This is a genomic window from Kitasatospora sp. NPDC059646 (assembly GCF_042734615.1).
In the GTDB taxonomy this organism is placed as follows: domain Bacteria; phylum Actinomycetota; class Actinomycetes; order Streptomycetales; family Streptomycetaceae; genus Kitasatospora.
In genome coordinates this window covers 59446-115529 of the sequence record NZ_JBHWDS010000010.1, presented here as the reverse complement: position 1 = coordinate 115529, position 56084 = coordinate 59446, and the positions used below count along the sequence as shown (strand labels likewise).

Sequence of the window (56084 nt, the reverse complement as noted above, 5' to 3'; positions counted from 1 at the left end):
CTCCACCAACACGGTCTTCAACTACTTCGCCACCAAGGAGGACCTCTTCTTCGACCGGCAGGCCGAAGTCGAGGAGCACCTCGCCACCGTGGTCCGCGAACGCCCGCCCGGCACCTGCCCCGTCGCCGCGATCCGCGACGACCTGCGCGCCGCCCTCGAAGACGACCGGATCCCCGGCGACGCCGCGTTCTTCCGCACCGTCGAGGCCAGCCCCGCGCTGCGCGCCCGCGAACGCGAGATCGCCGAACGCGCCGAGAGCGCCCTCGCGTCCGCCCTCCCCCCGTCCCCCGACGCCCCCTTCCTCGCGGCCGCCCTCGCCGCCACCCACCGCGCCGCCCACCGCGAACTCCGCCGCCACCTGCTCGCCGGCCGCCCACCCCGCCCCGCCGACCTCGCCACCACCGCCGCCGCCGCCTTCGACCGGATCTGCCGCTGCCCGCAGCACCCCTGACGCCCCCTCGGCGCCGCGATTCCGCCCGCCCGACGGAACCCGCGACACCCCCGCTCCCCGCGCAGCCGGATTCGCCGGACGAACCCGCGCACACCCCCGGGCCGTCCCGTCCCCACGACCTCTGCCCGCGCAGCGGTGCGCCTCCAGGCCACCCCTCCCCGCCGAGACGCTCCCTCCCCGACCTCCGCCCCGCACAGCGGGACTCGCCGTACTACCGCCCACCGCCGCCGGTCCCCGGGGTTCCCGGGACGCTCCCCCTCCTCTCAACCACCGGCCCGCGCAGCGCGGTTCGCCGTGCTGCCGGCCGGGGCCGCCGAGCCCCCGGATTCGCGGGACTTGACGTGGCAGTGTCGGGAAGCGAAGGTGAGCCGCACCATCTGACATGTTGCGTGTGAAATAACACCGCCGCCACGCCCCTGCCGACGGCGTGCCCGTGGCGGCCCGCACGCGAGGAAGGGCCGGGGGCATGGAGCTGGAGCTGCGGCATCTGCGGGTGCTGTGCGCGATCGCGGACACCGGCAGCGTGGGCCGCGCGGCGGCGGCCATCGGGGCGTCCCAGCCCGCGACCAGCACCCAGTTGCGCCGGATCGAACGGCACCTGGGCGCGGTCGTGTTCGAGCGGACGGCGGCCGGCGTGGTGCCGACCACGTTCGGGGCGGAGCTCCTCGCGGCCGCCCGCGAGGTCCTCGCCCGGGTCGACCGCCTGGGCCAGTCCGTCCCGGTCGACGGCGAGCGCCCGCACCGTGAACTCCGGCTGGCCGCGGACTGTCCGGCGCTGCTGCCCGGCACGCTGGCCCGCGCCCGGCAGCTCCGCCCGGAGCTGCGGTTCTCCCTCCCGTGCGCCCCCGACGAGCCGTTCGACCTCGCACTGGCCCTCGACCACCCGAGTTCCGGCCTGCGTCCCACTCCGGCACTGGCGGCGCGGGTGATCGCCACCGAGCCGCTGTTCGTCGCACTGCCCGCCACGCATCCGCTGCGGCACCACGCGGAACCCGCCCTGGCCGATCTGGCCGCCGAGACCTGGCTGCTGCCCGCGGCCGACCGGAAGGCCTTCCGGGCGGCCTGCGAGTCGGCGGCGCTCGTCCCGGCGACGGTCCATCAGCTGCCGCACGGGCGGCGGGAAGTGCTCGACCTGGTCGCGGCGGGGCTGGGGGCCGCACTGGTCCCGGCGAGCACGCCGCCCATCCCGGGTGTCCTGCTGAAGCCGCTGCTGGGCGCGCCGCTGTGGCTGCGGTACGTGCTGCTGTGGCGGCGGGCCGCGCTGGGGCCGGGCCTGGCGGACACCCTGTTCGGTGCGGCGACCGCCGCCTACCGTGAACTGGCCGCCGAGGCACCGCACTTGCACAGCTGGGCGGGTCGCACTTTCCGTCCGCCGCGCACCTGAGGAGCCGTCGGTCGGCGCACCGGCTGCCAAGAACTCCCCACCCGTGTTATGGCTCGCAGTGCAATGTCATATGACCTGTGACATTGTTCTGCCCCCCGATCCGGTGCCACGATGCATGCGCTCGACCCTCCCCAACCCCCACCCCTCCCCAGCCCCCACAGGAGAAGCAGTGCGCGTGCGCATACCCCTCCCCGCGTTGACGGCCGGCCTGCTGGCCGGTTGTGCCACGGCGGCCACCCTGCTGCCCGCCCCGGCTTTCGCGGCCACCGCCGGACCGGCGAAGCCGGCCGCCCCGCTCACCTCCCCGGTGGGCGACCGGAGCGCCCCCGGCGGCGCCGTCCCGAAGCCGCTCGGCCCGATCGTCGCGGCGGCGCAGTCGGACGCCCCCGCCCCGGTCTCGGCCCCGCTTCCCCCGGCCCTGCTCGGCCAGGTGGTCATGGGCCAGCCGGCCGGGACCGCCGTCCAGACCACGCCGCGCCCGGCCGAGCCGCACGCGAAGCAGCAGGCCGTCAGCAGCACGGCGACCGCCCAGAGTTGCACCTTCGCCGACTTCGGCAGCCGCTCCGGTGCCGACCTGGTGGCGTTCGTCAAGGGATCGACCACCACCTGCATCGGCACGCTGTACAACGTGACGGGCAGCGACGCGGGCGCGATCTTCAAGCAGGCGAACATGCTGACCGTCGCCAACGCCTTCAAGGACCTGGCGGCGACGTACGACGGCACCAACAGCTCCAACATCCTCCAACTGGTGCAGTTCCTGCGGGCCGGCTACTACGTGCAGTCCTACAACGCGGGCGCGGTGGGCAGTTACGGCAGTGCGCTGACCACGGCCACCCGGGCCGGCCTGGACGCGTTCTTCGCGGGCCAGCACTGGAAGGACGTCTCGGACGCCAACGGCGTCGTGCTGTACGACGTCCTGGTGCTCACCGACAGCGCGAACGTGCAGGCCAACTACCTGAACACGTACAAGCAGGTGCTGAACGGCTACAACAACGGCTACAACGCGTTCCCGAAGATGGTGAACGCCGTCAACGCGGTGCTGTTCGCGCCGCTGTGGCGCGGCAACTGGAACAGCGACTTCGTCAACGCGCTGAACGCCGACACCAGCCTGGTCGGCACGCTCGGCACGTTCACGCTGAACCACAAGGACCTGCTCGGCACCGCCAACTCCTTCCTGGCGGTCAACGCGGGCAACGACCTGGCCCGGATGTCCGGCGACGGCGCGACCGTGGAGGCGGCCTCCCGTCCGCTGGTCAAGCAGATCCTCGACTCCACGCCGATCGTCGGCGCGGGCGGCCCGCTGTACGTGCACGTGGCGTTCCAGTCCAACCAGTACAACAGCGGCCAGTGCTCGACCTTCGGCATCTGCGACCTGCCGAACAAGCTGATCGGCGCCGTGCTGCCGAACGTGCTGGTCTGCGACAACAAGACGCTGCGCGCCCAGGCGCTGACGGCGACCCAGCTGCAGCCGGTGTGCGAGAGCCTGCGCGGCGAGGACGCGTTCTTCCACAACCTCGTGAAGGACAACGGGCCGATCCCCGGCCAGTACGGGACCACCCTGGACCTGCCGGTGTTCGCCAGCGCGGCCGACTACCAGACCTACTCGTGGGCGATCTGGAACAACTCCACCGACAACGGCGGCGTGACCCTGATGGACCCGACCGACCCGGCCAACAAGCCCGTGTCGATCATGTACCAGAAGTCGTGGAACGACGACTTCCCGGGCAACGTGTGGAACCTCAACCACGAGTACACGCACTACCTGGACAACATCTACGACATGAAGGGCAACTTCACCACCGAGACGTCCGTCCCGGACATCTGGTGGATCGAGGGCGTCGCCGAGTACGAGTCGTACGCGTACCGGGGGGTGACGGACACCCAGGCGATGACCGAGGCCGGCAAGCACACCTACAAGTTGAGCACGATCTTCCAGAACACCTACCTCAACTCGGACTCCACCCGGGTCTACCCGTGGGGCTACCTGGCCGTGCGGTACATGCTGGAGAAGCACCCGGCGGACGTCACCGCGATGCTCGGCCACTTCCGCACCGGTGACTACCAGGGCGGGTACGCCGTCTACAACGGCCTCGGCACCTCCTACGACGCCGACTTCGACTCCTGGCTGACCGCCTGCGCGGCCGGCGCCTGCTTCGCCACCGGCCCGACCGCGCTGTTCGACAAGTCGGTGAACGGCGCGACGGTGACCCTCACCGACCGCTCGGTGGTCACCAACTCGCCCGCGCAGCTGGTCTCCTGGCACTGGACGTTCGGCGACGGCAGCTCCTCCGACGAGCGCAACCCGTCGCACACCTACGCGGCGGCCGGCACCTACACCGTCGCGCTGACCGTCACCGACTCCACCGGCCGCTCCACCTCGACCCCGGCCGGCGTGACCGTCACCACCGGCAGCGGCGGCGCCACCCTGCCGACCTGCACCGACCAGCGCGCCGACGCGATGGGCCAGAACTGCCAGCGCACCGGCCGCAGCCGCACCGCCGGCAACGTCGACTACCTGTACGTCTACCTGCCCGCCGGCACCAGCACCCTGAAGATCACCACCAGCGGCGGCACCGGCACCGCGTACCTGTACTACAACGACTCCACCTGGGCCTCGCCGAGCGCGTTCACCGCCTCCTCGACCACCCCGGGCAGCACCACCCAGTCCATCACCGTCACCAACCCGTCGGCCGGCTACCGCTACCTGAGCCTGTACGCCGCCACCGACTTCAGCAACGTCACCGTCGCCACCCAGTTCTGACGCTCCCCCACCTGCCGACGGGCAGTCGCGGCCTCCCGTCCGCGACTGCCCGTCACGCGTTCCCGCGCCCCAGCCGGCGCGCCGCCGCGGCCCGCAGCTCCTCGGTCTCCACCGGCGAGTCCCGCAACTCGGCCAGCCGGGACCGCAGTTCCGGCCCGTCGGGGGCGTGCTCGACCGCGAACAGCCGGGCGTCCTGCTCGCAGTCCCACAGCGACTCGGTCAGCTCCGCACCCGTCTCCCCGGGCCGCACGGCCGTCAACGCCCGCAGGTGGGCCGGCCGTTCGTACGAGTGCGGGGTCTGCGCCCAGAACCGGCCGAGCGCCGGTGCGGCGTCGGCGGCGGCCGGACCGAGGCGGGCCAGGCCGTCCGCGAGGAAGTCCGATCCGCACCACTCGCCGTCCGTCCACTGCCGCTCCAACTCGGCCAGCAGCAGCGGCAGATCGCGTTCGTCGCCGTGCCGGGCGAGCACGCCGAGGCCGAGCCCGGCCAGCCAGCGGCGGGAGGAGAGGGCCCACCCGCGGGCGTCGGCCAGCGCGGCCGACCCGAGGGAATCGACCGCGCGGCCCAGCAGCGGCAGCGCCCGCTCGCCGAGTTCGACCGGAATGGTGGTGAACAACTCGGGCACCAGCGGGAGGAGTTCCGGCACGGCCGGCCGACGCGCCAGGGCCGCCACGGCGGCCGAGCGCTCGCCCGCGGAACTTCCGCCGTCCGCCAGCACCGCCAGCAGCCGAGCAGTGTCCGGGGCCGGGGCACGATCGCTTCGGGTCGCCCGCGGCCGGGGCAGGTCCGGCAGCAACTCCCGCCACCGGAGCCAGGGTTCACCGCCCGGACAGTCGGGCTCGGCCGCACCGAGGCGGCGCACCGCGACCTCCGCGAGATCGTCCCACCAGGGCACCGGCCAGCGCTCGGCGAGGGTGTCGAGCACGTCCTGCCACCACCGGCCGTGCCGCACGTACTGCCGCAGCGCCTCCCGGGCCTCCACCGAGCCGGTCAGCGCCAGCGCGGCGAGGATCGCGCAGCCGCGCTCGTGGGCGTACGGGTCGTCCCCGTCGAGCAGCCGCCGCAGCGGATCCAGCGGCAGCGCCGACTCCCGGACCAGGTGGGCCAGATAGTCGTTCCGGTCGTCGCTCTGCCGGTCGTACCGGGTGTCCCGCCGCAGGCAGGCGAGCACCGCCCGGCCGGCCGCCGCCGGCTCCCGCCGCACCCACAAGTACCCGGCGCCGCGCCCCCGTTCGAGCGCCCCGAGGTCCGTGTCGGCGGGTGCGTACTGCGTCGCGTCATCGTCCACGACCGTCGAGCCTGCCCCCCGGCCCGGCCGCGCGCGACCGGTTTTCCGCCCCGGCCCTCAGCGGGCGCCGCCGCGGCCGCGGACCAGCGGCAGGAAGACCTCGTCGACGATCTCCAGCAGGACGTCGTCCGGGACGGCCGGGACGCCGCGGAGCAGGTACTCGGTGCGCAGCAGCGCCATGGGGGTGGCGGCGACCCGGGGGTGCACGGCGGCGGTGGGGGCCTCGCCGCGTTCGGCGGCGCGGGCGAGGACGGTCAGCCAGGCTTCGTCGAGCGGGTCGGGGCGGTCGGGGTCGCGGAGCGCGGCGAGGAGTTCGGGGGCGCCGCCGGCGGCGGCGAGCAGGCCGCGCAGGATCTCCCCGTACGGCGAGGACCAGGTGCGGTTGGCGCGGCGCAGCAGGTCGAGGGCGTCGGTGCGGAGGGCGCCGGTGTCGGGCGGGCGGGTCTCGGCGTCGGCGAGGCGCCGGTAGGCGGCGATGCCCAGGGCGGTGCGGTGGGGCCAACGGCGGTACAGGGCGTTCTTGTTGGTGCCGGCCCGGCGGGCGACCTCGTCCATGGTGAGGCCGGCCACGCCCTGTTCGAGCAGGACTTCGCCGGCGGCGGCCAGGATCGCGTCCTCGAGTTCGGCGCCGCGCCGCCTGGTCGCTGCCACCTGCCCACCCTCTTCGCTCTCGTCCGCGCTGCCCGCTGCCGGTTCCGGTCCGAATGGTACGTCCCGCGAAACAGAGTACCGGCCGTACCCAATTCGTCGTAAGGTACGCGACGTACCCTGTTGTGCGAGGAGAGGACGGCTTCGCCGTGCGCGTTTTCGGCATCACCTACGACACCGGCTTCCGCAGTGCCGGCACCACCACCCGGGAACCCTTCGACCCCGGGACGGTCCGCCGCGAGATGCTGGTGATCCGTCAGGAACTGCACTGCGACGCGGTGCGCATCACCGGCGCCGAACCGGACCGGCTGGAGACCGCCGCCCGGTACGCCGCCGAGGCCGGACTGGAGGTCTGGCTCTCGCCGTTCACCAACGGACTCACCCGGCCCGAGCTGTTCGACCTGCTGGTGGACTGCGCCGGGCGCGCCGAGCAGCTGCGGGCCGGCGGCGCCGAGGTGGTGCTGCTCACCGGCTCCGAGATCTCCCTGTTCACCGAGGGCTTCCTGCCCGGCGCCGACTACCTGGAACGGGCCGGCGTGCTCGCCGACCAGGCCCGGTTCCGCGCCCTGCTGCCCGGGCTGCACCGCGAGGTGAACGCCTTCCTGGCCCGCGTCCTGGCCGCCGTCCGGCCGCTGTTCGGCGGTCCGATCGGCTACGCCTCGCTGCCGTTCGAGGGCGTCGACTGGACCCCGTTCGACGTGGTCGCCACCGACGCCGGCTACCGCGACGCCACCAACGCCGACCAGCTGCTGCCCGGCCTGCGCGCCCTCACCGGCCACGGCCGGCCCGCCGCCGTCACCGAGTTCGGCTGCGGCAGCTTCACCGGCGCCGCCGCCCTCGGCGCACGCGGGGACCGCGCCGTGGTCTTCGACGAGCACGGCCGCGCCGCCCGGTTCGCCGAACCGCTCGACCGCGACGAGCAGGAGCAGGCCGGCTACCTGGTCGACCTGCTCGCCGCCTTCGACGCCTCCGGCCTGGACGCCGCCTTCGTGCAGACCTTCGCGCACTACCACCTGCCGGGCTCCGACGACCCCGACCGGGACTTCGACCGCGCCTCGTTCGGCATCGTCCGCCCGCTGCCGCCGGGCCGGACCTCCACCACCCACCCCGGCCTGCCCTGGGAGCCCAAGGCCGCCTTCCACGCGCTCGCCGCTTACGCCCGCGAGCGGCACGCCCGCGCGTCCTGACGGGCCCTCACCCCGACCGCGCCGCCCGGTCCGCCCGCACCCGTGTGCCGTCCCCGGTTCGAGGGACTGCGGCCGGAATTCCGGGACGGTCCGGGCGGCCGGGGAATCCATCCGCGCGGAAGGGCGGCTACCCGTTGCGCGCCCTCGGAAGGGAGAACAGTCATGCGTCGTCGGATCGCGGCGGTCGGGTTGCTGGCCGCCACCGGAGTGCTCGCACTCGCCGTACCCGCCCAGGCGGCCACGGGCGTCCTGGTGGTGGACGGCGTGGCCCGGCAGAACCCGGCACGGGGGTGCTACCCGACCGCGTCGCCCGTCCTCGTGGAGAACCTCACGGACGCCACCGTCGACGTGTACTCCGCGGCCAACTGTCAGGGCACCCTGATGCGCTCGATCGCGCCCGGCATGTCCGCGGCGACGCTCGGCTTCAGCTACTACGTCAACTGACCCACCTACCCCGCCGTGCGGGACACCCGGCCCCGGGGATCCCGCACGGCAGCCATGCCGCCCCCGGAGCGCCGGCCAGGTCCCGCGCCGAACCGCCCGACACAGGCCGAGGGCGAGCAACGACCGATGACGCACCCCGACGCCAGCAGGTCGCCCGCACTCACCACCAGGCCCGCCGAACCGCCCGACACAGGCCAAGGGCGAGCAACGGCCGATGACGCACCCCGACGCCAGCAGGTCGCCCGCACTCACCACCAGGCCCGCCGAACAACAGCCGCCGGCCCGTTCGACACTGCCGGACACCCGTTCCGACCCACCTGCCCCTCAGGCACGGGACCCCGCACGGCAGCCATGCCGCCCCGGAGCGCTGGCCAGGTCCCGCGCCGAACCGCCCGACACAGGCCGAGGGCGAGCAACGGCCGATGACGCACCCCCCACGCCAGCACGTCGCCCGCACTCACCGCCAGGCCCGCCGAACAACAGCCGCCGGCCCAGGGCCCGTTCGACCACGGCCGGACACCCGTTCCGCCGTCCTCGGCCGGGCGACGGCAGGAAAGGTGGGGCATCCGTCATTGCTGCCGCGCAGGGCCGCTGCGAGGCTGGACGCATGGCTGATCGCAGCGTGCTCTTCGTGCTCTTCGACGGGGTGCAGAGCCTTGATGTCACCGGCCCGCTGGAGGTGCTCTCCGCGGCGGCCGGCTACCGCATCCGCACCGCCTCGCCCGGCGGCCTGCCGGTGCGGACGGGCAGCGGGCTGCGGCTGCTGCCGGACGAGGACCTGGCGCACGCGGCGGCCCCGCACACCCTGATCGTCCCCGGCGGCCCCGGCACCCGCCGTCCGGTGCCCGAACTGGTCGCCCGGATCGCCGAGTTGGCCGACGGCGCGGAACGGGTGGCCTCGGTGTGCACGGGCGCGTTCCTGCTCGCCGAGGCGGGCCTGCTGGCCGGCCGCCGCGCCACCACGCACTGGGCGCACGCCGAGGCGCTGGCCCGCCGCTTCCCGGACGTCACCGTCGAGCCCGACCCGATCCACGTCCGCGACGGCCGGGTGGCCACCTCCGCCGGGGTGACGGCCGGCATCGACCTGGCGCTCGCCCTGGTCGAGGAGGACCTCGGCCGCGAACTCGCCCTCCGCATCGCCCGGCATCTGGTGATGTTCCTGCGCCGCCCGGGCGGCCAGGCCCAGTTCTCCACTCAGCTGGCCGCCCAGCTCGCCGTCCGGCAGCCGCTGCGCGACGTGCAGCGCTGGATCACCGAGCACCCGGACGCCGACCTGTCCGTCGAGGCGCTGGCCCGCCGCGCCTCGCTGTCGCCCCGTCAGTTCGCCCGGGTCTTCGTCGCCGAGACCGGCACCACGCCAGGCCGCTACGTGGACGGCGTCCGGCTGGAGGTGGCCCGCCGCCACCTGGAGGACAGCGACGACGGCATCGAGCAGATCGCCCGCCGCAGCGGCTACCGCAACCCCGAGGCGATGCGCCGTGCCTTCGCCCGCACCCTGGCCGTCAGCCCGCTCGACTACCGCCGCCGCTTCCGCGCGACGCCCACGCCCGCGCCCACGCCCGCGCCCACACCCGCCTGACCGCCCCACGACCCCGAGACCCCGCCCACGCCCCCACGCCCCCACGCCCCCACGCCCCCACGCCCGTTGATGATCCGACAACGCACCGGAGAGGCATCCGATGAAGATCGCCATCCTGCTCTACGACCGCTTCACCGCGCTGGACGCCGTCGGCCCGTACGAGGTGCTGGGCCGGATGCCCGGGGCCGAGGTGGTGTTCGCCGCCGAACGGCGCGGGCCGGTCCGCGGCGACCTGGGCAGTCTCGCGCTCACCGCCGACGTCTCGCTCGACGAGGTCACCGCCGCCGACCTGCTGCTCGTCCCGGGCGGGCCCGGCTCCCGGGCGCAGCAGGAGCGGCCCGAGGTGCTGGAGTGGCTGCGGGCGGTCGACGCCACCACCGCCTGGACCACCTCGGTCTGTTCCGGCTCGGTGCTGCTGGCCGCGGCCGGGCTGCTCACCGGCCGGCGCGCCACCACGCACTGGGCGCTGCCGCCGGCGCTGGCCGCGTACGGGGTCGAGCCGGTCGAGGAGCGGGTGGTGTTCGACGGGAAGTACGCCACCGCCGCGGGCGTCTCGTCCGGCATCGACCTGGGCCTGCACCTGGCCGGTCTGATCCACGGCCCGGAGACCGCGCAGGGGATCCAGTTGCTCATCGAGTACGACCCGCAGCCGCCGTTCGACGCGGGCTCGACCAGGACCGCGCCGCCGGCCGTGGTGAGCGCGCTGCGGAGCCGTCTCGGCGCGCTCTGAGGGGCGGCGGCCCGCCGTCCGGCGGCCCGGGCCCGGTCACCCCTCGACGGGGCCGCGCCCGGGCTGCCGCACGACGAAGAACTCGCTGACGAACCCGGTGACTTCGCCGTCGGCGGTGCGGCCGACCCAGGTCGGGTAGTGGCCGTCGCCCCAGCCGGTGGTGAAGGCCACCATGCCGTGGCCGGTGGCCGGGTCGGTGACGGCGGCCGGGCGGGGGCCGGCGTCGTGGATGGCGTCGATCACCGGGTCGGAGTCCCGCTCGACCAGCTCGCCGATCGGGCCGACGGCGGACGCGTCCAGGAAGCAGCCGGTGCCCGCGTCCACGCCGTAGCCGAAGAAGTCGCCCCGGCCGAGCCGGCCCGCGTCCTGGCCCTCGCTCAGCGCCAACTCCCAGTGCGCCGCGGGCCGGTCGCCGATCCGCAGCAGCGCGGCGGCGATCCGGGTGTCCGAGGAGCCGGGCCCGTACGCGTCGCGCACCTCGACCACCGCGAGCGTCACCGGGTAGCTGCCGGGCGGGACTTCGGCGAGGAACGGCTCGTTCTCGTCGAGCAGCCCGATCACCGGGTCGCACGCCACCACCCGCCCGGTGGGCAGCGCCAGCACCGCCTCGGGCAGCGCGACCACGGTGGCCGTGCGGCCGCCGCCGCAGTCGTACTGGCTGCCTGCCGTGAACAGCCGCGCCACGTCGGGGGCCGCTAGGGGCATCGGGGGCTCGCTCTCGTCGCTGTCGTCGTCGCTGCTGCTGTCGGTGCCGTGTCCGGGTCGCTCCGGGTGCTCCGGTCGCTCCGGTCGTCGTGTTCGCCAACGGCCCCGGGGCGGACGAACATTCCGGACGGATCATCGGACGGACACCGTGCACGCGGCCCACCACGGTAGCGCCCCGCCCGGACCAGCCCCGCAACAGGCCCCGGCGGTCCGCCCCCGGAGGCGCGTGCCCGCGGCCACCTGCGGTGGGAGATCATTCTCGGCATGACCCCGGTTCTGGTGTTCGGTATCGCCATGGCGCTCGCGCTGCTGACGCGTCGGCGGTGGAGCGGTCCGTCCGTGCCCGGTCCGGTGCCGCCGCCGGTCGCCGCCACCCCGCCCGGCTTCGACCCGGTGCGGTACGGGCTGGCGCCGAGCGCCGAGTTGGACCCGGGCCGCGCCGGGCCGCCGATTCCCCTGCTGCGCCGCAAGGAGCTGGAGGCACTGGCCGACTCCTGCCTGGCCGGCGGCTGGCGGGCCGCCGCGGCGTACGTGACCGCGGCCGGCGAGGACTGGGACGAGCGCTGGTCCCGGCTGGACTTCCTGACCCGGGTGGCCGCCGAACGCGACGCCTGGCTGACCGCCTGGCGGGAGTCGGGCACCGAGGCCTGCGCCGCCGAGACGGTGCACGCCCGGCTGCTGGTGCAGCGGGCCTGGGAGGTGCGCGGCAGCGCCTTCGGGCACCAGGTCCCGCCGGAGCGGATGGCCGCGTTCAGGGCGCAGCTGGTCGCCGCGGCGGCCGCCGCCCGGCAGGCCGTCGAGCTGGACCCGCGTGACCCCGGGCCGTGGGTGGTGCTGGTCGCGGTGGCCCGCGGCACCCGACTGGGCCGGCGCCGGTTCCGGGCGCTGTGGCGCGAGTTGACCGCCCGGGCCCCGCACCACGTGGCCGGGCACTGGCAGGCCATGCAGTACTGGTGCGCCAAGTGGCACGGCAGCGACGCGCTGATGCTGCGCTTCGCCGAGCGCGCCGTCCGCACCGCCCCGGCCGGCTCGCCGCTGCCCGGCCTGTACCTGCAGGCCCTGGCCGAACTGGAGCAGCGGCACGGCCTGCACGGCCTGCCCGACGCGGGCCGGCTGCGCGAGGTGCTGCCCGCCGTGGCCTCGGCGCTGGCGGCCGTCCCGCCGCCGCACGACCAGGTCCCGTTGCTGCGGCACCTGCTGGCGCACTTCGCCCTGGTGTCCCGTCAGCCCGCGCTCGCGCTGGAGCAGTTCCGGGAGATCGGCCCCTGGTGCGGGGCCCACCCGTGGACCTCCGCCGCGCACCCCGTGCGCGCCTTCGACCACGCCCGCGCCGTCGCCGCCACGCACGCCGCCGGCGGCTGACGCCCGGCCGCGCCCCCGTCCGCCCGGCCGGGACGACGAGCGGCGTGACCGCCCCCGCGTTCGGTCGTTATGCCCGGACGTGAGTGCCGAGCCCTGGGCCCCGACGGGCGTCCGCGACGAAACGATTCAGCAAGCCCCGATCTACGCCCGGCTGGTGTCCCTCTGGCACCAGTCGGGCCGCACCGTGCCCGGGCGGCAGGACCAGGAGTGGGCCCGGCTGGTCGCCCCGCCCCGGTTCGCCGCCGCCGTCCGGCCCGAACCGGCCGCCGCCGAGCCGCCCTCTGCCGCTCCCGGAACCGGGCCGAACCCCGAGCCCGAGCCCGCATCCGAGGTCGGACCCGAACCCGAGCCCCTGCCGGTCCTGACCGCCCTGTCCGTCCTGTCCGCCGACCGCCCGAGGGAGACCCGGTGACCCACCAGAACACGTCCAGCGGCTGGCTCCGGCGCTCCGGCGATCCGGACTGCGTGCTGCTGCTGGACGTCTCCGTGTCGCCCTGCCAGGGTCTGCGGGTCTCCGTCCCCGCCCGGCTGCGCTACCACCGGGCCGACCCGTACGCGGTGCACCTGGACTGCCACGTCGACCTGGACGAGCCGATCACCTGGCTGTTCGCCCGCGACCTGCTCGCCGAGGGCCTGGCCGGGTGGGCCGGGGTCGGCGATGTGGCGATCCGTCGGTCCGCGGCCGACCCGGAGCTGCTGACGATCTCGCTCAGCACGCCCGGCCAGACCGCCGTCCTGCACACCCCGTCCGCCCCGGTCCGGGACTTCCTGCGGCTGTCGTACCGGGTGGTGCCACCGGGCGCCGAGCACCGGCACCTGGACACCGCGGCCCTGCTGCGGCACCTGCTGAACGGCTCGCCCGCCCGCCGCGACCTCCCGCGCCCGGAGTGAGGATCGGGCTTCCGCCGGACATCCGGAAGTCCCGACGGTGTTCCTTCTCCCTCCGCACCGGGAGGGCCCGGACCCCACCGCACCGATTTCCGTTCCCGCGCGTTGAACAGACGGCGTTTCCGTACCAGGCATGCGCCGCCGAAGCCGAGTGCCGTCCCGAGTGCCACCGCTTCGGCGGACCGCACGAGGAGTTGTCGATGTCGCACGTCCGTGGACCGAATCCCGCGCTGCGCGCGTTCATGGCGGAGGCCGGCTGGAACGGGCCCGCCCTCGCCGCGGCCCTGCAGAAGGTGGCCCGGGAGAGCGGGTTCAGCGTCGGCTACGACCGGACGACCGTCGCCCACTGGCTGTCCGGCACCCAACCCCGGCACCCGGGGCCGCAGTTGCTGGAGGAGGCGTTCACCCGGCGACTCGGCCGCCCGGTCTCCCGCGCCGAACTGGGCCTGCGGCCGGCGGACTCCCCCGCCGGCGAGGAGGCCGACCCGGAGCCGGTGGACGCGCTGGCCGGGCTGCGCCGGCTGCACTCCCGGCCGAGTCCCGGCGACCACCCGGACGAAACGTTTCAGCCTCCGCTGTTCCGCATCCGCCTGCTCCCCTCCCCCCGCGCCGCCGCCCCGGCCGCGCCGTCCGTGCCCGGCACCCGGGCCGGTTCACCGGCGGTGCCTGCGCTGCGCCGCTCCGGGCCGGAACGGGTCGGCGCCCGGCAGGTGGAGGCCGTCCGCGAGCTGACGGCGTTCGGGGCCCGGCACTACGACGGCTACGGCGGCGCGATCGCCCGCAGCCTGCTGCTCGGCTACCTGCGGGACCACGTGCTGCCCTGGCTGAGTTCCTCGGCCGGCGACCTGCGCCACCGCGAACTCCTGGTCGCCACCTCGCAGTTGGTGCGCCTGATCGGCCGCACGTACACCGACGACAATCGGCACGGCGAGGCCCAGCGCCACTACCGCTACGCGTACCGGCTGGCCGCCGAGGCCCACGACGGCCAGGCCCAGGCGATGGCGCTGCGCGACCAGAGCACCCAGGCCGGGGCGCTCGGCCACCAGGCGTACGCGGCCCGGCTGGCCGAGGCCGCGGCGGACCACCTGCCGCCCGAGGCCGCCCCCGGCGTCCGCGCGTTCGTCCTCGCCCAGCAGGCGGTGGCGGCGGCCCGCCTGCGCCAGTCCGACGAGGCCCTGCGGCACCTGGAGGCCGCGCAGCAGTGGGCGGCCCGCTCGGCGGCGGACGGCGGCCCGCACCGCTACCCGGAGCCGGCCCTGCTGTACCAGGCGGCCCAGGTCCACCGCTCGCTGCGCGCCACCGAGTTGTCCCTCTCCTACCTGCGCGCCTCGCTGCGCGCCCGCCCCGCCGGCGAGCACCGGACCATCGGCGTCTCGCTCCTCCAACTGGCCCACCTGGAACTGGACGCCGGGAACATCCACCAGGCCCGCCGCGCCTACGCCAGCTTCCGCGAACGCCAGGACGCCCTGCGCTCCCCGGCCACCGCCCTCCAACTCTCCCGCCTGGAAAGCCGCTTCACCCGCCTGGGAGGCTAGGGCCGCTCTTCCGGACCGCGCAGGGGCGGAGGGCGGGAGTCCCTCGACAGCGCGGTGATCTCCGGGCGACCATGGGGGCGGTCCGCGCGGTGCGGACGAACGACACGACAGGGGTGGCGAGTTGGACGCACGGATCACCGTGGTCGGCGACGAGGACGGCGACGGGCTGTCGTCGCTGCACGCGTGGCTGGTCGCCCAGGACGGCCTGCGCGGCCGGGTCCGGGTCGAGCGGCGGCCGATCGGGGCGACCGAACTCGGGGCCGCCGTCGACCTGCTCTCGGTGGCGCTCGGCGCCGGCGGCGCGGGCTCCGTGCTCGGCACGGCGCTCGTCACCTGGCTGCGCAGCCGCCGCACCTCCGCGAAGATCACCGTCCAGGTCGGCGACCGCTCGGTCACGTTGGAGATCGACACCCTGCGGGACACCACGGCGCTGCTGGAGCAGGTGCTGCGGCAGGGGCTCGACGACGGCGGCCGCGATGGCTGACGCCGCGCCACCCGCCGGGTCGCACGCGGTGCTGATCGGCGTCCCGGAGTACGACCACCCGGACTTCCCGCCCGTTCCGGCCGCCCGCAACAGCGTCCGGGCGATGAGCGCGCTGCTGCGCGACCCGCAGGTGTGCGGCTGGCAGGAGCAGCAGATCACCGTCATCGACGACGTCTCCTCGGGGCCCGAACTCGCGGGCCGGGTCGCGGACGTGGCCGAGAAGGCCACCGGGACGCTGCTCCTCTACTACAGCGGGCACGGCATGCTGTCGCCCGCCGGTGACCTGTGCCTGGTGATGCCGGGCACCCGACCGGACCGCCCCACCATCACCGGCCTGCCGTGGGGCAACCTCGCGGAGGCCATGCGGCTGAGCCCGGCCAGGTCCAGGATCACCGTCCTGGACAGCTGCTTCGCGGGCCGGGCGATCGAGGTCCTGACCCCCGAGGCGCAGGCGCTGGCCGACCTCGCGGAGGTCGAAGGCGTCTACACGCTGACCGCCACCACCCGCAACCGCACCGCCCACGTCCCGCCGCTCGCCGAGCAGCGGGACCGGCCCACCACGTTCACCGGCCAGCTGTGCGACCTGCTCCGCGCCGGCATCCCGGGCAAGCCCGAGTACCTGACCCTCAACGACATCTATCCCGCGCTGCGCGCCAGGCTGCGGGCCGCCGGCCTGCCCGTCCCGCACCAGTGCGGAACGGGCGGGGTCGGCCAGGTCGTGTTCGCCCGCAACGCGGCCCGGCCGGCCTTCGTCGAGCCGGTGATCAGCGGCAACCCGGTGGTCCTGGAGCCGGGAACGCCGTTCGGGAGCCGCCTGGCCGAGGTCGCCGCCGCGTGGGCGGGCCGCGGGCGGTCGAAGGACTGGCTGGTGAGCGGCAAGGCCTTCTTCGCCGTCTACCTCTGGTCGCTCGCCGAGAAGAAGCTGGGCCACCCGGTCGATCCCCTCACCGGCGCCTACATCGACGCCTGCTACCGGGCCGTCGGCGGCTCCCGCGGCTGGTCCGACCTGCTGTGGCAGCGGGAGCGCTGCGCCTGCCACGGCGAGCGGTGGAAGACGGAGAACCTCAACATCTGCCTCGACTGCCTGCGCTACCAGTGCATGTACGTCGACCGGACCTGCGGTGCGTGCGGCGGCCGGGTGGTCGGCTAGCGCGGCGACGGGCGGGGGCCGCCTCGGTGACGTGTCGTCAGGCCGCCCGGCCGGCGGGGTGAGCGGTCGGGCGGGTCGTCCGGCGGGACGGGGCGGCGGGGGTGTCAATGGGAGCATGAACGACCCCTCGTACTACCCGCTGCTGGTGTCCCGCCCGCCGGTCCCGGCCGGAGCGGAGGCTGTGCCCGACCGCTGTCCTGACGTGGCGTCGCCTCCGCCGGCCGACGACGGGGGCGTGCCGGAGGGGGCGTCCGGCTGAGGCCCGGGCCGGTCCCGGGGCGGGCGGTGTGCCCGCTCCCCGGGGCCGGCCCTCGTCGTCGGAGTCCGTTGTGCGGAAAGGGTTCTCCCGATCCGTCCGGGTGCTCGTCCGGCCCGTCAGGACGCCCGTTCGCCGAGTGCCGGGACCCGGAGGCGGGCGGTGGCCGGGACGGGTACGCAACCGACGGGGGCGACGGTGGCGAGCGGGCCGGTGGGGCGGACCCGGTAGCGGTTCAGGTGCCGGCGCTCCACGTCGCGCAGGGGGCGGCTGCGCCCGGTCTCGGCGTCCGTCGGCACGGTGACCGTCCGGGCCTGGAAGACCAGCCGGCCGTGGCGCCGCGCCTCGCAGGCGGTGTTGATGGACGCCCGGCCGAGGCGTTCCACCCAGATCTGCACGGGGAGCGGGGTCGAGCAGTGGTAGAGCGGCTCGCGGTAGTCGATCTCGTGCCGGGCGATCATGAACCCGTCCTCGAACAGCTCCTGTCCCTCGGCCTCGTCGTACAGCAGGCAGTAGACGGCCTCTTGGACGTACTGGAGCACCTTCAGGTTGTTGATGTGCCCGAAGGCGTCCATGTCGCCCCAGCGGGTCCGGCACAGGTAGGTGTACAACGGTCAGCCGTCCGTTCGGTGTTCGGTCCCGAAGCCGAGGGTGCGGCGCAGGTAGCCGTAGGCGTAGGGGGAGCGGCGCAGCGCGGCGTCGTCGCCCTGCTCGTAGACCTCGCTCGCGGTGTCGAGGACGGCGAGGCCGAGGATCTTCTCCGTCCGGCGGCAGAGTCGTTCGAGTTCGGTGAGGCGTTGGGAGGCGGGGAGCCCGGCGAGGGCTGCGCACGCTTTCTCCACCTGATCGACCCCGCCACGGTAGTCAGTCATCGTTCCTCTTCTCTTTTCGGACTTGATTCGTGTAGGGCCTCATCCGCCGAAGGGAAGGACAGGCGGATCCATCGACGCCGAAGGTCCTTCCGGTGATCAAACTCGGTCCCCCCGCAGCCGGACATGGCGAGGCTCCCCGTGTTTGGTTGAAGATCGTCGCATTCCGGGCGTGTTTCAACACAGGCCCTTGCCCGGCCCTGTTTCGGTCCCGTTCGGCCCACTTGTCCGTACACAAACGCGAACGATCCGCCCGGGGTCGGACGGATCGTCAGGTCATCGCTTCATCAGTCGTGCCGGCTCGTCGGCAACGGGTTCTGACGCCGCATCGGACGCACGGCGGCGGCGGGCGGGACGGGCGGCTACTCGGCTTCGGTGCGGTAGAGGCGCATGCCGCGCCGCTGGTAGTTGCGCAGGGCGTGCGGGTGGTCCGCCGAGCAGGTGTGCAGCCACACCCGGGTCACCGCGTCGGCGCCCAGGGGCTCGGTGGCCCAGGCCCGTTGGAGGGCGAGGGTCAGGGCGGGGCCGCCGAGGCCCTTGCCGATGCGGGCGGGTAGCAGCCCGAACGCGGTGATCTCCACGCTGCCGCCGGGCTGCGGCTCCAGGTAGGACACCCCGGCGGGCTCGCCGTCGTGCGTGATCAGCCAGTACTGCAGCAGCGGGTGCGCCCGCAGCTCGGCCTCCCATTCGCTGTCCGTGCGCCGGGCGCTGGCCCAGCCGTACGCCTCCCCGACCTGTGCCTGAGTGGTGCGGACCAGCATCGAGGACCGGTCGAGGAGCAGCAGCCCGAGGGCGGGCACGGCGGGGGCCGGGCGGAGGTCTTCCGGCGAGGTCATCTCCAGGTACCTGACGGTCTTTCCCACGGCGGAAGGCTACCGCCCGGGCGTTCGCCGCCTCGCGCCGGTGCCGTCAGCTCTCCCAGTCGACCGAGTCGACCGCCCCTTCCGCGGTCATCCTGACGGCGAGTATCTGGTCGGAGACGTCGGGTGCGAAGACGTAGTCCAGCACCACCGGGGCCCCGGCCGAGACGCCGTTCAGCCACAGGCCGATGCCGTGCGGGCGCAGCGCGGCGACGAAGGCGTCCGCGCCGACCTGCTCGCCGCCCGCCGCCCCGACCAGGCGCTCGACCGCCTCGGCGCCCTCCAGTTCGTCGATGTGGAAGTCGATGAAGCTGCGGTCCTCCCGCAGGTGCGCCCGCAGGGCCTCGCGCGCGGCGGCGTCGAGCGCGGGCAGGTCGCCGAGGCGGGCGGCGAGCAGGTCCAGTTCCCCGACGGACGGCTCACCGGCGGACCCGGCCCACAGCAGGACCTCGACCTCCTCGCCCGCCAGCTGCCCGGTGCCCTGCCAGATGACGTCCGGGCCGTCGGTCGTGCCGGTGTCCAGCCGACCGAAACGGGCATGCTCGACCACCGCCATGCGGACACTCCTCCACTCGTACGCCTCGGACCCGCGGAGCCTCCCACGCGCCACCGACAACGACCTCCGGCCACCGGCCGCTGCCCGCACGGACCACGGACCTGCCGGGGGCCGGCACGGCCGCGGCCCGTCGGCGGCGTCGGAGCGGCCCCGCGGCCGGCCGGACCACGGCCGTCTGCGATCGTTGGCAGCGGAACGGCCGCCCCGCTCCGCTCCCTCACCTCCCGTAGGACGCACCGCATGCCCGACAGCCCTCACCCCGCCCCGCCGACCCCGACGACCGGGTCCGCGTCCGGCCGCTTCGGCGCCGTACTGGAACGGATCGGGACGGAGGTGGCGGCGCTCGACGACCACGGCCGGCCCGCCGACTACATCCCGCTGCTGGCGGGGGCCGACCCCCGGCGCTTCGGCATGGCCGTCGCCGAACCGGACGGCACGGTCCACGGCGTCGGCGACTGGCAGGAGCCCTTCTCCACGCAGTCCATCACCAAGGTCTTCGCGCTGGCCCTGGTGCTCGCCTCGGAGGGCGAGGAGATCTGGCGGTTCGTGGGCCGCGAGCCCTCCGGCAACCCCTTCAACTCCCTGGTGCAGCTGGAGTACGAGAACGGCGTGCCGCGCAACCCGTTCATCAACGCCGGCGCCCTGGTGGTCACCGACCGGCTGCAGTCGCTGACCGGGCACGCGGCCGAGCAGGTGCGCGACCTGCTGCGCGAGGAGAGCGGCAACCCGGCCGTCGACTTCGTGGCGGAGGTCGCCGCCTCGGAGGCCGCCCACGGCGACCGCAACGCCGCCCTGGCCCACTTCATGGCGTCCTACGGCAACATCGCCAACCCGGTGCCGGAGCTGCTGGCGGCCTACTTCCGCCAGTGCTCGATCGCCGCCTCGTGCCGGGACCTGGCGCTGGCCGCGGGCTTCCTGGCCCGGCGCGGCGTCCGGGCCGACGGCTCGATGCTGCTGACGCCCAGTCAGGCCAAGCGGGTCAACGCCGTCATGCTCACCTGCGGCACCTACGACGCGGCCGGAGAGTTCGCCTACCGGGTGGGGCTCCCGGGCAAGAGCGGCGTCGGCGGGGGGATCGTCGCGGTCGTGCCCGGCGTGTGCACCCTGTGCGTGTGGAGCCCCGGGCTCGACCGGCGCGGCAACTCGGTGGCGGGCGTGTGGGCCCTGGACCGCTTCACCACTCTCACCGGCCTGTCCGTCTTCTGAGCGAGGGCGGTCCCGCGGCCCGCCACGGCGGTCCTGCTGACGGGCCGTCGGGAGGCGGCCGGCGTTACGGCCGGTCCGGAAGGTCGTCGGCCGGCGTCCGGACGTCCCGGTGGGCGCTCGCGAGCAACCGGTAGCCGGTGCCGTTCGCCGTGATGCCGGCCTTCTCGTGCTCGGTCAGCTCGCGGCGGACCCTGGCCGGGACGCCGGCGACCAGCGATCCCGCCGGGACGGCCATGCCCTGCGGCACCACCGCTCCGGCCGCCACCAGCGAACCGGCGCCGATCCGGGCGCCGTTGAGCACGGTGGCGTTCATGCCCACCAGCACGTCGTCCTCGACCGTGCAGCCGTGCAGCACGGCGTTGTGGCCGACCGAGACGCGCTCGCCGACCACCAGCGGGAAGCCCGGGTCGGCGTGCAGGGTGCAGTTGTCCTGGACGTTGCTGCCGGCGCCGACGGTGATCGACTCGGCGTCGCCGCGCAGCACCGCGCCGTACCAGACGCTCGCGCCGGCCGCGATCGTCACGTCCCCGACCACGACCGCGGTCGGGGCCACGAAGGCGCCCGGGTCGACGGCGGGCGCCCGGCCCCCGACCGCGGCGATCAGCGGCTCAGCCATGGCTCGTCCTCCTCAAGACGGTTGGGTGTGGTGCCGCCGGTCAGCGTAGGCGGTCGGTCACGGCGTCGTGCGGGCGGAGGCCGGTCCGGCCGCCGCGGCGCCTGCGCCGCACAGGGCGGTCACGGCCACCCTGCGCCAGGCGGCGTTGGCGGCGTCCTCGTCCGGGGCGTCGTAGAACGTGGTGCTCGCGGCGAACTCGCGCCTGCCGTCCGGGGAGGCCAGCATCATCGTGCGGTAGCCGGGGATGCCGCCGGCGTGGCCCCAGAACGCGCCGCACGGGGTGTCCAGGCGCTGGAGGCCGAGGCCGTACGTCTGTCCCTCGCCGTGCGGGGTGGTCTCCTTCATCGCGGCGAGTTCGGCCGGGCGCAGCAGGCGGCCGCCCAGCAGGGCGTCGAGGAAGGCGGTCAGGTCGGCGGTGGTGGAGATGCCGCCGCCGGCGGAGGCGGCCATGGAGGGGTTGAGCTCGGTGACGTCGACCGGCCCGGCGGACGACTTGGCGTAGGCGTGGGCGTGCGGGCCCGGGACGAACGGGAAGTCGCCGGGCATCCAGGTGTCGGTGAGCCGGAGCGGGCGGACGATCCGGCGGGTGACCTCGTCGTTCCAGCTGTGGCCGGTGAGCTTCTCGATGATCATCCCGATCAGGATGTAGTTGGTGTTGGAGTACTGCCAGTCCTGGCCGGGGGCGAAGGCGGGCGGGTACCTGTTGGCGAGGTCCACCAGGTCCCGCAGGCGGTAGGACGTGTAGCGGCCGCCGTTCAGCCACTGGTCGGAGAAGTCGAACGCCGGGTCCTGGGTGTAGTCGGCGACGCCGCTGGTGTGGTTGAGCAGTTGGCGGACGGTGATGGTGTGGCTGTTCGGGACGGTTCCCGGCAGCAGGGACTCCAGCCGGTCGTCGAGGTTCAGCCGGTGTTCGCCGACGAGTTGGAGCAGCGTGGTGGCGACGAAGGTCTTGGTGGCGCTGCCGATCCGGAAGGCGCCGCGCGGGTCGGCGGGTCGGCCGGTGCCGAGTTCGGCGACGCCGGTGGCGCTGCTCCACGCCAGCCGGCCGTCCACCCGGACGGCGCCGAGGGCGGAGGTCGAGTAGCCGGGGTCGGTCATCCCGGCGAGGGCCGCGTCGGCGGCCTGCCAGTCGGCGGGCCGCCCCGCCGTGTCGGCGGCTGCCGCGGGGACGGCGGGCCGGGCCGCGGCGGCCGGGGCGAGCGCGGCGAGCAGGCCCGCGCCGACGGCGAGCGCGAGGGCGGCGCGCAGGACCGGTCGGCGGCCGGCGGCGGCAGGGGTGGCGGCGGCGGGGTTCGAGGCGGTCCGGGCTGTCGGGTCGGCGGTCATGCCGGCCTCCCTGTTCGGGGTCGTGGCGAGATCGACCGGGCTCCTGCACGGGTTCTGACACCCTGCCAGGGGCACTCGGCGACGGCCGCCGTCCGCTCGGAGGAGACGCCCCCCGAACGGACCCGGAGCCGCACCCCGACCGGTCTCGGGGTACGGCGTGCCGCGGCCTCCTCCGGTCAGCCCGGCGAGCCCCGGTCGACCAGGGTGAGGGCCAGCACGGCCTCCGGGAGGGCGGCGACGACCAGGCCGTCGGGGGTGACGGCGAGGGAGCGGACGGGGGCGCCGAGGCGGATGTCGGCGCCCCGGTGGCGGTCGCCCCAGCGGCGGAGGCGGAGCAGGCCGTCGGACCAGGCGGCGGCGAGGAGGAGGCCGGCGGGCGTCGCGCCGAGGGCGGCGGCGGTGACGGCGTGCGGGCGCCGGTCGACGGGGGCCGGCAGCGGGGGCCGGCCGGGCATCCAGGTCCAGACCCGGCCGTCCTCGCCGCCGCTGACCACCAGGGTGCCGCCGTCGGCGTCGGTGACGCCGAGCGCGGTGACGGGGCCCTCGTGCAGCGGCGTCTCGGGGCAGTGGCTCAGGCCGGTGGCGAGGGTGCTGTGGGTGGTGCGGCCGTCGGACAGGCCGAGGACCAGCGCGTCGTGGTGGCCGGCCAGGGCGGTGACGGGGCCGAGGGTCTCCAGGGCGCCGGCGGGCGCGCCGACCGCGCCGTCCACGGTGACCGACTGCAGGGCGCCGGAGGCGTCGAGCAGCAGGGCCCCGCCGAACGCGGTGGCGGTCAGGGCGCGCGGATGACGGAGCGTCAACGGTGCGGCCGGGGACGCGGGCTCGCCGTTCGCGGGGTCGCAGACGTGCAGCGAGGCGCCGTCGGCGAGCAGCAGGCGGCCGGCGAGCGGGCCGACGCCGAGGGCGGTCATGCAGGGGCCGGCGGCGGGGCGGTTCCAGACGGTGTGCCAGCGGGCCTCGGCGAGCCGGGCGCAGTGCGCGGCGGACTCGGCGTCGCGTCCGGTCAGCCAGGCGTGCAGGACGGCGGCCCGGTCGGCGGGGCGGGCGAGTGCGGCCCGGTCGGGGGCGGCCAGCCGCCAGGCCTCGGCGAGCGGGGTGCGGGGCGCGCCCGCGTCCTCGGCTCGCTGGAACGCGGCGGTGACGGTGGCGGGTTCGGCGTGCAGCAGCAGGTCGAGTTCGTCGAGCATCGGGGAGGCCGGGTCGCCGGCGGAGGCGTGCCGCAGCAGCAGGGCGAGGCGTTCGGGGTCGCTGGCGGCGAGGTCGGGTCCGCCGTCGGCGCGGACCGGGATGCCGCCGGCGACCTCCCACATCATGGCGGCGTGGTCGACGGGCGGCCGGTCGGCGGCGACCCGTTCGGCGAGCTCGTCGGGGCGCAGCCGCCAGCGGTCGGCCATGGGCGGCGGAGGCAGCAGGTCGGCGGCGGACTTGACGGTCCGTTCGCCGCCCGCGCCGGGCAGGGTGGCCCACAGGTCGGTGCTGAGCGGCCCGTCGGCGGTGGAGAGCGCCTGCAGGGCGCGGCGTTCGGCCTCGGGGAGGGCGGCCCACCAGGCGTCGGCGAGGGCGGTGGCCCGTTCGGCGGGCGTCCGGGCCGGGTCGAGGACGGCGCCGGGGGTGCGGGCGGCGAGCTGGGCGAGGCCGGGGCTGGGGTGGGTGGTGGCGGGGTCGACCTGATGGCCGGTCAGCCGGGCGCACCAGGCGGCGTACTGGGCGGGGTCGGTCCACTGCGGCTGGTCGAGGTCGAGGACGGCGCCGCCGGGGGCGGCAGCGGTGAGCAGGTCGGCGGCGGGGCCGTGGGCGGCTTCGACGACGAGCAGCAGCCAGGGGACGCTCAGCAGCGGGGCGAGCAGTTCACGCACGAGCCGCTCGGGGGTGCCCGGCAGGCCCGGGCCGCCGGCCCGGTCGAGGTCGGTGACGACGACGGTGCGGGGGGTGCCGTCCTGGAGTGCTTCGAGCAGGTCGGCGGGGTTTCCGGCGGTCAGTCCGAGCAGGTCGGCGAGGCGGGTGGCGGCCGAACGGACCGTCAGTCCCTCCACGTCCAGCAGCGCGTGGACGCGGCGGCCGGGCCGGGGGTGGTCGGGCGGGCAGGCCGCGGCGAGCCAGGTGAGCAGGTGGGTGCGGCCGCTGCCGGACGAGCCGGCGACCCGGCACAGGCGGGGCCCGCGGGTGTCCTCCAGCCAGGAGAGCAGGGCGCGGCCGGCGGGTCGGCGGCCGGCGCCGAGCGGGGGCAGGCCGGGCGGTGGCGCGTCGGCGGGGACCGGGTCGGGGAGCGGGCGGCGGTGGCGCGGGTTCGGCCGGTGGGCGGCGTCCGGTCCGGGGGGCCAACTGCCCTGCACGGCGTGGACGGGGATGCGCCCGGCCGGGTCGGTGCCCTCGTCGAGGAGGTACCGCCAGCCCTGTCCGTCCTGCCCCCGCGTGCCGGTTCCGTGCTCGCCGTGCGTCGCTGCGCCGTTCACTGTTCGCGCTGTCCTTCGTGTCCGTCCCCGTGCGCCGGCCCCGTCCCGGGGCGGCGTGCACGGCCCGGCTGCTGCGCCCGGCGTGGCCCGTCCCCCGTTCATCTCCGGCGGCGGCACAGCCTACTGGAGGTGCGGGTACGTCCGTTCGGCCGGAACCCGGCGGGCGGGCGGGAGCGTGGTGGAGTGGGGCGGGGACAGCGGGGACAGGAGGCGAGAGACGTGATCATCTGGGTGAACGGCGCGTTCGGCAGCGGGAAGACCACGCTGGTGGCGGAGGTGCGCGGGCGGCTGCCCGAGGCGCTGGTGTTCGACCCGGAGGAGGTCGGCTTCCTGCTGCGGCGGGTGGTGCCCGATCCGGCCGGGGACTTCCGGGACCTTCCGCTGTGGCGGCGTCAGGTGGTCTCGCTGGCCGCCGGGTTGGCGACGGAGTACGGCCGTCCGGTGCTGGTGCCGATGACGCTGGTGCGCCCGAAGTACCTGGCGGAGGTGTTCGACGGGCTGGCGGAGGCCGGCGTCCCGGTGCGGCACTTCTTCCTGCGGGTGCCGGACGCCGTCCTGGCGGCCCGGATCGACGCCCGCAGCCTCACCCCGGACGATCCGGCCCGGGACGAGCAGGTCCGGGCGTGGTGCCGGTCGCGGATCGCGGAGTGCCGGGCGGCGGAGGCCGCGATGCCGCTGGAAACCGCGTTCCTCGACGGCGAACTGACGCCCGCACAGCTCGCTGACCTGCTGCTCGCCGACCTCGCGCTGTAGCCGACTCGCGCCCCGCCAGGCCCGGCACAGCGCCGGCCGGCCGCGAAACGGCTGACCACCCGCGCACCCTTCTGCCCCGACCCGCGAGCACGGCGCCGCACTCGCGCCCCCGCCTGCCTCAACCGCCCCCGAGCACCGCGACCGACTCCCGCCCCGGCCACGCCTCACCAGGCCCGGCGCAGTGGCTGCGGGTTGCGGAGGCGGGTGATCAACTCTCGGCGCAGGGGGCGGGGTTGGGGGGCCGGGAAGGAGAGGCGGAGGAGCTGGACGCCGGTGCTGCGGAGGAGGTGGAGGCGGGTGGCGACGGTGGCGGGCGTGCCGGTGTGGGCGGTGGCGAGGCGGCGGCGGGTGGCGGCGTCGGTCTCGGCGAGGAGCTCGCGGAGGCGGCGGCGCGCAGCGTCCTCGGTCTCGGCGAGGACGACGGTGACGTGGCGTGAGATGCGCAGGGTGCGGCCGTGGCGGGCGGCGGTGGCGTGGGCTTCGGCTATCCGGCGGCGGGTGTCGGGGAGCGGGAGGGCGGGGACGTCGTACACCCTCGCGTGGCGGGCGGCGAGCGGCAGGCAGTGGGGGGAGGTGCCGCCGAGGGAGATCGGGTGGGCGTGGTCCCGGTCGAGGTGGCGGGTGAGGAGGGAGAGGTGCTCGTCGTCGCCGGAGTCGATGGTCAGGTGGGCGCCGAGCCGGCCGCCGGTGGCCATCGGCCCGGTGGTGCCGATGCGGTGGGCGACGGCGATCCGCAGGCGGCTGGTGGCGGCGAGGGCCCGGCCGACCGCGGGCCACACCTCCGGGCCGGACGGGACGACGAGCGCGCCGTCGAACCCGTCCTCCTCCAACTCGCGTGCGGTGGAGGCGACTTCCGAGAGGCCGGGCGCAGCCCGGACCTCTCCGTGCAGTTCGAGGTCCATCACGGTTCTCCTGGAGGCAGTGGTGGCGGCCGGGCCGCGGGACAGGGCGGAGTCACCGGGCGGCGGGTCCGAGGCGGGCGAGGGTGTCGAGCAGCCGGGTACGGCTGGTGAACACCTCGGGGGGCGGTGAGACGTACAGCTGGATGGCGGTGACGCCGGGCTGCTGGTAGCGGAGGATCTGTTCGCGGCACTCCTCGGGCGAGCCGCTGAGGAAGAGGCTGTCGACGACCTCGTCGGGCAGCGCCCGCTGCGCGCCCTCGTGGTCGCCGTCGGCCCAGCGCTTGTGCGTCTCGGCGAGCAACTCCCCGTTGCCGAGCCACTGGTGGAACTTGCGGTAGGGCTCGCGGTTGAGGATCCAGGTGAGGAACGGCCGGCTGGCGCGGTGCGCGTACGCGGTGTCCTCGGTGGGGCAGACGAAGACCTTGACGACGAGTTCCTTGCCGGGCGGCTGCGGCCCGACGACGTCGAGCACCTTGGGCAGGTCCTGGGCGCTCAGCAGGTTGGTGATGGCGCCGTCCCCCTCGGTGAAGCCGAGCCGGAGCATGCCGGGCCGCAGTGCGCCGAGGATGACCTTGACGGGTTCGGCGGGCGGGTGCGGCAGGCGGTAGCCGGTGATGGAGAAGGTGTCGAAGTCGCCGGCGACGTGTTCGCCGCGCAGCGCGGCGGTGAGGAAGCGGAGCACGTCGCGGGTGCGCTTGAAGGGTTCGTCGAACGGGATGCCGTTGATGTCGGTGACGTGCGCGGGCACCGAGGCGCCGATGCCCAGCAGCACGCGGCCGGGGGCGAGTTGGGCGAGCGTCGCGGCGGTCTGGGCGAGCACCGCGGGCCCGCGGGTGTGGACCGGGACGATGCCGGTGGCGATCCGCAGGTGGGGCGACCAGGCGGCGGTGGCGGCGAGCGGGGTGAAGGCGTCGGTGCCGCCGCCCTCCGCGCTCCACACGTCGCCGTAGCCGAGGTCCGGCAGCCGTTCCACCAGGAAGCGGTGCCGGTCGATGGTGAGCCCGGGCAGCGGCAGGGTGATGCCCCAGGCGGGCGGCGGCTGGTGGTGCGGGGAGGTGCTGGTGGTCATCGAAGGGCCTTTCTGCGAACGGGTCTCGGCAGCTCGTGCCGGGTGCCGACTAGTTGCCGACGCGGACGGTGGTGAGGTCGAGGAACCAGGACTGCGGCTGGACGAGTCCGTGGACGGTCGGGGCGAGGGCGCGCGGGTTGCGGTCGTTGACCACGAACAGCCACGGCGCGTCCTCGGTGACCTGTCGCAGCGCGGTGCGGTAGGCGGCCTGCCGGGCCGTCGTGTCGGGGTTGGCGGCGGCGCCCGCGATCAGGCTGTCGACCTTCGGGCTGGCGTAATGGCCGGTCCAGAAGGGGCTGTTGGAGCCGACGAACAGCGGCAGCAGCGCCTCGGACTGGAACAGCGTGGTGGACTGGGCGATGGCGTCGGAGCCGAGGGCGACCTGCCCCTTGGCCTCGGCGCCGATCAGCGTGGTCCAGTCGGTGGTGCGGATCTCGACCTTGATGCCGACGGCGGCGAGGTCGCGTTGCAGGGCCTCCGCGATGGGCACCGGCAGCAGGTTCCCGGATCCGCCGGTCGGCACCGTCACGGAGCTGCTGAACCCGTTGGGGTAGCCCGCTTCGGCGAGCAGCTGCTTCGCCTTGGCCGGGTCGTGGGAGTAGCGGTCGCCGGTCGGGTCGTAGGCGGCGGTGGCCCGCGGGGCGGCCTGGAAGGCGGGGTCGGCGGTGCCGTGCAGCAGGTTGCCGGCGATGGCCTGCCGGTCGATCGCGTAGTTGGCGGCCTGCCGGACCCGGACGTCCGCCCACGGGCCCTTGGCGGTGTCGAGGATCCAGTACCACAGGTGGTCGTAGCTGTTGGTGAGGATCTGCGCGCCGGCGGCCTTCAGGCTGTCCAGGTCGTCGGGGTTCGGGTACTCGATCCAGTTGACGCCGCCGGAGCGCAGCGCGGCGGTGCGGGCGGCCGGGTCGGGCAGCGCCTTGACGATCAGCCGGTCGAGCCGGGGTGCGCCGCGCCAGTACGTCCGGTTGGCGGCGAGTTCGACCTGCTGGCCCTCGGTCTGCGAGACGAACCCGAACGGGCCGGTGCCGACCGGGTGCTGGGCGAAGTCCTTGGTGCCGGTCTTGCGGACGGCGGTGGGGCTGGCGATCAGGACGTGCGCCAGGTCCTCGGGGAAGTGCCCGTTGGGGGCGGTGGTGACCAGTTCGACGTGGGTGTCGTCGGTCTTGCGGTAGGAGGCGATGTCGCCGGCGTACTCCTTGGCGGCCGCGCCGAGCGCGTCGGTGTGCTCGGGGCTGGCGGGGTCCAGGTAGCGGTGCAGGTTGAACAGCACCGCGTCGGCGTCGAACGGCGTGCCGTCCTGGAAGGTGACGCCCTTGCGCAGGGCGAACGTCCAGGTCAGCCGGTCCGGTGCGACCTGCCAGGACTCGGCGAGCGCGCCGGTGACCTGCGGCGGCTTGTTGGTGTCCTTCAGCAGCTCGTAGCGGGTGAGCCCTTCGTAGATCTGGAAGCTCAGCAGGCGCTTGCCCTCGAAGCCGGCGCCGCCGATCACGGTGTCCAGGTTGGGCAGCTTCCCGGTCGCCCCGATCACCAGGGTGCCGCCGCCGGAACCGCCGGCCGCGTCTCCCGCCCCCGGGTCCGCGGCGCCGCAGCCGGCGGCCGCCAGCAGGACGGTGGCGGCGGCCAGCGCGGCGGCTCTGGAACGGGTGCGGTGGTCCTTGGTCATGACGATTCCTCGCTCGGTTCGGTGTGCAGACCCGCGCCGGCCAGCGCGACGTGCGGGCCGGCGGCTTCCAACAGGGCCTGGGTGTACGGATGGTGGGGTGCGGTCCAGAGGGTCTCGGTGGGGCCCTGCTCGACCACCCGGCCGGCCCGCAGCACGAGCGTGCGGCTCGCGAAGCGGGCGACGGCCGCGAGGTCGTGGGAGACGAACAGGTAGCCGGTGCCGGTGCGTTCGCGCAGTTCGGTCAGCAGGTCGAGCAGCCGGCGCCGGGTGTCCGGGTCGAGCGCGGAGGTCGGCTCGTCGCACACCACCAGGGCCGGGCCGGTGGCCAACGCCCGGGCCACCGCGACGCGTTGCAGCTGCCCGCCGGAGAGTTCGCGGGGCAGGCGGCCGGCCAGCTCCGGCGCGAGGCCGACCTGCCGGAACAACTCGCCGATCCGTTCGGCGCGTTGACGGCGCGGCACGCCGTGCGCCCGGAGGGCGAACCCGACCGCCTCGCCGGCCCGCAGGGCCGGGTTCAGCGACCCGCGCGGGTGCTGCGGCACGAACTGGAGCCGTCCCCGCACCGCGCGGTCGGCCCGCGCCCGCAGGCGGGCCGGGTCGCGTCCCTCGAAGGTCACCGTCCCGCGGTCGGGCCGCAGCAGTCCCAGCGCGAGCCGCGCCAGCGTGGACTTCCCCGACCCGGACTCCCCCACCAGCGCGACGGCCTCCCCGGCCCGCACCTCCAGGCTGACCCCGTCCACGGCCGGCCGGCCCGCCCAGCTCTTGCCGACCTCGTCGAGGCGGAGGAGGGGAACCGCTGCGGTGTGCTGGTCGGTCATCGGCGGGCTCCTGCCGGGGCGTCTGCCGGGGCTGCGGCGGTGGGCCGACCGGTCGGCACGAGGAGGGCCCCGGCGGGTCCGGTGGCGGTCACCCGTCCCTGGTGGAGGACGGCGAGGGTGCCGCCGATCCGGGCGGCGGCGGACAGGTCGTGGGTGACCAGGAGCAGCGCCAGGCCGCGCTCGGTGCGCAGGGTGGTGAACAGGTCGAGGATCCGGGCGCGGACCAGGGCGTCCAGGGCGGTGGTCGGCTCGTCGGCGATCAGCAGTTCGGGCCCGCAGGCCACCGCGAGGGCGATCGCGGCGCGCTGCCGCAGTCCGCCGGACAGTTCGTGCGGGTGGGCGGCGGCCGCCCGTTCCGGGTCGGGCAGGCCGGCGTCGGCGAGCACCGGCAGGGCGGCGGCGCGGGCCGCCTTCCGGCTGTCGGCGAGGCCGTGCCGGCGCAGCACCTCGGCGAGTTGGGCGCCGATCCTGCGCAGCGGGTCCAGGGTCGCGGACGGATCCTGTGGGACGTAGCCGATCCGGCGTCCCCGGATGCGCGTCAACTCCCGTTCGGGCAGGCCGAGCAGTTCGGTGCCGCCGAGCCGCACCGAGCCGCGGACGGTGGCGCCCCGGCCGGGCAGGCCGAGCACCGTCCGCGCGATCGTGGTCTTCCCGCTGCCGGACTCACCGAGCAGCACCAGCGCCTGCCCGGCCGCGACCGCCAGGCGGACGCCGTCCACGGCCCGCACCCCGCCGGGGTGTTCGACCGTCAGGTCCTCGACCGTCAGCACGGCCGCGCCGGGCTCCGTCCCGGCCCGCGCGCCCGTCTCCGTCGCCGCGTCCGTCATCGCGCCGCCTCCGTGCCGTCGCCGATCCGGGCGCGCAGCGCCTCGCCGAGGGTGTTGAAGAGCACCGAGACGGCGAGGATCACCAGGGCGGGGATCGCCGCGAGCCAGGGGTGGGTGAAGATCGCGGGGCGGAGCTCGTCGAGCATCGCGCCCCACTCGGGGGCGGGCGGGGCGACGCCGAGGCCGAGGAAGGACAGCCCGGCGGCGTAGACGATGGCGAGCCCGACCAGCGAGGTCGCGTAGACCAGCACCACGGGGGCGACCACCGGCAGGACCTGTCGGAGCACCAGGGCCGGCCAGGTCGCGCCGCTGACCCGGGCGGCCTCCAGGAACTCGGCGGACCGGATCCGCCGGGTCTCGGTGAACGCGACCCGGGCGACCGCCGGGGTGAGCACCACGGACAGCGCCAGCACCGTCGAGCCGAGCCCCGGGGTGAGCAGGGTGGCGACCGCGATCGCCAGCAGGACGCCGGGGAACGCGTACAGCACGTCGAGGGTGCGCAGCAGGGCCTGTTCGGTGGCGCGTCCGCCGAGTCCGGCCGCGATGCCGACCAGGGCCCCGGCCAGGCCGGCCACCGCGACGGGCAGCAGGCCCGCCGTGAGGGACGGACGGGCGGCCCAGAGCAACCGGCTGAGCAGGTCGCGCCCCTGACTGTCCGTGCCGAGCAGGTGGCCCGCGCTGCCGGGGTCGAGCAGCCGGTCGGCGAGCTGCCCGGCGGACGGGTCGGCGGGGGCCAGCAGCGGCGCGGCGACGGCCAGCAGCACCGGTAGCAGCGCCGCCGCCGCGGCCGGCACGAGGGCGGGGAAGCGGCGGGCGGTCATCTGTCCGCTCCCGTCCGGGGGCCGGCGCCGGGCGCCCACAGCAGTCGGCTCAGCGGGCCGCCGGCGCGCGGCACGGCCAGTCGGATCGTCCCGAGGCGGGAGGCCAGCACCAGCGTCACCGCGGGTCGGTCCGTTCCCGTGCCCGGTCGTCGATGTGTCGTCATGTCAGCTCCGCACCCTGGGGTCGATCGCGGCGTGCGCGGCGTCGACCAGCAGGTTGATGCCGACGAAGGCGGTGGCGACGATCAGCACGCCGCCCTGGACGAGGGGGAGGTCGCGGGCGGTGAGCGCGTCGTAGAGCAGGCGGCCGAGGCCGGGCCGGGCGAACAGGGTCTCCACGAAGACGACTCCCTCCAGCAGGTAGGCCAGTTGCAGGCCGCCGATGGTCAGCAGCGCGGGCGAGGCGTTGTGCGCGCAGTGGCGCAGCACGGCGAGGCGGCTCAGGCCGCGGGCGCGCAGCCCGTCGGCGAGGTCGCCGGCCAGGACGGCGGACAGCGCGGCGCGGTGGACCCGGGCGGTGAGGCCCAGCGGGACGAGCGCGGCGGCGGTCGCGGGCAGCAGCAGGTGGCGCAGTTGGTCGACGGCCCCGCCGCCGGCGCCGAACGCGTCCTGGGTGCCGCCGGCCGGGAGCAGCTGCCAGTGGACGGCGAACACGGCGATCAGCAGCAGCGCCACCGAGTACTGCGGGGCGGAGACGGCGAGCGTGGAGGCCGCACCGGACAGGCGTCCGGTCCAGCCGCGCGGGCGCAGCGCGCCGAGCGTCCCGAGCAGGACGCCGCCGGCCAGCACCAGCGCGAACGCGGCGGCGGTGAGCGTGAGGGTCTGGCCGAGGGCGGGCAGCAGTTGGGCGGTGACCGGGCGTTGGGTGGACGTCGAGGTGCCGAGGTCGCCGGTGAGGGCGTGGCCGAGCCAGTCCAGGTAGCGGACCGGCAGCGGCCGGTCCAGGCCGATCCGTTCCGCCAGCGCCTGCCGGGCCTCGGCGGGTGCGCCGGGGCCGAGGAACGCGGTGACGGGGTCGCCGGGGACGAGCGCGACGGTGGCGAACACGACGGCGCTCACCCCCAGCAGGGTGGGCACCGCGAGCAGCAGGCGGCGCAGCAGGAATCCGGTCACGGGGTGCCCGGTCCGGCGGCGGTCAGGGTGGCGGGCATCGGGCGGTGCGGTCCTCCGGTTCGGCGGCGGGGCGGCGCGAGGTGTCTTCGGTGCTCGGCGGCGCGGTCCGTCGGGGTTGTCCAGGCCGAGGGTTGCGGAGCTGCGGGCGGGCAGCCAGCCAGGCGTTCATGCGGTTACCGGTGGTCATAGGAGCGGCCGGAGGGGGTATCGCGCTGGGGGCGACATCCGGGCTGCGGACCGTCCTTGACCGTCCGTCAGCGGCGTACATACGATTTCCGGTATGGCATATCGGCGGACCGACTTCACCCTCTGGGGGATCGGCGGCTCGTGGCACCGCAGGTGCTTCGACGAGACCTGTCGCCCCGGCACGGTGCGCCGCCCCCTGGCCTGACGCCGGCGGCCCCGGAGCACCCGCCCTCCCTCCGCCGGGATCGTGCCGTCCCCGAGGACCTCGATCCCCACCTCCCGTGCCGGGCCCCGCGCCCCGGCCCGCCGCCTCCGAGGGGACCGATCCGCCATGCACCCGCACCCCGCCACGCCCTCCCGCCGGGAGGGACCGTGCCCGCACTGACCCGTGGCACCACCCGCACGCTGCGACCGCCCGCCCGGCGCGCCCCGCACGCGATGGACGCCCTGCACACCGAGATCGACAACCCGCTCGACCTGCTGGCGGGCCACCACCTGCTCGCCGAACCCGCCTGCACCTGCGGCCACCCGCTGTGCCCCTCGGCCGGCTCGACGCACCGGGCCGTCGCCACCCGGATCTTCCTGATCGAACGTCAGCCGGTGGTCAGCGCCGGACTGCGCAGCGTCCTCGCCGCCGCCCCCGACCTCGCCGTGGTCGGCTCCGCGACCGACCCCGCGCACGCGGTCGCCGCCGTCCACCGGGTCCGGCCCGACCTGGTCCTGCTCGGCCGGGGGCCGGGCCTCGACGCCGACCTCGCCGCCGTCGCCGCAGTGCGCCGGCCCGAGGGCGCGCCCGAGGCCCGGATCCTGCTGCTGCGGCGCGCCGGAACCACCACCGAGGCCAGCCGCATCCTGATGGCGGGCGGCAGCGGCTGCTTCCCGCTCGACCTCCCGCCCGACCGCATCATCGACGCCGTCCACCTCGCCGCCGCCGGCGCGACCCTCTTCCTCCCCGCCCCCGTCCCGGTGCGCCCGCACTCCGTCCCCACCGAACGACCCCTCGACCAGGCCGGCCTGACGGACCGTGAGCGCCAGGTCCTCACCCACCTCGCCCTCGGCCTCAGCAACGCGGAGATCGCCCGCCGCCTCGCCCTCGCCGAAGCCACCGTCAAGAAGCACCTCACCCACGCCATGCGCAAGACCGGCCAGTCCGACCGCCTCCGCGCCGCCCTCTACGCCGTCCGCCACGGCCTCACCGGCTGAGCCGAGCCCCGGCCGGCGCTCCCGACCGCCCCCGACCCCGCCCCGTCGCACCGGGTGCTGCCGGCCGACGGGCGGGAGCACCCGGTGCCCGCTGCGCCTCCGGGTCACCGCGCTCCACGCCGGTCGGGCCGCCGCCCGGATCCGCCGGGGCGGGGCTCACCGGGAGAGGCTGCTCGCGGAACAGGGCCGGTACGGCAGGCACTTCCGCACCGGCCCCGGTCCGGCGGGGGGCCGAGCCGGATCAGCCGTGCCCGACGACGGTGCGGAAGAAGGCGCGGACGTCCCGGGCGAAGGTCTCCGGCACCTCCATCGCCGCGAAGTGACCGCCGCGCGCGAACTCCGACCAGTGCCGGATGTCGTACCGCCGCTCGGCCAGCGGCCGCACCGACCGGGTGATGTCGTGGGCGAACACCGCCACGCCGACCGGCGCCGGGCACGGAACGCCCCCGCGCGCGGTCTCGTGGTGCAGGCGCGCGGAGGACGCCGCGGTGGCGGTGAACCAGTACAGCGCCACGTCGGTGAGCATCCGGTCGTCGTCGATCGGCGACGCCGGGTCGGTCCAGTGCGCGAACCGCTCGGCGATCCAGACCAGTTGGCCGACGGGCGAATCGGTCAGCGGGTAGCCGACGGTCTGCGGCGTGAGGGCCTGGAGCGCCTGGTAGGGCGGCCGGTTCGCCATCAACTGCCGGACCGTGTCGAGCCGGGCCTCGTCCGCCTCGGACAGTTCGACGTCCGCGGCCGGATCCGGCGGCGTCGGAAGGTAGTTGACGTGCACGCCGACGACCTGCCCGGGTGCGGCCGCGCCCAGCGCCAGCGAGATGCTCGCGCCGAAGTCACCGCCCTGGGCGCCGTAGCGCCGGTAGCCGAGCCGGCGCATCAGCTCCGCCCAGGCCCGCGCGACCCGGGCGGTGTCCCAGCCCCGCTCGCGGGTCGGCCCGGAGAACCCGTAGCCCGGGATGGACGGGATCACCAGGTGGAAGTCGCGCGACAGCGGCTCGACGACGTCCAGGAACTCCAGGAACGAACCGGGCCAGCCGTGGGTGAGGACCAGCGCGAGGGCGTCCGGCCTCGGCGACCGGACGTGGACGAAGTGGATGTTCTGGCCGTCGATCTCGGTGGTGAAGTGCGGGAGTTCGTTGAGCCGGGCCTCGTGCGCGCGCCAGTCGTAGCCGTTCCGCCAGTACTCGGCGAGTTCCTTGAGCCGCGCCAGCGGGAAGCCGTAGTCCCAGCCGGCGTCGGCGACCTCGTTGGGCCAGCGGGTGCGGGAGAGGCGGTCGGCCAGGTCGTCGAGGTCGGCCTGCGGGACGGCGATGCGGAACGGCTTGATCACGGTCTTCTGCTCCAGGGAGAGTTGCTCGAACGCCGAAACGTTAGTGGCACTAACGGAAGCTAGACTGTTAGTCGCACTAACGCAAGGAGTTGAGGACCCGCCCATGGAACAGCCGCCCGAACCCGCGCCGGCCCGGCTGCGCGCGATCCCCAGCCGGCTGATCGCCGGCGCCGCGATCGCCGCCGACCGGCTCGTCGCCGAACGCCTCGCCACCGAAGGGGCGCGCAAGTGGCACTTCGCCGTCCTGGTCGCCCTGGCCGAAACGGGCGCCGCCAGTCAGGCCGAACTCGGCCGCCGCACCGGCATCTACCGCAGCGACATGGTCGCCGTCCTGAACGAGCTCGCCGACGCCGACTGCATCCGCCGCGACCCCGATCCGGTCGACCGCCGCCGCAACGTCATCACCCTCACCCCCGTCGGCCGCCGCCGCCTTGAGCGCCTCGACGCCCTCGTCACCGACGCCCAGCGCGCACTCCTCGCCCCCCTCACCCCCGCCCAGCAGACCGAACTCGTCCACCTGCTCACCGTCCTGACGGATCACCACCGCCCCGCGCACGGCACCTGACGGCGTGCCCCACCGGGCGACTGCGGTCGTCGGCACACCGCCCCCGGCGGTCCGGGGCCGTCGCCCGGCCGCGGACCGCCGCGGACGTGCCGTTCCTCGACGCGAGCGGCCCGGTGAGCCCGCGTGCAGGGACGGGCGGGAGATCCCCGGCGGCTGCCTTCGGGCGGGCGGGACGCCGAGCGCGGGAGGCGGCGGAGGAGCTGGGCGTCACCCCGCCGAGCGGCCGGCTTCCGGTCGTCGAACGGGCGCCGCACCCGGCCGAGGGCGGCAAGCCGCTGTTCGTCCTCGACGGCGGAGTCCTCCCGGCGGCCGCCCGCGCCGCCATCGCGGCCGACCGGGTCGAGGTCGGCGCCTGCGGGTTCCACCCGGCGGGCCGGCTCGACGCCCTCCGGCTTCCCCGCCTCGCCCGCCGGGTGCGCGCCGCGATCGCCGCCCGGGCGCACGGCACGGCGGCCCGCCCGGAACACGGGACGGTGCACCGGCCGGAGGGCGGGCACGGGGCAGCGGCCCCGGCGCTCCGCTCGACCGGGCCCTCGCGGCCGGCCGCAACGCCCGAACTCCTCCGGCGGGCGGCCCGGTTCGCACCCCTGACGCCGGAGGGCTCCCGCACCCGCGGCCCGGCCGGGCGCACGGCGGGAGCCTTCGTGGCCGAACGGCCGCCGGCGGCGGGCTATCCGCCGAGGCGGGCGGCGTTCGCCGCGCGGCGGGCGAAGACCTCGGACCGGCGGTCGGCCATCTCGCGGAGGGCGGACTTGCGCTCGCGGGCGGACAGGCGGTCGAGGTAGAGGCGGCCGTGCAGGTGGTCGGTCTCGTGCTGGAGGCAGCGGGCGAAGTAGCCGTGGCCCTCGATGGTGAGGGGGCGGCCGTGCAGGTCGTAACCGTGGACGACGGTGCGGTCGGGGCGGGCGACGGTGCGGTACGGACCGGGGACGGAGAGGCAGCCCTCGGACTCCTCGATCAGGCGGCGGTGGGACGTCGGGGTCTCGTCGAGGACGGGATTGGCCAGGTGGCCGACGTGGCGGACGCCCCAGTCGTCGGTGATGTCCCAGATGAAGAGCTGCAGGTCGACGTCGACCTGGTTGGCGGCCAGGCCGGCGCCCTCCGCGACGTGGTTGGTGGCGAACATGTCGTCGACCAGGCGGGCGAGTTCGGGGGTGCCGAACTCGGTGACGGGGCGGCAGCGGCGGTGCAGCACCGGCTCCCCCACGACGGTGATCCGGCGGACCGCCCCGCGGGCGGTCTCGGGGGCGAGCACGGGGTAGCTGTCGACGGGTTCGCCCTGGACCCGGACCCGGCGGTCCTGCGCAGTGGTGGCCATGCCTGGAACGGCACCTCTTCTCGACACCGGTCGGCGACCGCCGACCTGACGGCTTGTCATTCGCTTGGCAAAGTAGCACGCTTTGCAAAGTGACCGACGAGATCGACGAGACCCAGCTCCCCCTGCCGCCGGGCGTCCGCCGCCCGCTGCCCGACCACCCCGTCCGGATCGCGCTGCTCGACCTGCTGGCCGAAGCGGGCACCGTGACGTCGACCGAGGCCGCCGCCCGGCTCGGGCTCAGCTCGGGGCTGTGCTCGTTCCACCTGCGGCAGCTGGCCCGGTACGACCTGGTCGAGGAGGTCCCGCAGGGCGGCCGCGCCCGCCCCTGGCGGCTGCGCTGGGCGACCGACGCCGCCCCCGCCCCGCACACCGTCCACCCGCCCGCCGGAGCACCCCGCACCGCCCCCGGCCCACCCGCCGCCCGTCCGACCGCCGTTGCGGCCGCCGATCCGGTCACCGCCGTGCTGCACCTCACTCCCCGCGAGGCCGACGAACTGCTGTCCGCCGTACGGAAGTTGATCGAGGCGTACACCGACCGCCCGGACCGTCCGCACGGTGCGCAGCCGTACGCCGCGGCGGCCCGGATCGTCCCGCTGCTCCCCGACTGAGCGCGGCCGGGGGCGACGAAGGTCGCCCCCGGGGGATCCGTTCGGGGCTTCTGGGGCCCGGCGGGTGCTGCCTAGCGTGACTGGCAGGACGCAACCGTGCGGGTCGGAGGGAGAGCACCGATGGGCGTCGTACCCGAGGGCAGGACCGGACCGGACGGTCCGGCGGGGCGGCAGGTCGTCCTCCTGCCGGTCACGCCGGACACCGGGGCGGAGACTTCGCGCTCGCCGTACCGGTCGATGCCGGACGGCGAACGCTCCGCGCTGTGGCGCCGCCGGCTGCACGAGGCGGAGGCCGGGCTGACCCGGTACCTGGTGAGCCTCGGTGACCAGCCGCAGCTCGCGGAGTGGTTCGCGCTGCAGGGCGAGATCTTCGCCGACCTGCCGGACGGCTCCGCGCCGTCCGCGCAGTGGCAGCGGCTGTTCTTCCGCGGGCAGGCGCTGATGGAGCGCTTCCTGGTGCGGCACTACGGCGAGCAGGTGCTCGCGGCGTGGGCCGCGTCCAACGCCGAGGTGCACCGCACCGTCGAACCGGACCACGGCCGGGGCGCGGCGGACCCGATCCACCGGATCGCCCGTCAGGCCGAACTGTACGGCTCGGACTACGAGTTCGACGACGCGCGGCCGCCGGGCCCGCAGCACGCGGCGCTCACCATCACGCACTGCGCGATCTGGGACTACCGCGAGCAGGCCCGCCGCAGCGGGGTGACGATCACGCTCGCCTCGCCGTGCACGTACTGCACGCACGCGCTGTCCGCGAACATCCGCGCCAAGGGCTACCGCCCGGCGCACCGCCTGCTCTCGGGGCCGACCGGCCACGGCTGCCACTGGGAGGCGAGCGCCGAGGAGCAGGAGAACGACGAGAAGACGACGGGAGCGGCCTGATGTGCGGAGTGACCGGCTGGCTGGACTGGGCGGAGGATCTGCGACTGCGCGGGGAGACCGTCCGCCGGATGACGGAGACCCTGCTGTGCCGGGGTCCGGACGCCGACGGGGTGTGGCTGTCGCAGCACGCGGCGCTGGGCCACACCCGGCTGGCGGTGATCGACCTGGAGGGCGGCCTGCAGCCGTTCGCGGCCGGCGAGCCGGTCCGCGCGGTGCTGGCGTACAACGGCGAGCTGTACAACCACCGCGAGCTGCGGGCCGAGTTGGAGGCCTACGGACACGTGTTCCGGACCCGCTCCGACACCGAGGTGGTGCTCCGGGCGCACCTCCAGTGGGGGCACCTGGCGGCGGCCCGGTTCAACGGGATCTTCGGGTACGCGCTGTGGGACCACCTGCGCGAGGAACTCCTGCTGGTGCGCGACCACTTGGGCATCAAGCCGCTGTACTGGCACCGGCACGCGAACGGCGTGCTGTTCGGCTCCGAGCCGAAGGCGGTGCTGGAGAACCCGCTGCTGCCCGCCGAGTTGGACGCCGAGGGCATCGCCGAACTGTTCGCGCTGCCCGCCGCGCCGACCGCCGGCCACGGGCTGTTCCGCGGCCTGCACGAGGTCCGGCCAGGTCACGTGGTGGTGGCGAACCGCCGGACGGTGCGCGAACTGCCGTACTGGCGGCTGGAGTCGGCGCCGCACCAGGACGACGCGGCGACCACCCTGGCCACCGTGCGGGAGCTGCTCGCGGACGCGGTGGAGCGGCAGCTGGTCAGCGACGTCCCGCTGTGCACGCTGCTGTCCGGCGGCGTCGACTCCTCGGCGATCACCGCGCTGGCCGCGGCCGCCCGGGAACGCAACGGCCTCGGCAAGATCACCAGCTTCTCGGTGGACTTCCCCGGCAGCGCCGACCGCGCCCCCGACGCCTGGCGCACCGGCCAGGACGCCCCGTTCGTGCGGGCCGCCGCCGAGCACATCGGCACCGTGCACACCAGCGTGCTGATCCCCGACGACGACCTGCTGGACGCCCGCGCCGCCGTGCTGCGGGCCCGCGACCGGCCCGGCTGGGGCGAGATGGACGCCTCGCTGCACCTGCTGTTCCGCGAGGTGCGGCGGCGCTCCACGGTCGCGCTGTCCGGCGAGGCCGCGGACGAGGTGTTCGGCGGCTACCCGTACTTCCACGACGCTCCCGCGCTGGCCTCCGGCACCTTCCCGTGGCTGCACGGCCGCACCACGCCCGCGGCGCTGCTGCGCCCGGACGTGCGGGCCGAGGTCCGGCCCGCCGAGTACACCGCGGCCGCGTACCGCAGCAGCCTCGCCTCGGTGCCCCGGCTGGCCGGCGAGGATCCGGCCGCGGCCAAGGTGCGGGAGACCTTCCACCTGGCGCTGACCCGCTGGCTGCCGGCCCTGCTGGACCGGGTGGACCGGGTGTCGATGTCGGTCGGCCTGGAGGTGCGGGTGCCGTTCTGCGACCACCGGCTCGTCGAGTACCTGTGGAACGTGCCGTGGGAGCTGAAGTCCCCCGGCGGCCGGCCGAAGGGGCTGCTGCGGGACGCGGTGCGCGACCTGCTGCCGCCGCAGGTGACGGACCGCCCGAAGTCGGGCTACCCGTCCACCCCGGCGGTGCGCTACACCGAGGTGCTGACCGCCCGCGCCCACGAGCTGCTGGCCGATCCGGCGGCGCCCGTGTTCGACCTGGTGGACCGGGAACTGGTGCGCCGTCACCTCGCCGAGGGCCGGCCGCTGCCCAGCCCGCGCACCGCGCCGAACCCGGTCGGCGGCCTGGACCACCTGGTGCAGGTCGACGAGTGGCTGCGCGCCTACCGGGTGGGTCTGCGGTGAGCGCGCCGGCCCGCGGGACGGACGGCCCGGCCGTGGACGGTGCGGCCCCGGGCGATCCGGCGGCGGGCGGGTCCGCGGCGGCCGGCGCCTCCCGCGCGGTGCTCACGGAGACCGCCTTCCGTTCGGCCGCCCGGCACTGGCCGACCGGTGTCGCCGTGCTCACCGCCCGCTGGGCGGGCGTGGACCACGCGAAGACCGTCTCCTCGTTCAGCACCCTCTCGCTCGACCCGCTGCTGATCGGCGTCGCCGTCTCCCGGCACAGCCCGCTGGCGGCGGCGGTGCGCGAGGGCGGCCGGTTCGCCGTGTCGGTGCTGGGCGAGCACCAGGCGGCACTGGCCCGCCGGTTCGCCGCCCCGGGCGCGGGCCGGGCCCCGGGCGGGTTCGCCGACCTGCCGGTGCTCGCCGCACCGGCCGGCCCGCCCGTCCTGGCCGGCGCGCCGGCCTGGTTCTCCGCCCGACTGCACGCCGAACTGCCGGCCGGCGACCACCTGTTGCTGGTCGGCGCGGTTCTCGCGGTCGGCGAGGGGGCCGGCCGCCCGTTGCTCCACCACGCCGCCCGGTACCGCCGGCTCGGCCCCGAACTCCAGTCAACCGACGTACCACTTCGAGGAGTTGGCGCATGACCTTGCTGTCCCCGGACCCGCGCGGGCTGCTCACCGGCGCCCGCTACCTGGCCGAACTCGACGACGGACGCGAGCTGTACCTCGACGGGCAGCGCGTCACCAACCCGGCCGACCACCCGGCGTTCCGGCCCGCCGCCGAGGAGCTCGGCCGCCTGCTGGACCTCCAGCACCGGCCCGAGCACCGCGAGCTGCTCACCTTCAAGGACCCGGACACCGGCCTGCGGCTGGCCCGCGCCTACCAACCGCCCACCACCCTGGAGGAGTTGCGCGTCCAGCGGCGCAGCGCCGAGTTCTGGCACGCCGAGGCGCTCGGCCAGCAGGGCCGCTCCCCGGCGTTCATGGCGTCGATCGCGGTCGGCGTGCACGACTTCCGCCACCAGCTGGCCTCCGCCGATCCCCGGTTCGGGGCCAACGCCGAGGCCTGGTACCGGCACTGCGCCCAGAACGACCTGGTGCTGTCGCACGCCCTGGGCGATCCGCAGATCGACCGGTCGGCGAACCCGCTGGACGATCCCGACCTGGCGCTGCGGGTGCTGTCGGAGAACGAGCACGGCATCGTGGTGCGCGGCGCCAAGCAGTTGACCACGCTGGCGCCGCTGGCGCACGAGGTGCTGGTGTACCTGTCGGCGTCGTTCACCCAGGGCCGGGCCGAGCAGTTCGTGGTGTGGTTCGCGCTGCCGCTGAACACCCCGGGCCTGATCACGCTGGCCCGCGAGCCGCTCGGCACCGCGGCGTGGGGGCACGGCCATCCGCTCGGCGCCCGCTACGACGAGCAGGACGCGATGCTGTTCTTCGACGACGTCCTGGTGCCCTGGGACCGGGTGTTCCTGCTGCGGGACGCCGACCTGGCCCGCCGCGGCCTGGCCCGGATCAACGCCTGGAGCGCCTACGTCGGCCACATCCGCTACCGGGAGCGCCTGCGCACGCTGCTGGCCACCGCCACGCTGCTCGCCGAGTCCATCGGCGTCAGCCGGTTCCGCAACATCCAGGAGGACCTGGGCCGGCTCGCCGGGTACGCCGAACTCACCGAGTACTTCCTCGACGCGGCGGAGAACCGCGGCGCGCTCACCGACGCGGGCCTGTTCGCCCCCGGCGACACCTTCGCCTCCCGGGTCTGGTCCGCCGAGGTCGCGGGCGACGCCGTCGAGATCGTCCGGCGGATCGGCGCGTCCGGCCTGCTGATGCAGCCCTCCCCCGGCGACCTCGCCAACCCCCGGCTGCGCCCGCACCTGGAGCGGTACATGCGCGGCCGGGAGATCGACGTCGAGCTCAAGTCCCGGCTGTTCCGGCTGGCCTGGGAACTCACCGGGGACGGCTTCGGCCAGCGCCAGGACCTGTACGAGTACGTCCACCGCGGCGACCTCGCCCGCAACCGCATCAACGTCTTCCACCGCTACGACCAGTCCGCGACCAGGGCCCGGCTGCTGGCCCTGCTCGACCCCGCGACCAGTGTTCAGGAGGCCCGCCCGTGAGCCCGTCCGCCGTCGAGATCCAGGCCCGCACCCTCGCCGGGTACGCCGATGCCAGCCGGCTGCGCCAAGTCCAGGACCGCGACTGGGTGCTGGACCGCGTCACCGGCCGGCCCGAGACGCTGATCGACCTGGGCAGCGGCATCGGCCAGCTGCTGGAGAGCGCCCTGCTGCGCTTCCCGTCGCTGCGGCTGGCGGTCGGCCTGGAGCGCTCCGAGCACCGGATAGCCGAGGCCGCGCAGCGGCTCGCCCCGTTCGGCGAACGCTCCGCCCTGCACGCCGCCGACCTCACGGCGCCCGAGCAGCTCCCGTACCGCGCCCAGGTGATCACCCAGACCTCGGTGCTGCACTGGCTGTACCCCGACGAGGACCGGATCTTCGCCTGGGTCGCCGCCCACCTCGCCCCCGGGGGGCGCTTCCTGCTCACCACCTACCACCCCGCCCGGGACGCCCACGGCCTCGGCGGCGAGGACGAGCTGGTGCGCGAGGCACTGGCCGCGCTCGGCACCCCCGCCGAGGACGTCCCCGCGCTGCTCGCCGCGCACGGCGTGCTGCCGATCGCCACCCGCACCCGCACCGTGGACGAGCTGCTCGCCGTCCTCGGCCCGCACCTGCGGGTCGCCGACCACGACGAACGCGACGCGGTCGTCGGCGTCGAGTCGGCCGCGCAGTACGAGCACTTCCACGCGGCGACGTTCGGCGACTACTACGCCAGGGTGCTGCCCGCCGGGCGCCGCGCCGACTTCTACCGGGCCGTCGGCGCCGCCGCCTGGCGGCGCCAGGGCGAACGCGGGCACGTCAGCCACATGCCGGTCCGGCTCTGGGAATTGACGGCACGTGAGGAGTTTGTTTCAGAAACCGGAAACCGCCCGTCCCGCGCCTAGGGTGGATGCGCGACGACCCCGCAGCCGCCCGCGACGAGGAGCCACCCGTGTCCACCCCCGCCGTCAGTCAGGAGCTCGGCGCCTTCCTGCGCGCCCACCGCGAACGCCTCCAGCCCGCCGACGTCGGACTCACCGCCACCGCCCGGCGGCGCACCCCCGGGCTGCGCCGCGAGGAGGTCGCGTCGCTCTCCGGCGTCGGCCTCGCCTGGTACACCTGGCTCGAACAGGGCCGCGTCACCGCCTCCCGGCAGGTCCTGGAGGCGGTGGCGCGGGCGCTGCGGCTGGACGCGGCGGGTCTGCGGCACGCCATGCGGCTGGCCGGCTACCACGAGCCCGTGCCCGCCGACCGCACCGCCGAGCGGCTCGCCGACGCCGTCCGGCCCGTCCTCGACTCCTGGCCCGCGAGCCCCGCCGTGCTGCTCGACCGGCACTTCGACCTGCTGGCCTGGAACGCGGCGTGGACGGCGCTGTGGGGCTCCCCCGAGAACGTCCCCGCCGACCGCCGCAACCTGATGTGGCTGATGGCCGTCGACCGTCACCTGCGCAGCGTCCTGCACGACTGGGAGCCGCTCGCCATGAACGTCTTCCAGCACTTCCGCGCCCAGGCGGGGCCGGCGATCGCCGACCCCCGCACGGACGAGCTCTACCGCCGCCTCGAAGCCGACGCTCCCGACCTGCGCCACTGGTGGGGCTGCCACACCGTCGCCGAGCTCACCGCCCGCGAGGTCGTCGTCGAACCCCCGGCGGTGGGGGCGTTGCGGCTGACCCTCAGCTCGTTCCACCCGGTGGACGACCCGTCGGCGCTGGTCCTCCTGTTCACGCCGCGGACGGGCACGGACGTCGCCCGCATGACGGACCTGACGAAGCGTCCGCTGCGGGCGACGGCCTGACGGGCGCACCCGGGCGCGGCTACCGGTTGCGCACCCGCACCCCCAGCGCCCCGCCGGCCGCGATCAGGGCCAGGGCGACGCCGACGATCAGCGAGCCGTCCGTGACGTCGCCGAACGCGCCGACGGCCCAGGCGCCGAGGCCCGTGCCCGCGTACATGGTGGAGGTGAGCCAGGCGCTGGAGGTCGCCCGGTGGGCGGGGGCGACGGTGCCGGCCAGGGTCTGCTGGTCCGTCACGAAGGCGCCGGAGGCGGTGAACCAGAGCAGCACGCCGAGCAGCGAGAGGGCCAGTCCCGGGCCGGCGACGGCCAGCGCGATGCCGGCGGCCAGCAGCAGCGCCCAGACGGGCAGCAGCGGGACGGTGCGGCCCGCCGCGCGGGCCTTGTCGCCGAGCCGGCCGCCGAGCAGCGAACCGGCCACGCTGCCCGCGCCGACCAGCACGCCGACCAGGCCGAGGGCCTGCACGGACAGGTCGAAGCGGTCGCCGAGGACCGCGCCGAGGAAGGTGTACGCGCCCAGGTTCGCCGCGTTGAAGACGGTGTTGACGAGCAGGGCCCGCCGCAGCGCCGGGTCCCGCCAGCCCGCCAGGATCGCGCGGATCGCACCGTCGCGCGCGGCCCCGGCCGCGGGTGCGGCGGGCGCGACCTGACGGAGCAGCAGCGGGACCGCGGCGGCGGTTCCGGCGGCGAGCGCCCAGAACGCGGCGCGCCAGCCGGCCGCGCCGGCCAGCAGCCCGCCGAGCGGGACGCCGATGACCTGGCCGGTGGAGAACAGCGCCATGCCGAGTCCGAGGGCGCGGCCGCGGACCGCGTCGGGCGCGGTCTCGGCGATGTGCGCCCAGATGGCGGGGCCGGCGGCCGCGGCGGCCAGGCCGGCCAGCGCGCGCGAGGCGACCAGCAGCGCCAGGTCCGTGGACAGCGCGGCGGCGGCGTTGGAGAGCACGAACAGCGCCGTCCCGGCCAGCAGGGTGCGGCGGCGTCCGAACCGGTCGCTGAGCAGGCCGAGGAACGGTGCGCACACGGCGTACACCAGGACGTACGCGGTGACGGTGGACGCCGCGGCGGCCTCGCTGACGTGGATCGAGCCCGCGATGGTCGGCAGCAGCGGGGAGACCAGGAAGGTCTCCGTCCCGAACAGGAACAGCAGCGCGAACACGCCGGCGTACCGCCGGCGCCGGAACGCCCCGCCGGGCGGCGGGGCCGGCTGCTGCTCGGAGATCTGCGGAAGGTCGGACACGTCGCTCACGGCGACCACCACCTCGTCCGGTGTGTCGGCACGCGGCGCGTCCTCGGACCGCGGACGCCGTCGGCCGCGCGCAGGGGGATGTGGGAGGCCCGATGGGGCCATCCTCGGCAGCCCCCGGGGGCGCAACCAGACAGGCGTTCATCCTGTGACCGCGGCTCACACGCTCCGGGAGTGTCAGCGTGTGAGCGGCCCACCGGGAGGATAGAAGGGCGGCATGCGCTTTGTTCCGGAGTCGGTGGCGGCGGTGCTGCGTCGCGGTGCCAGGGAACCGTTCGTGGTGCAGTCGGTGCGGGCCACGGTGGCGGCGACGCTGGCGTACGTGGTGGCGACCTGGCTCAGCCGTGAGCCGGTGCCGCTGACGGCGCCGCTGACGGCGCTGCTGGTGGTCCAGGTGACGGTCTACTCGACGCTGAAGACCAGTGTGCGGCGGGTCAATTCGGTGGTCGTCGGGGTGCTGATCGCGATCGGGTTCTCGACTGTGGTCGGCCTGTCCTGGTGGAGCCTGGGCCTGATCATCCTGGCCTCGCTGACGGTGGGCCGCTTCGTGCGGGTGGACGAGTTCGTCCAGGAGGTGGCGATCAGCGCGATGCTGATCCTGGGCGTCTCGCAGGTCACCACGCAGGCCTGGGACCGGGTACTGGAGACGCTCATCGGCGCCGCCGTCGGCCTGCTGTTCAACCTGGTGTTCGCGCCGCCGGTGTGGGTGGACACCGCCGGGGAGAAGATCGAGGACCTGGCCCGCCGGGCCCGCCACCTGCTGCTCGACCTCGCCGAGGAGCTGGGCCGCCCGGTACCGGTCGAGCGGGCCGCCGAGCGGCTGCACGAGGCGCGCCGGCTGGATCAGGCGATCGCCGAGGTGGACGGCGCGCTCCGGCAGGCCGAGGACAGCCTGCGGCTGAACCCGCGGATCAGCGAGGGCCTGCTGTCCCGCCTGGTGCTGCGCACCGGACTGGACACGCTGGAGATCTGCGTGGTGGTGATCCGGGTGATCGCCCGCTCGCTGACCGACCTCGCCAAGCGCCGCGCCCCGGGCGAGCAGCTGTTCCGGCCGGACGTCGCGGTCGCCCTGGAGGAGCTGTTCGCGCACATCGGCGGGGCGCTGGTCAGCTTCGCCGTGCTGGTCACCACCCAGGTCAGCCGCAACGCGGAGGAGGCCGAGCAGCGCCTCACCTCGGAACTGGCCGCCGCCTGGACCTGCCGGGAGAACGTCGCGCAGCTGCTGCTGCGCCGGGTCCAGGAGGACCCGCAGGCCTGGCAGTTGCACGGCTCGCTGCTCGCCGAGGTGGACCGCATCCTCGACGAGCTCGACCTCGAACACCGCAGCCGCCGCCTGATGGAGGAACTCGACCGGGCGTCCGTCGCCAACCGCGAGCGCTTCTCCCGCTTCGCCGGCGTCCGCCGCCTCGCCCGCGGCGAACGCCTCCGCCCCCGCCGGCTGCGCCCCCGCCCCCGGCCGGAGCGGACCGGCGGCTGACGCCGCGTCACCTGCGGCGCAGCGTGCGCCAGGTGGTGACGGTGCTCGCCGTCACCGTCAGCGCGAGCGACCCGAGGACGGCCGCCGCGAGCGTGGGCAGGTGCAGGTGGGGGCCGAGTCGCGCGCCGGTCGCCCGGGAGAGCCCGGACGCGACGGCCGCCAGGGCGGGCAGCGCCACCAGGACGCCGAGGGCGGCGCCGAGGCCGGCCGTCAGGGCGCTCTCGCGGGCGGCGAGGGCCAGCAGTTGGCGGCGGGTCGCGCCGAGGGTGCCGAGGACGGCGAGGTCGCGGCGGCGGGCGTGCGCGGCGGCGGCCGCACCGTTGGCGGCGGCGAGCGCCCCGTACCCGGTGGCGACGGCGATCAGCAGCGCGGCGAGGGCGTCGGTCAGCCGGGCGTCGGTGGCGTAGTCGTCCAGGGCGTACCGCAGCGCGTCGTGGACGGCGGTGCCGGGGACGGCGGTGGCCGGGGCGCCGGCGGGAACGAAGACGTCGTCGTTCAGCGCGGCCGGGTCGTGCGCCCGCACCTGCGCGCGGGACATCACGAACGCGCCGCGCGCCGGGTCGTCCGGCAGCACCTCGGCGATCCGCACCGGCACGGTGGCGCCGTCGGCGAACCGCACCGCGTACTGCTGTCCGGCGGTGACGCCGAGCCGGTCGGCCAGGGTCCGGCCGAGGACGGCCTGCCCGGGCCGGTCCAGGGCGGGGTCGCGGGAGCCGAGGACGTCGACGGCGGTGGTGGCGCCGTCTGCGGCCCGGACGAACGCCCGGACCGGCAGCGCGGCCTTGCCGACGGGGTTGGCGGCGACCGCCTCGTCCGTGGTGCCGGGGGTGCCGTCGTTCGTGACGATGAGCTGCCCGGCGAGCTGCAGCGCCCGGCCGGCCGGGTACGCGGCCCGCATGGTCTGCACGGTGCCGCCGAGCAGGACGGCGAAGCCGACGGCGGCGATCACCGGCGCGGCCACGGCGGCGGCGCGGCGGGCCGAGGCGGTCAGGTCGCCGCGCAGCAGCAGCGGCCAGGCCGGTCGCAGCCGCAGCAGGGGTGCGGTGAGGGCCCGGGCCGACGGGCCGATCAGGACCGGGGCGAGCAGCGCGGCGGCGGTGATCAGCGCGGCGGTGGCGGTGATCGCGGCGGCGACCCGGTCGTCGGCGGTGGTGGTCGCGGTGGCCACGGCGGCGCCCGCACCGGCGAGCAGCGCGGCGAGGCCGCAGCCGGTGCGGAGCCGGCCGGTCGGCCGGTCGTCGCGGCTCTCCAGCAGGGCGTCCAGCGGGGCGGCCCGGGCGGCGGTCCGGCTCGACGCCCAGGCGGCGGCCGTGCTCACCGCGACGCCGACGGCCGCGGCGAGCAGCGGCGGACCGGCGTCATGACGGATCGTCAGCTCGGGCGGGGCGGCGTCCAGGCGCAGCAGCAGGCGGGCGAGGAGCGGCGCGGCGGCGAGGCCGAGCAGGCCGCCGGCGGCGGAGCCGAGCAGGGCGACGGCGGCGGCCTCGCCGAGCAGCATCCGGCGGATCCGGCCGGGGCCGGCGCCGATCAGCCGCAGCAGGCCGAGGTCGCGGCGGCGCAGGCCGGTGTGCAGGGCGAGCGTGGCGGCCACCACGAACGCGGTGGTGAACAGGGCCAACGCGGCGACGGCGGCGAGCAGTTGGTCGGCGAGGAAGCGCTTGTGCTCCAGGTGCCGGGGCTGGAGCGCGGCGCGGGCGGCGCCGGTGAGCACCTCGGCGCGGCCGGCGGTGGCGGCGCGGGCGGCGGCGGCCGCCCGGCCGGGCCCGGCATCGGGTGCGGCGAGCAGGGCGATCGCCCGGACGCCGGGGGCGCGGGCGGCGGCGGTGCGGTCGTCGAACCAGTAGCCGGGGCCGTCGAGGGTGCCGGTGACGGTGAACTCGGCGCGCCCGGCGGTCAGGTTGACGGTGAGTCGGCTGCCGGCGGGCACGCCGAGCGCCGCGGCGACCACGACCTCGTCGGCGGCGGCCGGTGCGCGGCCGACGACCAGCCGGTACGGGGCGAGCGCGGCGGCGGACCAGCCGTGCCCGGCCTCGGCGGCCCCGCGGTCCGCGACCGGTCGGCCGCCTCGGAACGCCTGCGCGTAGAACGCCCGGTCGGCGACGGCGGCGGCGATCGCCGGGTCGGCCCGGAGCGCGGTCAGCAGGCCGGCCGCCTCGTCCTCGCTCCACGGGATCCGGTCGGCGGGGCTGCCGTCGGGGTCGACGGCCCGGGGCGGCAGCACCAGCGCGGCGGCCCCGGCCAGCCGCGGCTGCACGGCGGGGGCCGCGGAGGTCCGGACGGTCAGCGCGGCCGTGATCAGCGCGGTGCCGGCCAGCACGGCCAGGAAGGCGGCGAGGAACCCCGTCCACCGGGTGCGCAGTTCGGCGAGGACCAGCATCCCGCCGGCTCCGGCCGCGCGGGGCGTCATGACGCCACCTCCAGTCGGGCCATCCGGTCGGCGATGGCCGTGGTGTTGTCGGCGAGGCGACCGGGGCGGAGGGCGAGGGAGTCGGCGAGGCGGCCGTCCTTGAGGAGGACGACGGTGTCGGCGACGGCCGCGGCGGCCGGGTCGTGGGTGACCATGACGGTGGTCCGGCCGTGGTCGTCGACCAGGGTGCGGAGCAGGCGGAGGACGTGGCGGCCGGTCGCGGTGTCGAGGGCGCCGGTGGGTTCGTCGGCGAACAGGACGGCGGGGCGGGTGGCCAGGGCGCGGGCGAGGGCGACGCGTTGCTGCTGGCCGCCGGAGAGCCGGCCGGGGCGGTGGCCCGCCCGGTCGGCGAGGCCGACGGCGTCGAGCGCGGCGGCGACCTGCGCGGCGGGCAGGCGGCGGCCGGCGAACCGGGCGGGCAGTTCGACGTTCTGGGCGGCGGTCAGCGAGTCGACCAGGTTGAAGGCCTGGAACACGAAGCCGATCCGGTCGCGCCGCAGTTCGGTGCGGCGGCGTTCGTCGAGCGCGGCCAGGTCGTGCCCGGCGAGTTCGACGCGGCCGGAGGTGGGCAGGTCGAGGCCGGCCGCGCAGTGCAGCAGGGTGGACTTGCCGGAGCCGGAGGGGCCCATGACCGCGGTGAGGGTGCCGGGCGGGAAGTCGAGGGTGATGCCGTCGAGCGCGGTCACGGCGCTCTCGCCGGTGCCGTGCACCTTGCGGAGGGCGTGCAGCCGCACCGGGGCGGGCAGGTCGGGCCGAGTGGTCGTCATGGGGACGATTCCAGCGGGCGGCCGGGGGGCCGGGCACGGGTCCGGGCACCACTTCGAAGGTAGTGCGGGCACTACCGCGCGCGGCCGGGGCGGGCGCTAGAGTCGCCGGGATGCGTCCTCGAACGGCCTGGCAGGCGATGGCCCAGCGTCCGGTGGCCTTCCTCGGTTCGGGGTGGCCCTGGCGCTCCGCGGCGTACCTGGCGACCGGGGTGCCGGTGGGTGCGGCCGCGGTCGCGGTGCTGGTGGCGGGTCTGGTGGCCGGTGCGGTGCTGCTGGTGGTGCTGGTCGGGGTGGCGCCGCTGCTGGGGGTGGTGCTGTCGGCGACGGCGCTGGCCCGGGTGGAGCGGTGGCGGCTGCGGCTGGTGGACGTCGATCCGGCGCCGGATCCGCACCGCGCGCCGGACGGGACCGGCCTGCGGGCGTGGGCGGCGACCCGGCTGACCGAGCAGGCGACGTGGCGGGAGCTGGGCTTCGCGCTGCTGTCGGCGGCGGCCCTGTGGTGGCTGGACCTGCTGGTGCTGGCGTTCTCGTTCGCGCTGCCCGCGCTGTGCTTCGCGTCGACGGACGGCACGACCTGGCCGTGGACGGTGTTCGGCGCGCTGGTGCTGCTCGCCTCGCCGTACACGGTGACCTCCTGGGCCGGCGCCCGGGCGGCACTGGTGCGGGTCCTGCTCGCGCCGCGCGACCAGGAGCTCGGCGCGGCGCTGCGGGAGGTGCGGGCGTCCCGGTCGCGGCTGATCGACGCGTTCGACGCCGAGCGGGTCCGGATCGAGCGCGACCTGCACGACGGCGCCCAGCAGCACCTGATCTCGCTCGGCATGACGCTCGGCCTGCTGGAGCTGGACCTGCCGGCCGGCTCCCCGCTGCGCGCCGACCTGGCCCGGGCGCAGCGTCAACTGGGCGCCGCGCACGAGGAGTTGCGGGCCCTGGTCCGGGGCCTGAATCCTCCGGTGCTGGCCGACCACGGACTGGCGGCGGCGGTCCGCGAGCAGGCCAGCCGGTTCCCGCTGCCGGTCGCCGTGGACCTCGACCTGCCGGCCCGGCTGCCCCGCCAGCTGGAGCTGCACCTGTACTACCTGATCGCCGAGGCGCTGACCAACATCGCCCGGCACAGCGGCGCGCGCACCGCCGCCGTGCACGGCCGGCACCGCGCCGACCTGCTCGTCCTGGAGATCACGGACGACGGGCGCGGCGGCGCCGATCCGGCCCGCGGCAGCGGCCTGACCGGCCTGGCCGACCGACTGACCGCCGTCGACGGCCGCCTGCGGGTGTCCAGCCCGCCGGGCGGCCCGACCCTGCTCCACGTGGAGGTTCCGTGCCGCTTCGGGTGATCGTCGCCGAGGACGCCGTACTGCTGCGGGAGGGCCTGGTGGGCCTGCTGCAGCGGTTCGGCCACACCGTCCCGGCCGCCGTCGGCGACGCCCCGGCGCTGCTGGCCGCCGCCCGCGCGGAGCTGCCGGACCTGGTCGTCACCGACGTCCGGATGCCGCCGTCCGACGCCGACGACGGACTGCGCGCGGCCGTCGAGCTGCGCCGCGAGCACCCGGGGCTGCCGGTGGTGGTGCTCAGCCAGTACGTCGAGCAGTCGTACGCGATGCGGCTGCTGGACTCCGACCGGGGGCGCGCCGTCGGCTACCTGCTCAAGGAGCGGGTCGGCGCGGTCGCGGACTTCATGGACTCCCTCGACCGGGTCGCGGCCGGCGGCACCGTGGTCGACCCGGAGGTGGTCCAGCAGCTGGTCCGGCTCCGGCAGGATCCGCTGGAGCGGCTGAGCGCCCGCGAGCGGGAGGTGCTCGCCCTGATGGCCCAGGGCCGCTCGAACGCCAACCTGGCGGCCGAGCTGTTCGTCAGCGACGCCGCCGTCAACAAGCACATCGGCAACATCTTCGCCAAGCTCGACCTGCCCGCCGACACCGACGGCCACCGCCGGGTGCTGGCCGTGCTGCGCTACCTGAGCGCCTGACGGCCGGGGCCCGGGACCTGACGGGCCGTCGGAGTGGGCGCGGCTCGACCGTTGGGACGAAACGTCGTACCGGTGCGGAGTGTTGTGGCGGCGGGTCGGCGGCGGCCCGGTGAACCTCGTGGGGTGTCGGCGCGGTGCCGGCAGCTCCCGTCCACCCCTCCGGAGTTCCCCATGGCCCCAACCCTGGCCGGGCGACGCCTGCTTGTGCTGCGCGCCACAGTCCTCACCGGTGCCGCGGCGCTGCCGCTCGCGCTGTCGGCGGCGCCGGCCGTCGCCGCGCCCGGCGACAACGGCGTCGTACGGATCCACAGTGCGAACGTCCCGTTCAACGACACGAGGGACGAGTCGAAGGTCTGCAAGTTCTACCTGGACGCGTTCAACTTCGAGACCGCGCAGCTGGTGTCCTGGGAGATCGACCAGCAGCCGCCGACCGGCTCCGGCAAGGTGCTGACCGGCAGCATCACGCTCGCCGGCGGCCTCGGCCACACCAACAACCTGTCACTGCCGAACGGCAGTTACAAGCTGGTCTGGAACTTCGTCGGCGCGACCGCGGCGGCCAAGCAGCGCTCGTTCACCGTCGACTGCGGCACCGGCGCCCCGGCGGCCCCGCAGGCCGCCCCGCACGAGCGGCCCGCGCACATGCCGGTCGGCGGCGTCGCGGCCGGCGCGGGCGGCGCCTCGCACGGGCTGAACCCGGCGGAGATCGCCGTCGGCGGGTCGCTGCTCGCCGGTGCCGGGTGGCTGGTGGCACGCCGGCTGCGCCGTTCCCGGCGTTGACCGCCCGTCGGCGGACCCCCGGCCGCCGGCGGGCCCGTGGCGCCGACCCGCTGGTGGTCGGTGCCACGGCCTTGGCGGTGCTGTGCGGCGGCTGGCTGGTGAACGACGGCCTGTCGGGCGCCGAGCCGCCGCCGCCCGCCGTGGCCCCGTCCGCACCGTCGCGCGTCGCGCTGGCTCCGGACTCGCCCGCGCTCCCCCCGTCCGAGCCGCGCCGGCTGCGCATCCCCTCGATCTCCGTGGACGCCGCGTTCACCGGTCTCGGCCTGGACGCCAAGGGCGCGCTGGACACCCCGCCGACCGACCGGCCCGACCTGGTCGGCTGGTACCGGGACGGCACCCCGCCCGGCGCGGACGGCACCGCCGTGGTGGTCGGCCACGTCGACGACCGCAGCGGCCCGGGCGTGCTGTACCGGCTCGGCCTGCTGCGCCCCGGCCTGACCATCGCGGTCACCCGGGAGGACCGGCAGGTCGCCACCTTCACCATCGACTCGGTGCGCTCGTACCCGAAGGCGGCGTTCCCGTCGGAGGAGGTGTACTCGACGACCGGCCGGGCCGAACTGCGGGTGATCACCTGCGGCGGGCACTACGACAAGAAGAACGGCTACGAGTCGAACACCGTGGTGTACGCGCACTTGACGTCCAGCAGCGCCGCCGCCACCTGAGGCCCCGGCGCTACCGCTTGACGTCCCGTCGGGCCGCGCCGGCCAGGAACGCCGCCCCGAGCAGGACCGCGGCGACGGCGGCCACCAGCAGCGGGGCCGGCCCGTCCGGACGGCCCGCGGTGCGGACCGCGCCCATGAAGTCGACCGGCGCGACCTGGTTGACCAGCAGGTACCAGAGCGGCGGGTACAGCGCCTGGAACGGGCGGTGGCTGCGGGCCACCGCGCCCAGCCCGAGGGCCAGCGCCGGGACGAACAGCGCCCCGGCCAGCCAGTGCGCGGCCCCGGCGGTGTCGCCGGCGGCGAGCATCCGCACCAGCGGACCCAGGCCGGTCACCGCCGCCAGCAGCACACCTGACGCCCATTCGGCGAGCAGCCGCAGCCGGGGCGCGGGGTGCGCGGCGAGCAGCTCCTCCAGGCCGTTCTCGACCTGCTGGGTGCCCAGCCGGGACCAGATCAGCACCGGCCACAGCCACAGGGCGGGCAGCAGCAGCCCGGTGGCGACCGGCAGCGGCACGGCCGGCGAGGCGACGCCGGCCAGCGCGGTGACGGCCCACCAGGGCCGGGGCACGCCCTGCAGCAGGATCCGCGTCTGTCCGGCCAGCAGCCGGCCGAACGCCCCGGACCGGACCGGCGGGGTACTCGGCAGCACCCCGAACACGGCGGGCCCGGGCGCGGGTTCGGCAGCCGTCCCGGCGGCGGCCTCGGGGGCGGTGCGGCCGGGGTCGCGGGCCGGGTCGAAGCGGGCGAACCACAGCGCGGGCAGCACCGCGAGGCCCGCCGCGCCCAGCACGATCGCCGCCCGGGCCAGCAGGAAGCCGCCGGTGAACTGCGCGCCGTCCCAGGCGAAGGAGTGCAGCGGCTCCGGAACCCGGGTCAGGCCGAGACTGAACTCGCCGTCCCCGGCGACCAGTTGCTGCCGCCGCAGGGCCTCGGACAGCGACCGGGTGAGCTGGTGCACGCCGAGTCCGCCGAGCGGCGCGTCCGCGGACTGCCCGCCGAGCACGATCACCAGCGACACCACGGACCAGACCGCATTGCCGAAGCCGGCCCGCAGCGGCGGCACCGTCTCGAACAGCACGGCGGCCGCGGCGGTCAGCGCGATCATCGGCAGGGCCAGCACGACGAACGGGCCGACCAGGGCGAGCGGGTCGACCGACCGGTCCTCGCCGCGGACGAGTTGCAGCACCAGCGCGGTCCCGGCCAGCACGCCCAGCATCGAGCCGAGCACCAGCAGGTTGGCGAGGAACTTCGCCGCCAGGTAACCGCCGGTGCGCAGCGGGGTGGCGGCCAGGATCTCGCCGACCCGGCCCGCGGCGTCCCGGGCGATGCCGCCGCGCACCACCCAGAACCCGCCGACGGTCAGCCAGAGCGCCCCGGCGAGCGCGGTCGCGGCGCCGACCCAGGCGCTGTTGTAGACGCCCCGGTTGCCGCCGACGTCGATGATCACCCAGTGGCTGTCGGCGGCGGGCACCGCCAGGTAGCCGAGGGCGACGGCGGCGAGCAGCGTCACCGCGTAGACCGGCCGGCGGACCCGGTCGCGGAAGTCCCCGGCGGCCAGCCGCAGGAGCGGGGCGCCGGTCATCGCAGCGCCTCCTGCCCGGCGGGCGCGCCGTGCACGGCGGCCAGGTACACGTCCTCCAGGTCCGGCGCGGCGGGCGCCGCGTCCGGGGTGGGCGGGTGCCCGGCCAGGACGCGCAGCCGGACGCCGTCGGCGGTGCGCACGGCCCGGCCGACCAGGTGGCGGGCCTGGAGGTCGGGCACCCGGGACGGGGCGACCACGGTCTCCCAGACCCGGCCGTCGAGTTCGCGCAGCAGCTGGTCGGGGGCGCCGCGGCGGAGCAGTCGGCCGTGGGCGAGGACGGCGAGGTCGGCGGCGGCCGCTTCGACGTCGGAGACGATGTGGGTGGAGAGCAGCACGATGCGGTCGGCGGCGAGTTCGCCGAGCAGGTTGCGCAGCCGCACGCGTTCCTCCGGGTCGAGTCCGGCGGTGGGCTCGTCGACGACCAGCACCCGGGGGTCGGCGAGCAGTGCCTGGGCGATGCCGACCCGGCGGAGCATGCCGCCGGAGTAGCCGCGTAGCGGGCGGCGGACGGCCTCGGTCAGGTTGACCAGTTCGATCAGCTGGTCGATCCGGGCCCGGGCGGAGCGGGCGGAGAGGCCCTTGGCGGCGGCCAGGTAGGCCAGGAACTCGCGGGCCGTCAGATTCGGATGGACGCCGAAGTCCTGGGGCAGGTAGCCGAGTTCGCGGCGCACCCGGTCGGGCCGGCGGAGCGCGTCGGTGCCCCGGTAGCGGTAGCCGC

The 56084-nt window shown here is 75.8% G+C and carries 53 protein-coding genes (2 of these 53 only partly in view); 29 read left to right on the top strand and 24 right to left on the bottom strand.

Annotated elements, in window-relative coordinates; translation table 11 throughout:
- The 3 genes from ACFV1L_RS09505 to ACFV1L_RS09495 form a co-directional block, all read left to right on the top strand.
- Positions 1-451: the 3' portion of a TetR/AcrR family transcriptional regulator gene (locus ACFV1L_RS09505; protein WP_380364467.1), read on the top strand. It extends 125 nt beyond the left edge of the window; 451 of the gene's 576 nt are visible here — the last part of the coding sequence; its start codon lies beyond the left edge, outside the window; the stop codon is at positions 449-451.
- A 466-nt stretch (positions 452-917) separates the two neighbouring features.
- The gene (locus ACFV1L_RS09500; protein WP_380364465.1) at positions 918-1835 is read left to right on the top strand and encodes a LysR family transcriptional regulator; all 918 of its coding nucleotides are present in this window, start codon (positions 918-920) and stop codon (positions 1833-1835) included.
- 175 nt (positions 1836-2010) lie between these two features.
- Positions 2011-4596, top strand: coding sequence for a collagenase (locus ACFV1L_RS09495; RefSeq protein ID WP_380364463.1), 2586 nt, complete (start codon positions 2011-2013; stop codon positions 4594-4596).
- Between the two features lie 52 nt (positions 4597-4648).
- Here ACFV1L_RS09495 and ACFV1L_RS09490 read toward each other — a convergent pair whose 3' ends face one another.
- Together ACFV1L_RS09490 and ACFV1L_RS09485 are read right to left on the bottom strand one after the other, a co-directional pair.
- The gene (locus ACFV1L_RS09490) at positions 4649-5884 is read right to left on the bottom strand and encodes a hypothetical protein (protein ID WP_380364461.1); all 1236 of its coding nucleotides are present in this window, start codon (positions 5882-5884) and stop codon (positions 4649-4651) included.
- Between the two features lie 57 nt (positions 5885-5941).
- Complete coding sequence (locus ACFV1L_RS09485) at positions 5942-6535, bottom strand: TetR/AcrR family transcriptional regulator (protein WP_380364460.1); 594 nt, start codon at positions 6533-6535, stop codon at positions 5942-5944.
- A 146-nt stretch (positions 6536-6681) separates the two neighbouring features.
- Between ACFV1L_RS09485 and ACFV1L_RS09480 the strand changes: the two genes are divergently transcribed.
- The 4 genes from ACFV1L_RS09480 (at position 6682) to ACFV1L_RS09465 (ending at position 10472) form a co-directional block, all read left to right on the top strand.
- Positions 6682-7719 carry a hypothetical protein gene (locus ACFV1L_RS09480; RefSeq protein WP_380364459.1) on the top strand — a complete coding sequence of 346 codons (1038 nt, stop codon included), beginning with the start codon at positions 6682-6684 and terminating at the stop codon, positions 7717-7719.
- Positions 7720-7881: 162 nt separating this feature from the next.
- The gene (locus tag ACFV1L_RS09475; RefSeq protein ID WP_380364457.1) at positions 7882-8163 is read left to right on the top strand and encodes a hypothetical protein; all 282 of its coding nucleotides are present in this window, start codon (positions 7882-7884) and stop codon (positions 8161-8163) included.
- Between the two features lie 607 nt (positions 8164-8770).
- Positions 8771-9742, top strand: coding sequence for a GlxA family transcriptional regulator (locus ACFV1L_RS09470; RefSeq protein ID WP_380364455.1), 972 nt, complete (start codon positions 8771-8773; stop codon positions 9740-9742).
- A 100-nt stretch (positions 9743-9842) separates the two neighbouring features.
- Positions 9843-10472: a DJ-1/PfpI family protein gene (locus tag ACFV1L_RS09465; RefSeq protein WP_380364454.1), complete on the top strand. Its 630-nt coding sequence runs from the start codon at positions 9843-9845 to the stop codon at positions 10470-10472.
- Between the two features lie 36 nt (positions 10473-10508).
- Here ACFV1L_RS09465 and ACFV1L_RS09460 read toward each other — a convergent pair whose 3' ends face one another.
- Positions 10509-11177, bottom strand: a complete 669-nt coding sequence (locus tag ACFV1L_RS09460; protein WP_380364452.1) for a DUF4241 domain-containing protein — start codon at positions 11175-11177, stop codon at positions 10509-10511.
- A gap of 264 nt (positions 11178-11441) precedes the next feature.
- On the opposite strand from ACFV1L_RS09460, the gene ACFV1L_RS09455 reads away from it, so the two are divergent.
- From ACFV1L_RS09455 to ACFV1L_RS09430, 6 genes are all read left to right on the top strand, one after another.
- Positions 11442-12539 (top strand): hypothetical protein, encoded by a 1098-nt coding sequence (locus ACFV1L_RS09455; RefSeq protein ID WP_380364450.1) that lies wholly within the window; start codon positions 11442-11444, stop codon positions 12537-12539.
- Between the two features lie 154 nt (positions 12540-12693).
- A complete protein-coding gene (locus tag ACFV1L_RS09450) occupies positions 12694-12951 on the top strand; it encodes a hypothetical protein (protein ID WP_380364448.1) in 258 nt (85 codons plus the stop codon).
- A complete protein-coding gene (locus ACFV1L_RS09445) occupies positions 12948-13430 on the top strand; it encodes an SsgA family sporulation/cell division regulator (RefSeq protein ID WP_380364447.1) in 483 nt (160 codons plus the stop codon). The genes ACFV1L_RS09450 and ACFV1L_RS09445 overlap by 4 nt, the downstream gene beginning before the upstream one ends.
- 197 nt (positions 13431-13627) lie before the next feature.
- Positions 13628-14962: a hypothetical protein gene (locus ACFV1L_RS09440; protein WP_380364445.1), complete on the top strand. Its 1335-nt coding sequence runs from the start codon at positions 13628-13630 to the stop codon at positions 14960-14962.
- A gap of 121 nt (positions 14963-15083) precedes the next feature.
- Entirely contained in the window at positions 15084-15446 is a 363-nt protein-coding gene (locus ACFV1L_RS09435) for a hypothetical protein (RefSeq protein WP_380364443.1), read from the top strand.
- Positions 15439-16596 carry a caspase domain-containing protein gene (locus ACFV1L_RS09430; protein WP_380364442.1) on the top strand — a complete coding sequence of 386 codons (1158 nt, stop codon included), beginning with the start codon at positions 15439-15441 and terminating at the stop codon, positions 16594-16596. The genes ACFV1L_RS09435 and ACFV1L_RS09430 overlap by 8 nt, the downstream gene beginning before the upstream one ends.
- A gap of 375 nt (positions 16597-16971) precedes the next feature.
- Here the strand turns inward: ACFV1L_RS09430 and ACFV1L_RS09425 are convergent, their stop codons facing one another.
- The 4 genes from ACFV1L_RS09425 to ACFV1L_RS09410 form a co-directional block, all read right to left on the bottom strand.
- Positions 16972-17463: an acyl-CoA thioesterase gene (locus ACFV1L_RS09425; RefSeq protein WP_380364440.1), complete on the bottom strand. Its 492-nt coding sequence runs from the start codon at positions 17461-17463 to the stop codon at positions 16972-16974.
- Between the two features lie 3 nt (positions 17464-17466).
- Positions 17467-17724, bottom strand: a complete 258-nt coding sequence (locus tag ACFV1L_RS09420) for a hypothetical protein (RefSeq protein ID WP_157032224.1) — start codon at positions 17722-17724, stop codon at positions 17467-17469.
- Between the two features lie 359 nt (positions 17725-18083).
- Complete coding sequence (locus ACFV1L_RS09415) at positions 18084-18584, bottom strand: GNAT family N-acetyltransferase (protein ID WP_380364439.1); 501 nt, start codon at positions 18582-18584, stop codon at positions 18084-18086.
- A gap of 46 nt (positions 18585-18630) precedes the next feature.
- Positions 18631-19137 carry a DUF2004 domain-containing protein gene (locus ACFV1L_RS09410; protein WP_380364438.1) on the bottom strand — a complete coding sequence of 169 codons (507 nt, stop codon included), beginning with the start codon at positions 19135-19137 and terminating at the stop codon, positions 18631-18633.
- Positions 19138-19377: 240 nt separating this feature from the next.
- Between ACFV1L_RS09410 and ACFV1L_RS09405 the strand changes: the two genes are divergently transcribed.
- On the top strand, positions 19378-20343 hold the full coding sequence (locus ACFV1L_RS09405) for a glutaminase (RefSeq protein WP_380364437.1): 966 nt from the start codon (positions 19378-19380) through the stop codon (positions 20341-20343).
- A gap of 64 nt (positions 20344-20407) precedes the next feature.
- Here the strand turns inward: ACFV1L_RS09405 and ACFV1L_RS09400 are convergent, their stop codons facing one another.
- The 3 genes from ACFV1L_RS09400 to ACFV1L_RS09390 all read right to left on the bottom strand — a co-directional run bounded on the left by ACFV1L_RS09400 (position 20408) and on the right by ACFV1L_RS09390 (position 24738).
- Positions 20408-20959 carry a gamma carbonic anhydrase family protein gene (locus ACFV1L_RS09400; protein ID WP_380364435.1) on the bottom strand — a complete coding sequence of 184 codons (552 nt, stop codon included), beginning with the start codon at positions 20957-20959 and terminating at the stop codon, positions 20408-20410.
- 57 nt (positions 20960-21016) lie between these two features.
- Entirely contained in the window at positions 21017-22285 is a 1269-nt protein-coding gene (locus tag ACFV1L_RS09395; protein ID WP_380364434.1) for a serine hydrolase domain-containing protein, read from the bottom strand.
- Between the two features lie 176 nt (positions 22286-22461).
- The gene (locus ACFV1L_RS09390; protein WP_380364432.1) at positions 22462-24738 is read right to left on the bottom strand and encodes a hypothetical protein; all 2277 of its coding nucleotides are present in this window, start codon (positions 24736-24738) and stop codon (positions 22462-22464) included.
- Positions 24739-24957: 219 nt separating this feature from the next.
- Here ACFV1L_RS09390 and ACFV1L_RS09385 point away from each other — a divergent pair, with 219 nt between their 5' ends.
- On the top strand, positions 24958-25491 hold the full coding sequence (locus ACFV1L_RS09385; RefSeq protein ID WP_380364430.1) for an AAA family ATPase: 534 nt from the start codon (positions 24958-24960) through the stop codon (positions 25489-25491).
- 164 nt (positions 25492-25655) lie between these two features.
- Here ACFV1L_RS09385 and ACFV1L_RS09380 read toward each other — a convergent pair whose 3' ends face one another.
- The 7 genes from ACFV1L_RS09380 to ACFV1L_RS09350 all read right to left on the bottom strand — a co-directional run bounded on the left by ACFV1L_RS09380 (position 25656) and on the right by ACFV1L_RS09350 (position 32704).
- Complete coding sequence (locus tag ACFV1L_RS09380) at positions 25656-26393, bottom strand: LLM class flavin-dependent oxidoreductase (RefSeq protein WP_380364429.1); 738 nt, start codon at positions 26391-26393, stop codon at positions 25656-25658.
- Positions 26394-26445: 52 nt separating this feature from the next.
- Positions 26446-27462 carry an LLM class F420-dependent oxidoreductase gene (locus ACFV1L_RS09375; RefSeq protein WP_380364427.1) on the bottom strand — a complete coding sequence of 339 codons (1017 nt, stop codon included), beginning with the start codon at positions 27460-27462 and terminating at the stop codon, positions 26446-26448.
- Between the two features lie 49 nt (positions 27463-27511).
- The gene (locus ACFV1L_RS09370; RefSeq protein WP_380364425.1) at positions 27512-29125 is read right to left on the bottom strand and encodes an ABC transporter substrate-binding protein; all 1614 of its coding nucleotides are present in this window, start codon (positions 29123-29125) and stop codon (positions 27512-27514) included.
- Positions 29122-29943 carry an ABC transporter ATP-binding protein gene (locus tag ACFV1L_RS09365; RefSeq protein ID WP_380364424.1) on the bottom strand — a complete coding sequence of 274 codons (822 nt, stop codon included), beginning with the start codon at positions 29941-29943 and terminating at the stop codon, positions 29122-29124. Before ACFV1L_RS09365 ends, ACFV1L_RS09370 begins: the two co-directional genes overlap by 4 nt.
- Positions 29940-30770, bottom strand: coding sequence for an ABC transporter ATP-binding protein (locus tag ACFV1L_RS09360; protein WP_380364422.1), 831 nt, complete (start codon positions 30768-30770; stop codon positions 29940-29942). Before ACFV1L_RS09360 ends, ACFV1L_RS09365 begins: the two co-directional genes overlap by 4 nt.
- A complete protein-coding gene (locus ACFV1L_RS09355) occupies positions 30767-31591 on the bottom strand; it encodes an ABC transporter permease (protein WP_380364420.1) in 825 nt (274 codons plus the stop codon). Before ACFV1L_RS09355 ends, ACFV1L_RS09360 begins: the two co-directional genes overlap by 4 nt.
- Before the next feature lie 165 nt (positions 31592-31756).
- On the bottom strand, positions 31757-32704 hold the full coding sequence (locus tag ACFV1L_RS09350) for an ABC transporter permease (RefSeq protein ID WP_380364418.1): 948 nt from the start codon (positions 32702-32704) through the stop codon (positions 31757-31759).
- A gap of 558 nt (positions 32705-33262) precedes the next feature.
- On the opposite strand from ACFV1L_RS09350, the gene ACFV1L_RS09345 reads away from it, so the two are divergent.
- Positions 33263-34093, top strand: a complete 831-nt coding sequence (locus ACFV1L_RS09345; protein WP_380364416.1) for a response regulator transcription factor — start codon at positions 33263-33265, stop codon at positions 34091-34093.
- Positions 34094-34334: 241 nt separating this feature from the next.
- Here the strand turns inward: ACFV1L_RS09345 and ACFV1L_RS09340 are convergent, their stop codons facing one another.
- Complete coding sequence (locus tag ACFV1L_RS09340) at positions 34335-35423, bottom strand: epoxide hydrolase family protein (protein WP_380364414.1); 1089 nt, start codon at positions 35421-35423, stop codon at positions 34335-34337.
- Positions 35424-35526: 103 nt separating this feature from the next.
- Between ACFV1L_RS09340 and ACFV1L_RS09335 the strand changes: the two genes are divergently transcribed.
- Positions 35527-35988, top strand: coding sequence for a MarR family winged helix-turn-helix transcriptional regulator (locus ACFV1L_RS09335; protein ID WP_380364412.1), 462 nt, complete (start codon positions 35527-35529; stop codon positions 35986-35988).
- Positions 35989-36658: 670 nt separating this feature from the next.
- Here ACFV1L_RS09335 and def read toward each other — a convergent pair.
- Positions 36659-37306, bottom strand: a complete 648-nt coding sequence (gene def / locus ACFV1L_RS09330) for a peptide deformylase (protein ID WP_380364411.1) — start codon at positions 37304-37306, stop codon at positions 36659-36661.
- Between the two features lie 89 nt (positions 37307-37395).
- On the opposite strand from def, the gene ACFV1L_RS09325 reads away from it, so the two are divergent.
- From ACFV1L_RS09325 to ACFV1L_RS09295, 7 genes are all read left to right on the top strand, one after another.
- Positions 37396-37914, top strand: a complete 519-nt coding sequence (locus tag ACFV1L_RS09325; protein ID WP_380364409.1) for a winged helix-turn-helix domain-containing protein — start codon at positions 37396-37398, stop codon at positions 37912-37914.
- A 120-nt stretch (positions 37915-38034) separates the two neighbouring features.
- The gene (locus tag ACFV1L_RS09320) at positions 38035-38796 is read left to right on the top strand and encodes a hypothetical protein (RefSeq protein ID WP_380364408.1); all 762 of its coding nucleotides are present in this window, start codon (positions 38035-38037) and stop codon (positions 38794-38796) included.
- On the top strand, positions 38796-40625 hold the full coding sequence (gene asnB / locus ACFV1L_RS09315) for an asparagine synthase (glutamine-hydrolyzing) (protein WP_380364406.1): 1830 nt from the start codon (positions 38796-38798) through the stop codon (positions 40623-40625). The genes ACFV1L_RS09320 and asnB overlap by 1 nt, the downstream gene beginning before the upstream one ends.
- Complete coding sequence (locus tag ACFV1L_RS09310; RefSeq protein ID WP_380364404.1) at positions 40622-41248, top strand: flavin reductase family protein; 627 nt, start codon at positions 40622-40624, stop codon at positions 41246-41248. The genes asnB and ACFV1L_RS09310 overlap by 4 nt, the downstream gene beginning before the upstream one ends.
- Positions 41245-42720 carry a 4-hydroxyphenylacetate 3-hydroxylase N-terminal domain-containing protein gene (locus tag ACFV1L_RS09305; RefSeq protein WP_380364402.1) on the top strand — a complete coding sequence of 492 codons (1476 nt, stop codon included), beginning with the start codon at positions 41245-41247 and terminating at the stop codon, positions 42718-42720. Before ACFV1L_RS09310 ends, ACFV1L_RS09305 begins: the two co-directional genes overlap by 4 nt.
- Positions 42717-43601 (top strand): class I SAM-dependent methyltransferase, encoded by an 885-nt coding sequence (locus tag ACFV1L_RS09300; RefSeq protein ID WP_380364400.1) that lies wholly within the window; start codon positions 42717-42719, stop codon positions 43599-43601. The genes ACFV1L_RS09305 and ACFV1L_RS09300 overlap by 4 nt, the downstream gene beginning before the upstream one ends.
- A gap of 47 nt (positions 43602-43648) precedes the next feature.
- Positions 43649-44491 (top strand): helix-turn-helix domain-containing protein, encoded by an 843-nt coding sequence (locus ACFV1L_RS09295; protein WP_380364398.1) that lies wholly within the window; start codon positions 43649-43651, stop codon positions 44489-44491.
- A gap of 19 nt (positions 44492-44510) precedes the next feature.
- Here ACFV1L_RS09295 and ACFV1L_RS09290 read toward each other — a convergent pair whose 3' ends face one another.
- Positions 44511-45734, bottom strand: a complete 1224-nt coding sequence (locus tag ACFV1L_RS09290; protein WP_380364397.1) for an MFS transporter — start codon at positions 45732-45734, stop codon at positions 44511-44513.
- 214 nt (positions 45735-45948) lie between these two features.
- Between ACFV1L_RS09290 and ACFV1L_RS09285 the strand changes: the two genes are divergently transcribed.
- Entirely contained in the window at positions 45949-47208 is a 1260-nt protein-coding gene (locus ACFV1L_RS09285) for an aromatic acid exporter family protein (RefSeq protein ID WP_380364395.1), read from the top strand.
- A gap of 7 nt (positions 47209-47215) precedes the next feature.
- On the opposite strand, the gene ACFV1L_RS09280 is transcribed toward ACFV1L_RS09285, so the two are convergent.
- Positions 47216-49615, bottom strand: a complete 2400-nt coding sequence (locus tag ACFV1L_RS09280) for an FtsX-like permease family protein (RefSeq protein ID WP_380364394.1) — start codon at positions 49613-49615, stop codon at positions 47216-47218.
- On the bottom strand, positions 49612-50382 hold the full coding sequence (locus tag ACFV1L_RS09275; RefSeq protein WP_380364393.1) for an ABC transporter ATP-binding protein: 771 nt from the start codon (positions 50380-50382) through the stop codon (positions 49612-49614). The genes ACFV1L_RS09280 and ACFV1L_RS09275 overlap by 4 nt, the downstream gene beginning before the upstream one ends.
- Before the next feature lie 110 nt (positions 50383-50492).
- Between ACFV1L_RS09275 and ACFV1L_RS09270 the strand changes: the two genes are divergently transcribed.
- The 4 genes from ACFV1L_RS09270 (at position 50493) to ACFV1L_RS09255 (ending at position 53784) form a co-directional block, all read left to right on the top strand.
- Positions 50493-51713: a sensor histidine kinase gene (locus ACFV1L_RS09270; RefSeq protein ID WP_380364392.1), complete on the top strand. Its 1221-nt coding sequence runs from the start codon at positions 50493-50495 to the stop codon at positions 51711-51713.
- Positions 51698-52345: a response regulator gene (locus ACFV1L_RS09265; protein WP_380364390.1), complete on the top strand. Its 648-nt coding sequence runs from the start codon at positions 51698-51700 to the stop codon at positions 52343-52345. Before ACFV1L_RS09270 ends, ACFV1L_RS09265 begins: the two co-directional genes overlap by 16 nt.
- A gap of 171 nt (positions 52346-52516) precedes the next feature.
- The gene (locus ACFV1L_RS09260) at positions 52517-53122 is read left to right on the top strand and encodes a hypothetical protein (protein WP_380364388.1); all 606 of its coding nucleotides are present in this window, start codon (positions 52517-52519) and stop codon (positions 53120-53122) included.
- Entirely contained in the window at positions 53119-53784 is a 666-nt protein-coding gene (locus ACFV1L_RS09255) for a class F sortase (protein WP_380364386.1), read from the top strand. Before ACFV1L_RS09260 ends, ACFV1L_RS09255 begins: the two co-directional genes overlap by 4 nt.
- A gap of 10 nt (positions 53785-53794) precedes the next feature.
- Here ACFV1L_RS09255 and ACFV1L_RS09250 read toward each other — a convergent pair whose 3' ends face one another.
- Positions 53795-55366 (bottom strand): hypothetical protein, encoded by a 1572-nt coding sequence (locus tag ACFV1L_RS09250; protein WP_380364384.1) that lies wholly within the window; start codon positions 55364-55366, stop codon positions 53795-53797.
- A protein-coding gene (locus tag ACFV1L_RS09245; RefSeq protein WP_380364383.1) for an ATP-binding cassette domain-containing protein crosses the window boundary here: on the bottom strand, positions 55363-56084 show its 3' portion. The gene runs 178 nt beyond the window's last position; the window shows 722 of its 900 coding nt (coding positions 179-900); its start codon lies off the right edge, out of view — the gene reads right to left on this strand; it ends in the stop codon at positions 55363-55365. Before ACFV1L_RS09245 ends, ACFV1L_RS09250 begins: the two co-directional genes overlap by 4 nt.

Excerpts from the sequence above, each read along its gene's own strand:
- ACFV1L_RS09405 (WP_380364437.1), top strand. The coding sequence starts at position 19,378 with ATGCCCGACAGCCCTCACCCCGCCCCGCCGACCCCGACGACCGGGTCC.
- ACFV1L_RS09395 (WP_380364434.1), bottom strand. The coding sequence starts at position 22,285 with ATGACCGCCGACCCGACAGCCCGGACCGCCTCGAACCCCGCCGCCGCC.
- ACFV1L_RS09465 (WP_380364454.1), top strand. The coding sequence starts at position 9,843 with ATGAAGATCGCCATCCTGCTCTACGACCGCTTCACCGCGCTGGACGCC.
- ACFV1L_RS09420 (WP_157032224.1), bottom strand. The coding sequence starts at position 17,724 with ATGACTGACTACCGTGGCGGGGTCGATCAGGTGGAGAAAGCGTGCGCA.
- ACFV1L_RS09440 (WP_380364445.1), top strand. The coding sequence starts at position 13,628 with ATGTCGCACGTCCGTGGACCGAATCCCGCGCTGCGCGCGTTCATGGCG.
- ACFV1L_RS09335 (WP_380364412.1), top strand. The coding sequence starts at position 35,527 with ATGGAACAGCCGCCCGAACCCGCGCCGGCCCGGCTGCGCGCGATCCCC.
- ACFV1L_RS09270 (WP_380364392.1), top strand. The coding sequence starts at position 50,493 with ATGCGTCCTCGAACGGCCTGGCAGGCGATGGCCCAGCGTCCGGTGGCC.
- ACFV1L_RS09400 (WP_380364435.1), bottom strand. The coding sequence starts at position 20,959 with ATGGCTGAGCCGCTGATCGCCGCGGTCGGGGGCCGGGCGCCCGCCGTC.
- ACFV1L_RS09285 (WP_380364395.1), top strand. The coding sequence starts at position 45,949 with ATGCGCTTTGTTCCGGAGTCGGTGGCGGCGGTGCTGCGTCGCGGTGCC.
- ACFV1L_RS09430 (WP_380364442.1), top strand. The coding sequence starts at position 15,439 with ATGGCTGACGCCGCGCCACCCGCCGGGTCGCACGCGGTGCTGATCGGC.
- ACFV1L_RS09470 (WP_380364455.1), top strand. The coding sequence starts at position 8,771 with ATGGCTGATCGCAGCGTGCTCTTCGTGCTCTTCGACGGGGTGCAGAGC.
- def (WP_380364411.1), bottom strand. The coding sequence starts at position 37,306 with ATGGCCACCACTGCGCAGGACCGCCGGGTCCGGGTCCAGGGCGAACCC.
- ACFV1L_RS09365 (WP_380364424.1), bottom strand. The coding sequence starts at position 29,943 with ATGACCGACCAGCACACCGCAGCGGTTCCCCTCCTCCGCCTCGACGAG.
- ACFV1L_RS09275 (WP_380364393.1), bottom strand. The coding sequence starts at position 50,382 with ATGACGACCACTCGGCCCGACCTGCCCGCCCCGGTGCGGCTGCACGCC.
- ACFV1L_RS09305 (WP_380364402.1), top strand. The coding sequence starts at position 41,245 with ATGACCTTGCTGTCCCCGGACCCGCGCGGGCTGCTCACCGGCGCCCGC.
- ACFV1L_RS09460 (WP_380364452.1), bottom strand. The coding sequence starts at position 11,177 with ATGCCCCTAGCGGCCCCCGACGTGGCGCGGCTGTTCACGGCAGGCAGC.
- ACFV1L_RS09375 (WP_380364427.1), bottom strand. The coding sequence starts at position 27,462 with ATGACCACCAGCACCTCCCCGCACCACCAGCCGCCGCCCGCCTGGGGC.
- ACFV1L_RS09455 (WP_380364450.1), top strand. The coding sequence starts at position 11,442 with ATGACCCCGGTTCTGGTGTTCGGTATCGCCATGGCGCTCGCGCTGCTG.
- ACFV1L_RS09360 (WP_380364422.1), bottom strand. The coding sequence starts at position 30,770 with ATGACGGACGCGGCGACGGAGACGGGCGCGCGGGCCGGGACGGAGCCC.
- ACFV1L_RS09370 (WP_380364425.1), bottom strand. The coding sequence starts at position 29,125 with ATGACCAAGGACCACCGCACCCGTTCCAGAGCCGCCGCGCTGGCCGCC.
- ACFV1L_RS09260 (WP_380364388.1), top strand. The coding sequence starts at position 52,517 with ATGGCCCCAACCCTGGCCGGGCGACGCCTGCTTGTGCTGCGCGCCACA.
- ACFV1L_RS09280 (WP_380364394.1), bottom strand. The coding sequence starts at position 49,615 with ATGACGCCCCGCGCGGCCGGAGCCGGCGGGATGCTGGTCCTCGCCGAA.
- ACFV1L_RS09250 (WP_380364384.1), bottom strand. The coding sequence starts at position 55,366 with ATGACCGGCGCCCCGCTCCTGCGGCTGGCCGCCGGGGACTTCCGCGAC.
- asnB (WP_380364406.1), top strand. The coding sequence starts at position 38,796 with ATGTGCGGAGTGACCGGCTGGCTGGACTGGGCGGAGGATCTGCGACTG.
- ACFV1L_RS09500 (WP_380364465.1), top strand. The coding sequence starts at position 918 with ATGGAGCTGGAGCTGCGGCATCTGCGGGTGCTGTGCGCGATCGCGGAC.
- ACFV1L_RS09380 (WP_380364429.1), bottom strand. The coding sequence starts at position 26,393 with ATGGACCTCGAACTGCACGGAGAGGTCCGGGCTGCGCCCGGCCTCTCG.
- ACFV1L_RS09320 (WP_380364408.1), top strand. The coding sequence starts at position 38,035 with ATGGGCGTCGTACCCGAGGGCAGGACCGGACCGGACGGTCCGGCGGGG.
- ACFV1L_RS09475 (WP_380364457.1), top strand. The coding sequence starts at position 7,882 with ATGCGTCGTCGGATCGCGGCGGTCGGGTTGCTGGCCGCCACCGGAGTG.
- ACFV1L_RS09355 (WP_380364420.1), bottom strand. The coding sequence starts at position 31,591 with ATGACCGCCCGCCGCTTCCCCGCCCTCGTGCCGGCCGCGGCGGCGGCG.
- ACFV1L_RS09410 (WP_380364438.1), bottom strand. The coding sequence starts at position 19,137 with ATGGCGGTGGTCGAGCATGCCCGTTTCGGTCGGCTGGACACCGGCACG.